Origin of the sequence: Pseudomonas guangdongensis (assembly GCF_900105885.1) — a bacterium.
Taxonomy (GTDB): domain Bacteria; phylum Pseudomonadota; class Gammaproteobacteria; order Pseudomonadales; family Pseudomonadaceae; genus Geopseudomonas; species Geopseudomonas guangdongensis.
Window position 1 is genome coordinate 164,950 of the sequence record NZ_LT629780.1, and the last position, 56,687, is coordinate 221,636.

46 protein-coding genes and 12 tRNA genes (2 of these 58 only partly in view) are annotated in these 56,687 nt (G+C 68.6%); 9 read left to right on the forward strand and 49 right to left on the reverse strand.

Translation table 11 applies throughout. The annotated features are described in order from the left end of the window. The 11 genes from edd to BLU22_RS00915 form a co-directional block, all read right to left on the reverse strand. Positions 1–1,214: the 5' portion of a phosphogluconate dehydratase gene (edd, locus tag BLU22_RS00865; RefSeq protein WP_090211422.1), read on the reverse strand. The gene continues 601 nt to the left of window position 1, outside the view; 1,214 of the gene's 1,815 nt are visible here — the first part of the coding sequence; its start codon is at positions 1,212–1,214; its stop codon lies beyond the left edge, outside the window. 100 nt (positions 1,215–1,314) lie between these two features. Next, positions 1,315–2,007: a 6-phosphogluconolactonase gene (gene pgl, locus BLU22_RS00870; RefSeq protein ID WP_090211423.1), complete on the reverse strand. Its 693-nt coding sequence runs from the start codon at positions 2,005–2,007 to the stop codon at positions 1,315–1,317. A 69-nt stretch (positions 2,008–2,076) separates the two neighbouring features. After that, positions 2,077–2,484: a bacteriohemerythrin gene (locus BLU22_RS00875; RefSeq protein WP_090211425.1), complete on the reverse strand. Its 408-nt coding sequence runs from the start codon at positions 2,482–2,484 to the stop codon at positions 2,077–2,079. Between the two features lie 247 nt (positions 2,485–2,731). Next, a tRNA-Glu gene (locus tag BLU22_RS00880) sits at positions 2,732–2,807 on the reverse strand. 45 nt (positions 2,808–2,852) lie between these two features. Further along, positions 2,853–2,928 (reverse strand) — tRNA-Ala (locus tag BLU22_RS00885). Between the two features lie 41 nt (positions 2,929–2,969). Further along, positions 2,970–3,045, reverse strand: a tRNA-Glu gene (locus BLU22_RS00890). A 45-nt stretch (positions 3,046–3,090) separates the two neighbouring features. After that, positions 3,091–3,166 (reverse strand) — tRNA-Ala (locus tag BLU22_RS00895). Positions 3,167–3,207: 41 nt separating this feature from the next. Then, positions 3,208–3,283 (reverse strand) — tRNA-Glu (locus BLU22_RS00900). Between the two features lie 45 nt (positions 3,284–3,328). Continuing rightward, positions 3,329–3,404: transfer RNA gene (locus BLU22_RS00905), tRNA-Ala, on the reverse strand. Between the two features lie 167 nt (positions 3,405–3,571). Continuing rightward, positions 3,572–5,053 carry a glutamate--tRNA ligase gene (gene gltX / locus BLU22_RS00910; RefSeq protein WP_090211426.1) on the reverse strand — a complete coding sequence of 494 codons (1,482 nt, stop codon included), beginning with the start codon at positions 5,051–5,053 and terminating at the stop codon, positions 3,572–3,574. 126 nt (positions 5,054–5,179) lie between these two features. Then, entirely contained in the window at positions 5,180–6,256 is a 1,077-nt protein-coding gene (locus tag BLU22_RS00915; protein ID WP_090211428.1) for an NAD(P)-dependent alcohol dehydrogenase, read from the reverse strand. A 188-nt stretch (positions 6,257–6,444) separates the two neighbouring features. Between BLU22_RS00915 and BLU22_RS00920 the strand changes: the two genes are divergently transcribed. Next, a tRNA-Pro gene (locus BLU22_RS00920) sits at positions 6,445–6,521 on the forward strand. A 104-nt stretch (positions 6,522–6,625) separates the two neighbouring features. Here BLU22_RS00920 and BLU22_RS00925 read toward each other — a convergent pair. Continuing rightward, positions 6,626–6,880, reverse strand: coding sequence for a glutaredoxin family protein (locus tag BLU22_RS00925; RefSeq protein WP_090211430.1), 255 nt, complete (start codon positions 6,878–6,880; stop codon positions 6,626–6,628). 214 nt (positions 6,881–7,094) lie between these two features. Between BLU22_RS00925 and BLU22_RS00930 the strand changes: the two genes are divergently transcribed. Continuing rightward, entirely contained in the window at positions 7,095–9,056 is a 1,962-nt protein-coding gene (locus tag BLU22_RS00930) for a monovalent cation:proton antiporter family protein (RefSeq protein ID WP_090211431.1), read from the forward strand. A 49-nt stretch (positions 9,057–9,105) separates the two neighbouring features. Here BLU22_RS00930 and BLU22_RS00935 read toward each other — a convergent pair whose 3' ends face one another. Then, the gene (locus BLU22_RS00935) at positions 9,106–10,314 is read right to left on the reverse strand and encodes an ammonium transporter (protein ID WP_090211433.1); all 1,209 of its coding nucleotides are present in this window, start codon (positions 10,312–10,314) and stop codon (positions 9,106–9,108) included. A 399-nt stretch (positions 10,315–10,713) separates the two neighbouring features. On the opposite strand from BLU22_RS00935, the gene BLU22_RS00940 reads away from it, so the two are divergent. Together BLU22_RS00940 and BLU22_RS00945 are read left to right on the forward strand one after the other, a co-directional pair. Next, positions 10,714–11,877 (forward strand): EAL domain-containing protein, encoded by a 1,164-nt coding sequence (locus BLU22_RS00940; RefSeq protein ID WP_090211434.1) that lies wholly within the window; start codon positions 10,714–10,716, stop codon positions 11,875–11,877. Positions 11,878–11,945: 68 nt separating this feature from the next. After that, positions 11,946–13,277, forward strand: a complete 1,332-nt coding sequence (locus BLU22_RS00945; RefSeq protein WP_090211436.1) for a deoxyguanosinetriphosphate triphosphohydrolase — start codon at positions 11,946–11,948, stop codon at positions 13,275–13,277. A gap of 105 nt (positions 13,278–13,382) precedes the next feature. Here the strand turns inward: BLU22_RS00945 and BLU22_RS00950 are convergent, their stop codons facing one another. Beyond that, on the reverse strand, positions 13,383–13,727 hold the full coding sequence (locus BLU22_RS00950) for a YggL 50S ribosome-binding family protein (protein WP_090211437.1): 345 nt from the start codon (positions 13,725–13,727) through the stop codon (positions 13,383–13,385). A 235-nt stretch (positions 13,728–13,962) separates the two neighbouring features. Between BLU22_RS00950 and dacB the strand changes: the two genes are divergently transcribed. Next, positions 13,963–15,417, forward strand: coding sequence for a D-alanyl-D-alanine carboxypeptidase/D-alanyl-D-alanine endopeptidase (gene dacB, locus BLU22_RS00955; RefSeq protein WP_157719014.1), 1,455 nt, complete (start codon positions 13,963–13,965; stop codon positions 15,415–15,417). A 228-nt stretch (positions 15,418–15,645) separates the two neighbouring features. Here the strand turns inward: dacB and rlmKL are convergent, their stop codons facing one another. Next, the gene (rlmKL, locus tag BLU22_RS00960) at positions 15,646–17,868 is read right to left on the reverse strand and encodes a bifunctional 23S rRNA (guanine(2069)-N(7))-methyltransferase RlmK/23S rRNA (guanine(2445)-N(2))-methyltransferase RlmL (protein WP_090211441.1); all 2,223 of its coding nucleotides are present in this window, start codon (positions 17,866–17,868) and stop codon (positions 15,646–15,648) included. Positions 17,869–18,219: 351 nt separating this feature from the next. Here rlmKL and rmf point away from each other — a divergent pair, with 351 nt between their 5' ends. Next, positions 18,220–18,435: a ribosome modulation factor gene (gene rmf / locus BLU22_RS00965; protein WP_090211442.1), complete on the forward strand. Its 216-nt coding sequence runs from the start codon at positions 18,220–18,222 to the stop codon at positions 18,433–18,435. 85 nt (positions 18,436–18,520) lie between these two features. Here rmf and BLU22_RS00970 read toward each other — a convergent pair whose 3' ends face one another. Continuing rightward, entirely contained in the window at positions 18,521–19,546 is a 1,026-nt protein-coding gene (locus tag BLU22_RS00970; protein WP_090211444.1) for a quinone-dependent dihydroorotate dehydrogenase, read from the reverse strand. 208 nt (positions 19,547–19,754) lie between these two features. Here BLU22_RS00970 and BLU22_RS00975 point away from each other — a divergent pair, with 208 nt between their 5' ends. Next, positions 19,755–20,630: a DUF6685 family protein gene (locus BLU22_RS00975; RefSeq protein WP_090211446.1), complete on the forward strand. Its 876-nt coding sequence runs from the start codon at positions 19,755–19,757 to the stop codon at positions 20,628–20,630. A 13-nt stretch (positions 20,631–20,643) separates the two neighbouring features. Here BLU22_RS00975 and BLU22_RS00980 read toward each other — a convergent pair whose 3' ends face one another. Then, positions 20,644–24,141 (reverse strand): sensor domain-containing protein, encoded by a 3,498-nt coding sequence (locus BLU22_RS00980; protein ID WP_162274126.1) that lies wholly within the window; start codon positions 24,139–24,141, stop codon positions 20,644–20,646. 247 nt (positions 24,142–24,388) lie between these two features. Next, a tRNA-Arg gene (locus BLU22_RS00985) sits at positions 24,389–24,465 on the reverse strand. A 280-nt stretch (positions 24,466–24,745) separates the two neighbouring features. Between BLU22_RS00985 and BLU22_RS00990 the strand changes: the two genes are divergently transcribed. Further along, positions 24,746–25,063, forward strand: a complete 318-nt coding sequence (locus tag BLU22_RS00990; protein ID WP_090211449.1) for an Arc family DNA-binding protein — start codon at positions 24,746–24,748, stop codon at positions 25,061–25,063. Between the two features lie 211 nt (positions 25,064–25,274). Here the strand turns inward: BLU22_RS00990 and mgtE are convergent, their stop codons facing one another. The 16 genes from mgtE to BLU22_RS01070 all read right to left on the reverse strand — a co-directional run bounded on the left by mgtE (position 25,275) and on the right by BLU22_RS01070 (position 40,688). Beyond that, positions 25,275–26,717: a magnesium transporter gene (gene mgtE, locus BLU22_RS00995; protein WP_090211451.1), complete on the reverse strand. Its 1,443-nt coding sequence runs from the start codon at positions 26,715–26,717 to the stop codon at positions 25,275–25,277. Positions 26,718–26,993: 276 nt separating this feature from the next. Beyond that, positions 26,994–27,070, reverse strand: a tRNA-Arg gene (locus BLU22_RS01000). A 65-nt stretch (positions 27,071–27,135) separates the two neighbouring features. Continuing rightward, a tRNA-Arg gene (locus BLU22_RS01005) sits at positions 27,136–27,212 on the reverse strand. A gap of 64 nt (positions 27,213–27,276) precedes the next feature. Continuing rightward, a tRNA-Arg gene (locus BLU22_RS01010) sits at positions 27,277–27,353 on the reverse strand. A gap of 62 nt (positions 27,354–27,415) precedes the next feature. After that, positions 27,416–27,506, reverse strand: a tRNA-Ser gene (locus BLU22_RS01015). A gap of 72 nt (positions 27,507–27,578) precedes the next feature. Continuing rightward, entirely contained in the window at positions 27,579–27,764 is a 186-nt protein-coding gene (gene csrA, locus BLU22_RS01020; RefSeq protein ID WP_090211452.1) for a carbon storage regulator CsrA, read from the reverse strand. 190 nt (positions 27,765–27,954) lie between these two features. Beyond that, positions 27,955–29,190: an aspartate kinase gene (locus tag BLU22_RS01025; RefSeq protein WP_090211454.1), complete on the reverse strand. Its 1,236-nt coding sequence runs from the start codon at positions 29,188–29,190 to the stop codon at positions 27,955–27,957. A 104-nt stretch (positions 29,191–29,294) separates the two neighbouring features. Continuing rightward, positions 29,295–31,922 carry an alanine--tRNA ligase gene (alaS, locus tag BLU22_RS01030; protein ID WP_090211456.1) on the reverse strand — a complete coding sequence of 876 codons (2,628 nt, stop codon included), beginning with the start codon at positions 31,920–31,922 and terminating at the stop codon, positions 29,295–29,297. Between the two features lie 115 nt (positions 31,923–32,037). Continuing rightward, positions 32,038–33,027 carry a succinylglutamate desuccinylase gene (astE, locus tag BLU22_RS01035; protein WP_090211457.1) on the reverse strand — a complete coding sequence of 330 codons (990 nt, stop codon included), beginning with the start codon at positions 33,025–33,027 and terminating at the stop codon, positions 32,038–32,040. Positions 33,028–33,068: 41 nt separating this feature from the next. Next, positions 33,069–33,350 carry a GTPase gene (locus BLU22_RS01040; RefSeq protein ID WP_090211459.1) on the reverse strand — a complete coding sequence of 94 codons (282 nt, stop codon included), beginning with the start codon at positions 33,348–33,350 and terminating at the stop codon, positions 33,069–33,071. A 10-nt stretch (positions 33,351–33,360) separates the two neighbouring features. Then, a complete protein-coding gene (gene astB / locus BLU22_RS01045; protein WP_090211460.1) occupies positions 33,361–34,698 on the reverse strand; it encodes an N-succinylarginine dihydrolase in 1,338 nt (445 codons plus the stop codon). Next, positions 34,695–36,155 (reverse strand): succinylglutamate-semialdehyde dehydrogenase, encoded by a 1,461-nt coding sequence (gene astD / locus BLU22_RS01050; protein ID WP_090211462.1) that lies wholly within the window; start codon positions 36,153–36,155, stop codon positions 34,695–34,697. Before astD ends, astB begins: the two co-directional genes overlap by 4 nt. After that, the gene (astA, locus tag BLU22_RS01055; RefSeq protein ID WP_090211463.1) at positions 36,152–37,180 is read right to left on the reverse strand and encodes an arginine N-succinyltransferase; all 1,029 of its coding nucleotides are present in this window, start codon (positions 37,178–37,180) and stop codon (positions 36,152–36,154) included. The genes astD and astA overlap by 4 nt, the downstream gene beginning before the upstream one ends. 49 nt (positions 37,181–37,229) lie before the next feature. Further along, entirely contained in the window at positions 37,230–38,246 is a 1,017-nt protein-coding gene (aruF, locus tag BLU22_RS01060; protein ID WP_090211465.1) for an arginine/ornithine succinyltransferase subunit alpha, read from the reverse strand. Positions 38,247–38,279: 33 nt separating this feature from the next. Then, positions 38,280–39,500, reverse strand: coding sequence for an aspartate aminotransferase family protein (locus BLU22_RS01065; protein ID WP_090211466.1), 1,221 nt, complete (start codon positions 39,498–39,500; stop codon positions 38,280–38,282). 207 nt (positions 39,501–39,707) lie between these two features. Then, positions 39,708–40,688, reverse strand: a complete 981-nt coding sequence (locus BLU22_RS01070; protein WP_090211468.1) for a GlxA family transcriptional regulator — start codon at positions 40,686–40,688, stop codon at positions 39,708–39,710. 214 nt (positions 40,689–40,902) lie between these two features. On the opposite strand from BLU22_RS01070, the gene BLU22_RS01075 reads away from it, so the two are divergent. Continuing rightward, positions 40,903–42,018 carry a metal-dependent hydrolase gene (locus BLU22_RS01075; protein ID WP_090211470.1) on the forward strand — a complete coding sequence of 372 codons (1,116 nt, stop codon included), beginning with the start codon at positions 40,903–40,905 and terminating at the stop codon, positions 42,016–42,018. A gap of 63 nt (positions 42,019–42,081) precedes the next feature. Here BLU22_RS01075 and mqo read toward each other — a convergent pair whose 3' ends face one another. From mqo to rpoE, 15 genes are all read right to left on the reverse strand, one after another. Then, entirely contained in the window at positions 42,082–43,581 is a 1,500-nt protein-coding gene (mqo, locus tag BLU22_RS01080; RefSeq protein WP_090211472.1) for a malate dehydrogenase (quinone), read from the reverse strand. 328 nt (positions 43,582–43,909) lie between these two features. After that, positions 43,910–45,688, reverse strand: a complete 1,779-nt coding sequence (locus tag BLU22_RS01085) for an ABC transporter ATP-binding protein (RefSeq protein WP_090216147.1) — start codon at positions 45,686–45,688, stop codon at positions 43,910–43,912. 1 nt (position 45,689) lies between these two features. Next, positions 45,690–46,325 (reverse strand): DsbA family protein, encoded by a 636-nt coding sequence (locus BLU22_RS01090; RefSeq protein ID WP_090211473.1) that lies wholly within the window; start codon positions 46,323–46,325, stop codon positions 45,690–45,692. A 79-nt stretch (positions 46,326–46,404) separates the two neighbouring features. Continuing rightward, a complete protein-coding gene (gene trhO / locus BLU22_RS01095) occupies positions 46,405–47,337 on the reverse strand; it encodes an oxygen-dependent tRNA uridine(34) hydroxylase TrhO (RefSeq protein WP_090211475.1) in 933 nt (310 codons plus the stop codon). Between the two features lie 63 nt (positions 47,338–47,400). Next, positions 47,401–48,147 carry a pyridoxine 5'-phosphate synthase gene (gene pdxJ, locus BLU22_RS01100; RefSeq protein WP_090211477.1) on the reverse strand — a complete coding sequence of 249 codons (747 nt, stop codon included), beginning with the start codon at positions 48,145–48,147 and terminating at the stop codon, positions 47,401–47,403. Next, positions 48,140–48,838 (reverse strand): DNA repair protein RecO, encoded by a 699-nt coding sequence (recO, locus tag BLU22_RS01105; protein WP_090211479.1) that lies wholly within the window; start codon positions 48,836–48,838, stop codon positions 48,140–48,142. Before recO ends, pdxJ begins: the two co-directional genes overlap by 8 nt. 93 nt (positions 48,839–48,931) lie before the next feature. Next, positions 48,932–49,840, reverse strand: a complete 909-nt coding sequence (gene era / locus BLU22_RS01110; RefSeq protein WP_394327533.1) for a GTPase Era — start codon at positions 49,838–49,840, stop codon at positions 48,932–48,934. Continuing rightward, on the reverse strand, positions 49,827–50,516 hold the full coding sequence (gene rnc, locus BLU22_RS01115; protein ID WP_090211481.1) for a ribonuclease III: 690 nt from the start codon (positions 50,514–50,516) through the stop codon (positions 49,827–49,829). Before rnc ends, era begins: the two co-directional genes overlap by 14 nt. Next, positions 50,513–50,887 (reverse strand): DUF4845 domain-containing protein, encoded by a 375-nt coding sequence (locus BLU22_RS01120; protein ID WP_090211482.1) that lies wholly within the window; start codon positions 50,885–50,887, stop codon positions 50,513–50,515. Before BLU22_RS01120 ends, rnc begins: the two co-directional genes overlap by 4 nt. 34 nt (positions 50,888–50,921) lie before the next feature. Beyond that, positions 50,922–51,755 (reverse strand): signal peptidase I, encoded by an 834-nt coding sequence (gene lepB, locus BLU22_RS01125; RefSeq protein WP_090211483.1) that lies wholly within the window; start codon positions 51,753–51,755, stop codon positions 50,922–50,924. A 26-nt stretch (positions 51,756–51,781) separates the two neighbouring features. Continuing rightward, positions 51,782–53,581 carry a translation elongation factor 4 gene (gene lepA, locus BLU22_RS01130; protein WP_090211485.1) on the reverse strand — a complete coding sequence of 600 codons (1,800 nt, stop codon included), beginning with the start codon at positions 53,579–53,581 and terminating at the stop codon, positions 51,782–51,784. 158 nt (positions 53,582–53,739) lie between these two features. After that, positions 53,740–55,167 (reverse strand): DegQ family serine endoprotease, encoded by a 1,428-nt coding sequence (locus tag BLU22_RS01135; protein ID WP_090211486.1) that lies wholly within the window; start codon positions 55,165–55,167, stop codon positions 53,740–53,742. A 22-nt stretch (positions 55,168–55,189) separates the two neighbouring features. After that, positions 55,190–55,654, reverse strand: coding sequence for a SoxR reducing system RseC family protein (locus BLU22_RS01140; RefSeq protein WP_090211488.1), 465 nt, complete (start codon positions 55,652–55,654; stop codon positions 55,190–55,192). 12 nt (positions 55,655–55,666) lie between these two features. After that, positions 55,667–56,221, reverse strand: a complete 555-nt coding sequence (locus tag BLU22_RS01145) for a sigma-E factor negative regulatory protein (protein WP_090211489.1) — start codon at positions 56,219–56,221, stop codon at positions 55,667–55,669. 30 nt (positions 56,222–56,251) lie between these two features. Then, on the reverse strand, positions 56,252–56,687 hold the 3' portion of the coding sequence (rpoE, locus tag BLU22_RS01150; RefSeq protein ID WP_090211491.1) for an RNA polymerase sigma factor RpoE. 146 nt of this gene lie beyond the right edge of the window; only the last 436 of its 582 coding nucleotides appear in the window; its start codon lies beyond the right edge, outside the window — the gene reads right to left on this strand; its stop codon occupies positions 56,252–56,254.

Genomic DNA, 56,687 nt, shown 5'->3' on the forward strand with positions numbered 1-56,687 from the left:
TCCGGCGCCGAACTCTGCGCCGGCAGCTCGCGCCAGGCCAGTCGGCCGGCGTCCAGCCAGGGCTCGCGGGCGTAGTCGGCCAGACTCTCGCCGACCACGGTCGCCACATCGCCGTGCAACAAGCCGCCGCCGAGCAACTCGCGGATGATCCACGCCGGGCCGCCGGCAGCCTGGAACTGGTTCACGTCGGCCTTGCCGTTGGGATAGACGCGGGCGAGCAGCGGCACCACCTTGGACAGCGCGGCGAAATCTTCCCAAAGCAGCTCGAAGCCGGCGGCGCGGGCGATGGCCGGCAGGTGCAGGCCGTGGTTGGTCGAGCCGCCGCTGGCCAGCAGCGCGGCCACGGCGTTGACCAGCACCCGCGCATCGACCTGGCGGCCTAGCGGCAGCCAGCGTTCGCCCTGGCGACTGTTGCGCGCCACCAGGCGCGCCGCCTCGGCGGTGAGGTGCGGGCGCAACGTTGACTCCGGCGGCGCAAAGGCGCTGCCCGGCACGTGCAGGCCCATGGCCTCCATCAGCAGCTGGTTGGTGTTGGCGGTGCCGTAGAAAGTGCAGGTGCCCGCTGCGTGGTAGGCGCCCAGCTCGGCCTCGAGCAGCTCCTCGCGGCTCGCCTCGCCGCGCGCGTAGCGCTGGCGTACCGCGGCCTTCTCGCTGTTGGACAGTCCCGAGGGCATCGGCCCCGCCGGCACGAACACCGCCGGCAGGTGGCCGAAGCGCAGCGCGCCGATCAACAGGCCCGGGACAATCTTGTCGCACACGCCCAGGTACAGGCCGCCGTCGAAGATGCCGTGGGTCAGGCCGATGGCGGCGGCCTGGGCGATCAGGTCGCGGGAGAACAGCGACAGCTGCATGCCCGCCTCGCCCTGGGTGATGCCGTCGCACATCGCCGGCACCCCGGCGGCGAACTGCGCGGTGGCGCCGACCCGGGCCAGGGCAGCTTTGAGCTGTTCGGGATAGCCCAGCAGCGGCTGGTGGGCGGAGAGTAGGTCGTTGTAGCTGGAGACGATGGCGATGTGCGGCGAGCCGCCCTGGCGCATGATCAGCTGCGCGTCGCGGGGCTGCGCGGCCAGCGCGTGGGCCAGGTTGGAGCAGCCGATGTGCCGGCGCGGCTCGCGGGCGGCGGCTTCGTCCAGGCGCGCCAGATAGCGCGCGCGGCGTTCGGCCGAGCGCGCGGCGATGCGCGCGGTGACGGCCTCGACGACGGGATGGAGCATGGGGATTCCTCGGCAGCCTGTAGCGGGCCGGTCGGCGCGCCCCAGGCAATCGCTGTTGAGGTCGCCAGTCTATCAGGCCGTCCGGGGTAGGCGCAGTCGCTCAGGGCGCCCAGTGGATCTGCAGGCGCCGACCGGCCTGGCGCAACAGCGCGCCTATCGGCAGCTCGCGGGCGTCCCCGGCATCGGCCAGGGCGTCTTCCAGCAGGCGCCGCTTGGCGGCGCCGAACACCAGCAGCCCCAGCCACTCGCCACGCAGCAGCAGCGACAGGTTGGCACTCAGACGCTGGCGCGGCTCGTCCGCAGCCAGCCCGCACAGTGCGCCCGGCGCGGCTGCCGGGTCCAGCGCGGCAGCCAGCCCCGGCATGCCGGGAAACAGCGAAGCGAAATGGCCATCCTCGCCCATCCCCAGCAATACCGCATCCAGCGGCTGCCACTCGGCCAGTTGCGCACCCCACGCCTGCGCTGCGGCGGCCGGCTGCGGCGCCTGACGCGGATCGAGCAGCCGGGCCTGGGGCAGGGCTTCGCGCAGCAGGCGCAGGTTGCTCTGCGGAGCCTCGACCGGCACCCAGCGCTCGTCGCTCGGCGAAATGTCGACCCGCGTCCAGTCCAGCGGTGCCCGCGCCAGCTCGCCCAGCAAGGCCTGCGGACTCTGGCCGCCGGCCAGCAACAGGTGCGCGCGGCTGCGCGCACTCAAGGCCGCACGCAGCCGCTCGGCCAGCTCCTGCGCCAGAGCCCGGGCGCAGCTCGGGCGGTCGGCATGGCAATGCAGGCGGGGAAGATCGATCGGGGACATGGTCGCAGGCTCCACAGACGCGTCGGTGCGCCATGATGCGCGATCCGCCGGTGCCTGCAAGCGCGCCGCTCAGCCCTCGCCGCGCTCGCGGAAGAATTCGACATAGGCCTTGTCCACCTTGAGAATGTGGTGGGTCAGCCAGTCGGCCAGCAGCGAAAGGGTTTCCTGACCACTGGCAGCGCCCGACTCGTGACGCTCCAGCAGGCCCATGATCTGCGCGGTGAAGCGGTCGTGCTGGGCCTTGTGGGCCTCGCCCTGGGGATAGCCGAGACGCTGGAACAGCTCCTCCTCGACGATGAAGTGGTTCATGGTGTAGTCCATCAGCCCCTCCAGCAGCTCGCCGACCTGGGAGAGGTCGGGATTTTCAACGGACAGCGCGTCGTACAGGCAGTTGGTTCTCTCGACCAGCCAGCGATGCTGCTGGTCGATCAGCTCGATACCCACTTCCAGTTCGCTGCTCCATGGCATGAACGTCATGTTTGCATCCTTCCCGGCTCGCAATTGTGAGAATGGCGACCATCGGGAAAGCCACGCTTCACGCATGCGCTCGGCAGCACTCGCCGCCCCACCCGGACGCCCGACAGCCGCCCCAGCTTAGACCACACAAATTACACGGGAAATACCGCTAAAGCCGGGATCACGCTGCACCGCGAAAAAGTACGCAAAACGAAAAAGGCCCCAGCGTTTCCGCTGGGGCCTTTTCGTGACTGCTTGCGCAGCAATATGGCGTCCCCTAGGGGACTCGAACCCCTGTTACCGCCGTGAAAGGGCGGTGTCCTAGGCCACTAGACGAAGGGGACGTAACCTTCGTACGAACCGCCTTGAATCGGCAGGTCGCTGGAAATTGGTGGAGCTAGACGGGATCGAACCGTCGACCTCTTGCATGCCATGCAAGCGCTCTCCCAGCTGAGCTATAGCCCCGATACTGCTGAGCTGCACCGCCGAGGCAGTGCGCTGGAAAATGGCGTCCCCTAGGGGACTCGAACCCCTGTTACCGCCGTGAAAGGGCGGTGTCCTAGGCCACTAGACGAAGGGGACGTGTCCTTCGTACGAACCGCCTTGAATCGGCAGGTCGCTGGAAATTGGTGGAGCTAGACGGGATCGAACCGTCGACCTCTTGCATGCCATGCAAGCGCTCTCCCAGCTGAGCTATAGCCCCGATACTGCTGAGCTGCACCGCCGAGGCAGTGCGCTGGAAAATGGCGTCCCCTAGGGGACTCGAACCCCTGTTACCGCCGTGAAAGGGCGGTGTCCTAGGCCACTAGACGAAGGGGACGTGTCCTTCGTACGAACCGCCTTGAATCGGCAGGTCGCTGGAAATTGGTGGAGCTAGACGGGATCGAACCGTCGACCTCTTGCATGCCATGCAAGCGCTCTCCCAGCTGAGCTATAGCCCCACTTTCGTGGTTGCTTCACGCCGAGCAAGGCTCGCTGTGAAGCGGGGCGAATGTTAAAGACCCTCGGCGAGAGCGTCAACACCTTCGCGGTTTTTTTCCGATTTTTTTTCGCAGGCAGAACAACCACTTAATGCCAGGGGGCGAGCGCTGCCCGCCCCCTGGCCGGATCAGTTGATCGCTGCCAGCAGCTTTTCCCACTCTTTGGTTTCCTTCTTCGACACGCCGCCGAGCAGTTCGACGGCCTGGCGCAGGCGGAAACGGGACAGATCGGGGCCGAGGATTTCCATCGCGTCGAGCACCGACACCGAGCTGGCCTGACCGCTGATGGCCGGGAAGATCAGCGGCATCAGGTCACGCAGCTTGAGACCGAGATGCTCGGCGACCTTCTGGATGATCGCGGTGATGTTGTCCTTGTTCCACTGGCGCAGCGCCTCCAGCTTCCACAGGACCAGCTGCAGCACCTGGCGCACCTGTTCGGGCGACAGTTTCTTGTGCTCGAACAGCTTGGCGTCGGGACTGACCCCGCCCATGAAGAAGAAGCCGGCCAGCGGCGCCAGCTGGCTGAAGGTCTCCACGCGGTTCTGCACATGCGGGGCGATTCGCATCAGGTACTCGGGATTGAGCGCCCATTTCTGGATTTCGGCGGCGAACTGCTCGACCGGCAGCTCGCGCAACCACTGACCGTTCAGCCAGGACAGCTTCTCGATGTCGAAGATCGGCCCGCCCAGGGAGACGCGGCTGACGTCGAAGTGCTCGATCATCTCGGCCAGGGAGAACTTCTCGCGCTCGTCCGGCATCGACCAGCCCATGCGGCCCAGATAGTTGAGCATCGCCTCGGGGAGGAAGCCCATGCGCTGGTAGAAGGTCACCGACGTGGGGTTCTTGCGCTTGGACAGCTTGGACTTGTCCGGATTGCGCAGCAGCGGCATGTACACCAGCCTGGGCTGCTCCCAGCCGAAGTACTCGTAGAGCTTGATCAGTTTGGGCGCCGACGGCAGCCACTCCTCGCCGCGCAGCACATGGGTGATGCCCATCAGGTGATCGTCGACCACGTTGGCGAGGAAGTAGGTGGGCAGACCGTCGGTCTTCATCAGCACCTGCATGTCCATGCGATCCCACGGGATCTCCACGTCGCCGCGCAGCAGGTCGGGCACCACGCAGACGCCCTCGCTCGGCACCTTCATGCGGATCACATGCGCCTCGCCGGCGGCGATACGCTGCTGCGCCTCCTGCGGGTCGATATGCATGCAATGGCCGTCGTAGCGCGGGGTTTCCTTGTTGGCCATCTGCTCGGCACGCACGGCATCCAGACGCTCGGCACTGCAGAAGCAGGGGAAGGCATGGCCCTTGGCGACCAGTTCGTTCGCATACTGCTTGTAGATGTGGCCGCGCTCGCTCTGCCGGTACGGGCCGTGCGGGCCGCCGACGTCCGGACCCTCGTCCCACTCGATGCCCAGCCAGCGCAGAGCGTCGTAGATCTGCTGCTCGGACTCGCGGGTCGAGCGCAACTGATCGGTGTCCTCGATGCGCAGGATGAACTGGCCGCCGTGCTGACGGGCGAAGCACAGGTTGAACAGGGCGATGTAGGCGGTGCCAACGTGCGGATCGCCGGTGGGCGACGGCGCGATGCGGGTACGGACGGTGGTCATGGAAGTCTCGAATGAGCGGTTGAGCAAAGGCGAAATGGTAGCAGCCACGGCGCCCGCCGCTCCAGCCATCCCCCGGAAACGGCGAAGCCCGGCAAACACCGGGCTTCGCCCATCGCAACGATGGCCTCAGAACGGCTTGATCGCCACCTTGAGCACACCGTCGCGCTGATGACTGAACAGGTCGTAGGCATCGACGATCTTGTCCAGGGTGTACTCATGAGTGACCAGCGCGCCCAGGTCGACCCGCCCGGAGGCCACCACATTGAGCAGGCGGCGCATGCGCTCCTTGCCGCCCGGGCACAGCGAGGTGACGATCCTGTTGTCGCCGAGTCCGGCATGGAAGGCACCCAGCGGGATGGTCAGGTCGCCGGAGTAGACGCCGAGACTGGACAGGGTGCCGCCCGGCTTGAGCACACGCAGGGCATGCTCGAAGGTCGACTGCAACCCCAGCGCCTCGATGGAAGCGTCGACGCCGCGCCCGCCGGTCAGCTTGAGTATCTCGTCGACCACGTCGACCTTGCGGAAGTTGAGGGTGACGTCGGCGCCCAGCCTGCGGGCAATCGCCAGACGCTCATCGACCCCGTCCACCGCGATGATCAGGCTCGCCCCGCGCAGCCTGGCCCCGGCGGTGGCGCACAGGCCGATCGGCCCCTGGGCGAACACCGCGACGATGTCGCCGATCTTGATGTTGGCCGCCTCGGCGCCGGCAAAGCCGGTGGACATGATGTCCGGGCACATCAGCACCTGCTCGTCGGTCAGACCGTCCGGCACCGGCGCCAGGTTGGCCTGGGCGTCGGGCACCAGCACATATTCGGCCTGGGTGCCGTCGATGGTATTGCCGAAGCGCCAGCCGCCCATCGGCTTGTAACCGTGGCAGGCGCAGCCGCCGTCCTGGGCCGGATGGCCGTCCTGGCAGGCATAGGAGGTGAAGCTCGGGCAGATCGCCCCGGCGATCACCCGCTGCCCTTCCTGGTAACCCTGCACATTGCTGCCGAGCTTCTCGATGATGCCCACGGGCTCGTGACCGATGGTCAGCCCCGGCGCCACCGGATACTCGCCCTTGAGGATGTGCACGTCGGTACCGCAGATCGTGGTGGTGGTGATGCGCACCAGGGCATCGTTGGGGCCCACCGGCGGGATCGGCTTGTCGGCCAGCTCGATCCGTCCCGGCTCGACGAAGACGGCGGCTTTCATCATGGTCATCGCGCTGCTCCTTCTGTGTTCACGGAATGAGGAATGCTGCAAGCACTGTAGACCAGGAGAGGCCATGGACTGCCGCGCCAGCAGAGCGCGACAGGCGCGCATCTTTCCCCGACCTGAAAAAATTTCGTTTTTTTTCAGCTAACCCCTTGTGCGCTAAAAGTTTTTCGGTAGAATACGCCCCATCAACACGGAGCGTAGCGCAGCTTGGTAGCGCGTCTCGTTCGGGACGAGAAGGTCGCTGGTTCGAATCCAGTCGCTCCGACCAAACTCCCGAAAAACCCGCCTAACGGCGGGTTTTTTATTGCCCGCGATTTGTCCACCACCGGACAGACCCGCGATAGCGCTCCTGCGCCATCGCGGGCACGGCATTTATTCCGTCAGCGCCGCCAGACCGAGAAACGCCGCCGCCTGCGCTGTATCGAACGGCCAGCCCAGTTCGGCCTCGCTGTCCAGCCGCAGCAGCACCGGGATGCGCACGCCGTAACGCTCGACCCACTCGGCGCGCTCGACGATGTCCACCACCTCGACCTGCAGGCCGGCCGCGACCAGCGGCATGAGCTGCGCTTCGGCCAGCTCGCAGAGGTGACATCCCAGGGTTCCGAACAACTGGCAGGCAGGCAGCATGGCGACACTCATCGGCAGGAAAAACGCCGGCCAGTCTAGCATGCCGCCGCAACCGGCCAGACCGCGTACCGCCCGCACTCGCCGCCTCCCCCGCCACGCTCATCGATACGCCGCACGCCCGACCTCGGGCCGGTTGCCGAACCCCGCGCTGGACGCCGGCACCGCCACTTGGGCATCCTTCGCCGCCTCGCCCCACCAGCCCGGAGATATCCCGGTGTTCGCTAACCTGCTGATCATCCTTGCCGCCTCGCTCGTCGTCATCGCCCTGTTCCGCCACCTGAAACTGCCGCCGCTGCTGGGCTACATGAGCGTCGGCCTGGCGCTCGGCCCGGGCGCGCTGGGCTGGATCGAGCAGGACGCCGACCTGCCGTTCCTCGCCGAGTTTGGCGTGGTGTTCCTGCTGTTCAGCCTGGGCCTGGAGTTCTCCCTGCCGCGCATGCTGGCGCTGCGCCGCGTAGTGTTCGGCCTCGGCAGCCTGCAGGTGCTGGGCTGCGCCCTGCCGCTGGCCGGCCTGCTGTACCTGGCGGATCTGACCCTGCCGGCCGCCCTGCTGGTCGGTGGCGGATTGGCGCTGTCCTCCACCGCTATCGTCACCAAGGAGCTGAGCAGCCTGGGCGAGGTGTTCAGCGCGCACGGCCAGAACGCCATCGGCGTGCTGCTGTTCCAGGACCTGGTCGCCGTGCTGCTGCTGACTATGATCCCGGTAATCGCCGGCGGCGGCGAACAGGCCTGGTACTGGGCCCTGCCGATCACCCTGGGCAAGGCGGTGCTGCTGTTCATCGGCCTGATGGCGGTCAGCCGCTGGCTGCTGCCGCGGCTGTTCCACGAGGTCGCCCAGTCCAACAGCGCCGAGCTGTTCGTGCTGCTGGCCCTGGTACTGGTGCTGATCACCGCCTGGCTGACCCACCTGCTCGGCTTGTCCATGGCCCTCGGCGCCTTCCTCGCCGGCATGCTGCTCGGCGAAAGCCACTACCGCCATCAGATCGAAGCCGACATCAGGCCGTTCCGCGACGTACTGCTCGGGCTGTTCTTCGTCAGCGTCGGCATGCTCATCGACCTCAGCCTATTCGCCAGTCACGGCCTGACGATCCTCGCCGTCACCCTGGTGCTGCTGGCCCTCAAGGGCGCGATTGTCACCCTGCTGGTGCGCCTGCGCGGCGGCAACCGCGAAGCGGCCTGGCGCAGCGGCCTGACCCTCGCCCAGGGCGGCGAGTTCTGCTTCGCGCTGGTCGCCCAGGCCCAGCAGGCCAAGCTGCTGCCGGCCGAGATCAGCGGGCTGATCCTCGCCGCCACCTTCTGCTCCATGGCGGTCACGCCGCTGCTGCTGCGCGGCGCGCCGAAGCTGGCCGCGCGCCTGGCCAACCGCCCGCACGCCGAGGGCAACGCCGAGGAAATCGCCGCGGCCTGCGGCGAGCACCGCCAGCATGTGCTGATCTGCGGCTTCGGCCGGGTCGGCCAGTCCATCGGCCGCGTGCTGCGCCGCGAGGGCATCCCCTTCGTCGCCCTGGATCACGACCCGGTGCGCGTGCAGGAAGCCGCCGCCGGCGAGGACAGCGTCCACTACGGCGACTCGCGGCGCGGCGAGCTGCTCGCCGCCCTCGGCCTGGAGCGCGCCAGCCTGCTGGTGGTGGCCGGCGACAACACCGAGCAGGCCATGGCCACGGTGCAGGAGGCGCGCAAGCTGTCGGCCACGGTGCCGATCCTGGTACGTACCCGCGACGATGCCCAGCTGAGCGAGCTGCAGGCGGCCGGGGCCAGCGAGGTGGTGCCCGAGCTGCTGGAGTCGAGCCTGATGCTCGCCTCCCACGCACTGATCATGCTCGGCCTGCCGCAACAGCGCATCCAGGCCCATGTCAACGAAGTGCGCCGCAGCCGCTATCACCTGCTGCACGGCTTCTACCATGGCGCCCAGGCCAACCTGCTGGACGGCCAGGGCCGGCCGCGCACCCTGCTGCATGCGGTCAACCTCAACGACGGCGCCTACGCCTGCCGCCGCGATCTGGGCGAGCTGAACCTGCCGGCGCTCGGCGTGGAGATCCAGGCGATCCGCCGCGACGGCGACGAGCTGCCGCTGAACGACGCCCTGCGCCTGCAGGCCGGCGACACCCTGCTGCTGGCCGGCCCGCTGGAGGCGGTCGAGAGCGCCGAGGGCTGGTTGCTCGGCGGCCGCGCGTGAACGTCGTATCGCGCGGCGCCGCAGATCCGGCGTCGCCGCGCGATACGATTCAGTCGTGGCTCAGCGCGCCGATCTTGTGGATCGACAGGTCGGCGCCGTAGTACTCCTCCTCCTGGCTCAGGCGGATGCCCAGGGTGCGCTTGAGCAGGCCGTAGACCAGCAGCCCGCCGAGCAGCGCCAGCGCCAGGCCCAGCAGGCTGCCAAGCACCTGGCTGGCCAGGCTGACGCCGCCGAGGCCGCCGAGCGCCGCCTGGCCGAAGGCCCCGCAGGCCACGCCGCCCCAGATGCCGCACAGGCCGTGCAGCGGCCAGACGCCCAGCACGTCGTCGATCTTCCAGCGGTTCTGGGTGGCGGTGAATGCCCAGACGAAGAGCGCGCCGGCCACCGCGCCGGTGATCAGCGCCCCCACCGGGTGCATCAGGTCGGAACCGGCGCAGATCGCCACCAGCCCGGCCAGCGGCCCGTTGTGCAGGAAGCCGGGGTCGTTGCGCCCGACCAGCAGCGCCGCCAGGGTGCCGCCGACCATCGCCAGCAGCGAGTTGACCGCCACAAGGCCGCTGACCCCGGCCAGGGTCTGGGCGCTCATCACGTTGAAGCCGAACCAGCCGACGATCAGGATCCACGAGCCCAGGGCCAGGAACGGGATGTTCGACGGTGCGAAGGCCACCAGCTTGCCGTCGCGGTAGCGGCCGTTGCGATGGCCGAGCAGCAGCACCGCTGCCAGCGCCAGCCAGCCGCCGAAGGCATGCACCACCACCGAGCCGGCGAAGTCGTGGAAGGGCGCGCCGAACTGCGCCTCCAGCCAGGCCTGCACGCCGTAGTTGCCGTTCCAGACGATGCCTTCGAAGAACGGATAGAGCAGCGCCACGATCAGCGCCGTGGCGCACAGCTGCGGGCCGAAGCGCGCCCGCTCGGCGATGCCGCCGGAGATGATCGCCGGGATCGCCGCGGCGAAGGTCAGCAGGAAGAAGAACTTCACCAGCGCATAGCCGTGCTCGGCGGTCAGCGCTGCGGCCGGCGCGAGGAAGCTCACCCCGTAGGCGATCCAGTAGCCGACGAAGAAGTAGGCCAGACAGGACACGGCGAAGTCGGCGAGGATCTTCGACAGGGCGTTGACCTGGTTCTTCTGCCGCACCGTGCCCACCTCCAGGAAGGCGAAGCCGGCGTGCATGGCCAGCACCATGACCGCCCCGAGCAGCAGGAACAGGGTATTGGAGCCGTGAACCAGGGTTTCCACGGCGCTATGTAGAGTGTCCATCGGCGCAAGATGCTCCCAGGAGTGACAGGCCGGCACCAAATCGAGCCACGCTCATGGGGCGGCGCACCACAGACTGGCACGCCCTTTCCCACCCGGGCGGGCCGGAAGGCACCGCGGCGGTTCGCCCCGGCACATGGCCCTGCCCTCTCGACGGCACCCAGACCTGATGGATCAAGGACTTGGGTTCAGGCAACCGCTGCCCCATGGGCGTCCGAGCGCCCCCGGATGGGGCATCGGCGGTTGCACACGCCACGATCCCTAGCAGGTTTCGTGCCGCAAGATCGCCGCCGCCGGCACCGCGATGGCGCGCCACACTGCACCGTCATATATCCACACGAAGTTGGCCGCCTTTTTGCTTTAATGCATCGATAACCCTATGGACAGCAGCTGGAGGCAGTTGTGATCGATGGCCAACCATTTGCCGTCTTCCAACCTTTCGTCGATACCGCCACCGGCCTGATCGCCGGCGTCGAGGCACTGGCGCGCATCAAGGGTGAGGACGGCCGGCTGTGCTCGGCCGGCCCGCTGTTCGCCGACCCGAAGACCAACCAGAGCTGGCTGCGGCGCTTCGACCGCGAGGTGCGCGAGCGCGCCCTGGCCTGCCTGCACCGCGCCCCCGACGACTGGTTCCTCAGCCTCAACATCTCGCCGCGCTGGATCAGCCGCCTGCGCCCCCGCCAGCCGCTGCCGAGCCTCAAGCAGCTGACCCGCAACGCCATCGACCCCGGCCGGGTGGTGTTCGAGATCACCGAGCTGAGCGGCACCAACCAGCGTCTGCTCGAAGCGGTCAGACAGTACCGCGCTGCCGGCGCGCGCATCGCCGTCGACGACTTCGGCGCCGGCTACTCGCAGCTCGACCGGGTGTTGGCCCTGCAGCCGGACATCCTCAAGCTGGACATGCGCCTGTTCAAGGACGCCGCGCGCGGCGGGCCGAGCTGCGAGGTGGTCAAGGCGCTGGCGCAGATGGCCGAGAAGACCGGCTGCTGGATCATCGCCGAGGGGGTGGAAACCCCCGACGAGCTGAACTTCGCCCTGGAATGCGGCGCCCGCTACGTGCAGGGTTTCCTGTTCGCCGCCGGACAGCCCGGCTTCTTCGCCACCGACGCCTTCGTCGAGCACTTCGCCGCGCTGCGCGACCGCTACGTGCGCGGCAAGCTGCGCGAACGCCAGCGGATGATCCGCCTGCGCCAGCAACTCGGCGAGCTGATGGCGCGGCTGCGCCCCTGGGCCGAGCAGCAGATCCCCCCCGAGCACCTGGAACTGGGCGAGGCCTACCCCTGGCTGCTGCGCATCTACCAGTGCGACCGCAGCGGCACCCAGCTCACCCCCAACTTCGACTGGCAGGCCGGCACCTGGCGCGCCGACCCCAGCTACCTGCAGCACAACTGGTCCTGGCGCCCCTACTTCCACCAGTTGCTCGCCGAAGGGCTGGACGAGCGCCGCCTGACCCTGTCGCCGACCTACCGCGACGCCACCACCAACCAGTACTGCCTGACCGCCGGCCAGTTCATCGCCAACGGCAACCGCCTGCTGCTGCTCGACATCGACGCCGCCGCGGTGTGAGCCCGGCGCTTGCAGTCCGCCCGGCCAGCCCGCAAGCTGCCGGGTATCCGCATCGCTGAGGACATCCCTTGGACTGGCATACCCTGCTCACCCGCGAACGCTTCGGCAAACCCTCGCAGAGCGTCGAGGAACTCGGTCGCAGCGCCTTCCACAAGGACCACGACCGCATCATCTTCTCCGGCGCCTTCCGCCGCCTGGGACGCAAGACCCAGGTGCATCCGGTGTCCAGCAACGACCACATCCACACCCGCCTGACCCACAGCCTGGAAGTCGCCTGCGTCGGCCGCTCGCTGGGCATGCGCGTCGGCGAGATGCTCCGCGACGTGCTGCCGGTATGGAGCGAGCCGAGCGATCTGGGGGTGATCGTGCAGTCCGCCTGCCTGGCCCACGACATCGGCAACCCGCCGTTCGGCCACTCCGGCGAGGACGCCATCCGCCACTGGTTCGAGCAGGCAGCGGCGCAGGGCTGGCTGGATGCGATGAGCGACGCCGAGCGCGCCGACTTCCTCAGCTTCGAGGGCAACGCCCAGGGCTTCCGGGTGCTCACCCAGCTGGAATACCACCAGTTCGACGGCGGCACCCGGCTGACCTACGCGACCCTCGGCAGCTACCTGAAGTACCCCTGGACCGCCCGCCACGCCGACGCCCAGGGCTACAAGAAGCACAAGTTCGGCTGCTACCAGAGCGAGCTGGCGCTGCTCGAACAGATCGCCCGCAAGCTCGGCCTGCCGCAACTGGCCGAGGAGCGCTGGGCGCGTCACCCGCTGGTCTATCTGATGGAGGCCGCCGACGACATCTGCTACGGGCTGATCGACCTGGAGGACGGCCTGGAGATGGACCTGCTCGACTACCCGGAAGTCGAGGCGCTGCTGCTCGATCTGGTCGGCGACGACCTGCCCGATACCTACCGCCAGCTCGGCCCCAGGGACTCGCGGCGACGCAAGCTGGCGATCCTGCGCGGCAAGGCCATCGAGCACCTGACCAACGCCGCGGCGCGCGCCTTCGTCGCCCAGCACGACGCCCTGCTCGCCGGTCGCCTGGACGGCGACCTGGTCGAGCACATGCACGGCCCGGCCAAGCAATGCGTGCTGCGCGCCAAGGCGCTGGCGCGCGAGAAGATCTTCCAGGACAAGCGCAAGACCCTGCACGAGATCGGCGCCTACACCACCCTGGAAATCCTCCTCAACGCCTTCTGCGGCGCGGCGCTGGAGCAGCACGGCGGACGCACGCCGTCGTTCAAGCACCGGCGCATCCTCGACCTGCTCGGCAACAACGCCCCCGACCCGCACTGGCCGCTGTACCAGGCCTACATGCGGGTGATCGACTTCATCGCCGGGATGACCGACAGCTACGCCACCGAGATGGCGCGCGAGATGACCGGCCGCTCCAGCCCGGTCTAGCCCGACCGGCGCAGAAACGACAACCCCCTGCGCGGGCCGGGCCCGGGCAGGGGGTTGTGGTGACGGCCCCGCGCAGCGCGGGGCACCGCCGGTCCGGCGGTGCGATCAGCCGGCGGCGTTGACCGGGCGGTCCGGGTACCAGGCGTCCACCAGCTCGCCGACCTTGGCGCCGGCCAGCTCGCTGCGGCCCTTCAGCCAGGCCTCGACGGCGGCGCGCTGCTCTGCGGTCACCGAGCCGCGCTTGGCCAGGCAGACCATGCCGAACTCGTCGCAGCCGACGAAGATCAGGCCGTTGGCCTCGATGGCCTGGGCGAGGAACGCCTCGAAGAAGGCCTCGAAGGCTTCGCCGTCGAGGTCCTCGCGGTAGTCGAGCAGCAGCTCGAAGCCGACTTCCTGGAACTCGTCGACACACAGCTTCTTGCGCAGGCGGCGCGAACGGTTGGTAGCCATGCCAATATCCTCAGATCTGATTGAACGTGCGGCACTCTACCAGCTTCTGCCCGACAGGCCCATGACGGCGCCGGCGGATGCCCGGGATCCGGCGCGAAAAACGCCGCCGCCCGGCACCGGCAGGCTGCGGCCTAGAGCGTTTCAGGCATAATGCGCCGACTCTCACGAACCGCGAATGCGAGACTTCCCCATGTTGCTCCGCGCGACCCACGCCTTGCTCGGCAAGGTACAGAATATCGCCCGCCCGCTGCGCCAGCTCGGCCTGGCCGCCCTGCTGCTGCCCCTGGCGCTGCCGGCCGGCGCCAACAACCTGCCGCCACGGGTGGAGCAGGCGCTCAAGGCCAACAAGCTGAGCAGCGACGCGCTGTCGCTGGCGCTGATTCCGCTCACCGGCCCCGGCACCCCCAGCTACCTGAACGCCGACCGCCCGGTGAACCCGGCCTCGACCATGAAGCTGGTCACCACCTACGCGGCGCTGGAGCTACTCGGCCCGACCCACCAGTGGAAGACCGCCTTCTACGGCGACGGCCCGCTGCGCGACGGCGTGCTGCAGGGCAACCTCTACCTCAAGGGCGGCGGCGATCCCAAGCTGACCATGGAGCGTCTCTGGCTGCTGCTGCGCGACCTGCGCCATGCCGGCGTGCGGCAGATCCAGGGCGACCTGGTGCTGGAGCGCAGCCACTTCCGCACCGACGGCCAGACCCCGTTCGACGACGACGGCGGCGACCGCACCAAGCCCTACCTGGTCGAACCCGACGCCCTGCTGGTCAACCTCAAGACCCTGCGCCTGATCGTGCGCGGCGAGGGGCGCGGCGCGACGGTGCAGACCGAGCCGCCGATTCCCTACATCCACATCGACAACCGGGTCAAGGTGACCGCTCCGGCCAGCTGCCCCGGCTGGCCGCAGGTGACCTACAACTTCCAGCCGCAGCCCGACGGCAGCCTCAACGTGATCGCCGCCGGACAGATCCCCGAAGGCTGCAGCGGCCAGCGCTACCTGTCGCTGCTCGACCACCCGGCCTTCACCGGCGGCACCGTGCGCGCGCTGTGGAGCGAACTGGGCGGGATCATCGCCGGCCAGGACCGCCTCGGCAGCACCCCGGCCAACGCGCGCCTGCTGGCCCAGGCCTGGTCGCCGGACGTGGTGGAGGTGATCCGCGACATCAACAAGTACAGCAACAACACCATGGCCCGACAGCTGTTCCTGTCCATCGGCGCGCGCCACCGCCTGCCCGGCGACGGCAACGACGCGGCCGCCGCGCACCGCGCCATCGACCAGTGGCTGACCCGCAAGGGCATCCGCGCGCCGAACCTGGTGATGGAGAACGGCTCGGGCCTGTCGCGCCGCGAGCGGATCAGCGCCCGCGAGATGGCCGCCATGCTGCACGCGGCCTGGAAGAGTCCCTATGCCGCCGAGTTCATCTCCTCGATGCCGCTGGCGGCGATGGACGGCACGCTGCGCAAACGCATGCGCAACACCCCGCTGGCCGGCAACGCGCACCTCAAGACCGGCACCCTGAACAACGTGCGCGCCCTGGCCGGCTACAGCCGCGACGCCCAGGGCCACACCTGGGCGGTGGTGGCGATCCTCAACCACCCGCGCCCCTGGGGTGCCTCGGCGATCCTCGACCAGGTGCTGCTGGAGCTGCACCTGCAACCGGCGAGCCTGAGCGCCGGCCTGGGCCGCTGAAGTCCGCCGCAAAAAAACCGCCTGCCCGGGGCACCGGACAGGCGGTTTTTTCATGGGCGGCCGTGCGGCAGTCCGGCAGGGTGGAAAACGACCGCCGGTCTGTTCCTCTGTCGGCGCCGCGGCTCGCGGCAGTTCGCCTCGCGCAACGGTTGCCCGTTGCTCGGGGCGCGGCATAAAGACGGGTAGAAAGTTGCTGCGCGAGCTTTCTACCCTAAGGCCGTGCCCGGATCACGCCACCTGACGGGCAGTCAGGCGCCAGGCGCGGTGGATCTTCGGGTTGCGGGCGAAGTCCGGATCGAGGGTCTGCGCGCTGATCTCCTCCACCGCATAGCGCTGCTCCAGGGCCGGATCGAGCTGGAACTTGCGGAAATTGTTGGAGAAGTACAGCACCCCGCCTTTGGCCAGGCGCGCCATGGCCAGATCGAGCAGGTGCACATGGTCGCGCTGCACGTCGAATACCCCTTCCATGCGCTTGGAGTTGGAGAAGGTCGGCGGATCGATGAAGATCAGCTCGTATTCGCCGCGGTCGGCCTCCAGCCACTCCATCACGTCGCCCTGCTCCAGGCGGTGCTTGTCGGAGAAGCCGTTGAGCGCCAGGTTGCGCCGCGCCCAGTCCAGATAGGTCTTCGACAGGTCGACGCTGGTGGTGCTGCGCGCGCCGCCCTTGGCCGCGTGCACGGTGGCCGTCGCGGTGTAGCAGAACAGGTTGAGGAAACGCTTGCCGGCCGCCTCTTGCTGCAGGCGCAGGCGCAGCGGGCGGTGGTCGAGGAACAGGCCGGTATCCAGATAGTCGGTGAGGTTGACCAGCAGCTTGACGCCGCCCTCGGCCACTTCCATGAACTGCCCCTGCTGGGCCTGGCGCTCGTACTGCTTCTTGCCGGCCTGGCGCTCGCGACGCTTGATCACCACCCGCGCAGGATCCATATCCAGCGCCTGGGGAATCGCCGCCAGGGCGTCGAGCAGGCGCGCCTGGGCCTTGTCGGGGTCGATCGAGCGCGGCGGCGCGTATTCCTGCACGTGCACCCAGTCGCGGTACAGGTCGACCGCCAGGGCGTATTCGGGCATGTCGGCGTCGTACAGCCGGTAGCACTCGACGCCGGCCTTGCGCGCCCATTTGCCGAGGATCTTGAGATTCTTCTGCAGGCGGTTGGCGAACATCTGCCCGCCCTCGGACAGCCGCGCCGGCTCGCTGCGCACCGCCGGCGGACGCTCGACCAGTTGGCCGCCGATCATCCGCGCCTGCGGCGCCGGCTGCGCCGATTCGTTGCGTCCGGTGACGAACTGCTCCGGCAGCACCTTGAACAGCAGCAGCTTGCAGGGTAGCGCGCCGTTCCAGAAGGCGTACTGCTTGTGGCTGCGGATGCCCATGCGCTTACCCAGCTCCGGCGCGCCAGTGAACACCGCCGCCTCCCAGTTCAGGCAGGCCTGGCGCAGGCGCTCGCCGAGGTTCTGGTAGAGATACAGCAGGCTGGCCTCGTCGCCCAGACGCTCGCCGTAGGGCGGGTTGCACACCACCAGACCGGTCTGGTTCTGGTCCGGGCGCGGCTCGAAGGTGGCCAGCTCGCCCTGGTAGATCTTCACCCAGTCGCCGAGCCCGGCGCGCTCGATGTTGTTGCGCCCCGGCTGGATCAGCCGCGGGTCGGCCTCGTAGCCGCGAATCCACAGCGGCGGACGGGCCAGACCTGCAGCGGCGCGGGCCTCGGCCTCGGCGTGCAGCTTGCTCCACAGTGCCGGCACATGGCCGAGCCAGTTGGAGAAGCCCCACTTCTCGCGCTTGAGGTTCGGCGCGATGTCGGCGGCGATCATCCCCGCCTCGACCAGGAAGGTGCCGACGCCGCACATCGGGTCGGCCAGCGCGCCGCCTTCGGCGGCGATCCTCGGCCAGCCGGAGCGGATCAGGATGGCAGCGGCGAGGTTTTCCTTGAGCGGCGCGGCGCCCTGCTGCAGGCGGTAGCCACGCTGGTGCAGGCTGAAGCCGGACAGGTCGATGGACAGCACCAGCTCGCCGCGCTCCAGACGCGCATGCACGCGCAGGTCGGGCTCGTACTTGTCTACCGACGGGCGCTCGCCACTGGCGGTGCGCAGGCTGTCGACGATGGCATCCTTGACCTTCAGGGCGCCGAAGTGGGTGTTGTCGATGCCGGCGCCGCGCCCGGAGAACTCGATGGCCAGGCTGCCGGTCGGCAGCAGGTGCTCGCTCCAGTCGATGCCGCGCACCGCCTGGTACAGCGCCTCGGCACTGTCCACCGGGAAGCGGCCGAGCACCAGCAGCACCCGGTTGGCCAGGCGCGACCACAGGCACAGGCGGTAGGCGGTTTCCATGCTGCCCAGCCCCTGGACGGCGGCCACCTGCGAGCGGCCATCGGTCAACCCCAGGCTGGCGGCCTCTTCGAGCAGCAGGGTTTCCAGTCCCTTGGGACTGGTGAGAACGAGCGGATACAGATCGGACATGGGGTATTCCAGGGGCACAGCCCCGCAAGGTGCATGGCGGCGAATCTTGCGCAACCCTTCGTCGGGCCGGCACGTCATTCCGACGGCGCCATGAAAGTGACGACAGTCGGCGCAAACCCCGTCGGCAGACGCTTCTGCGGATGCGGACGCCGTTGCGTTATACGCCAGACACTAAATTTGTTAATCCCTTATGACAAAACGATCATTCACAGGGTCGTCGGCATTGGTTAGAAGTCTAAACAGGCCGCAGCGTGCAATCCTGCGGCAGGTGTTCGTCACGCCGGCAACGAACACCCGGCCTCTCAACTGAGGCCAACGGGCAGAACAGTCAACGAACGAGGGAAACACCCGATGAGAAGACTTAAGCGTGATCCGTTGGAAAGAGCCTTTTTGCGCGGTTATCAATACGGGGTCAGCGGCAAGTCCCGCGAACTCTGCCCCTTTACCCTCCCGGCGACGCGCCAGGCCTGGCTCAATGGCTGGCGTGAAGGGCGCGGCGACAACTGGGCCGGCATGACCGGCACCGCAGGCATCCACCGCCTGAACGCGCTGCACGCCGTCGGCTGAGGTCATCCGCACCTCGCACGACATCCGACGATCCACTCCCCACGAACCAGGGCTCCTTCGGGAGCCCTGACCGTTTGTGCGCCGTTCAGCCGAGCGAGCCGGACGCGGCGATGGCATCCACCGCCTCGCGGATCAGCGCCGGCCCCTTGTAGATGAAGCCGGAGTAGATCTGCACCAGGCTCGCGCCGGCGGCGATCTTCTCCGCCGCATGCACGCCCGAGGTGATGCCGCCGGCGGCGATGATCGGCAGGCGCCCGCCCAACTCGCCGGCCAGCACGCGCACCGTGTGGGTGCTCTTCTCGCGCACCGGCGCACCGGACAGGCCGCCGGCCTCGTCGCCATAGGCCAGACCCTCGACCCCCTCGCGACCCAGGGTGGTATTGGTGGCAATCACCGCATCCATCCCGGTCTCCAGCAGCGCGCGGGCCACCAGCACGGTTTCCTCGTCGCTCATGTCCGGGGCGATCTTGATCGCCAGCGGCACGCGGCGACCATGCCGCTCGGTGAGGTCTTCCTGACGCACGCGCAGGGCTTCGAGCAACTGCTTGAGCGAGTCGCCGAACTGCAGGCTGCGCAGCCCGGGAGTGTTGGGCGAGCTGACGTTGACGGTGACGTAGCTGGCGTGGGCGTACACCTTGTCCAGGCAGATCAGGTAATCGTCCACCGCGCGCTCGACCGGGGTGTCGAAGTTCTTGCCGATGTTGATGCCCAGCACGCCGCGGTATTTCGCCGCCTTGACCCGCTCCAGCAGATGGTCGACGCCGTGGTTGTTGAAGCCCATGCGGTTGATGATCGCCTCGGCCTGCGGCAGGCGGAACAGCCGCGGCTTGGGATTGCCCGGTTGCGGACGCGGCGTCACAGTGCCGATCTCGATGAAGCCGAAACCGAGCTGGGCGAAACCGTCGATGGCGTCACCGTTCTTGTCCAGGCCAGCGGCCAGGCCGACCGGATTGGGGAACTCCAGCCCCATCACCGTGACCGGCAGGCGCGGGGTCTTGCACAACAGCCGATTGAGCCCCAAACGACCGCCGGCACCGATCAGATCGATGGCCAGTTCGTGGGAGGTTTCCGGGGACAGCTTGAACATCAGCTCGCGAGCCAGAGCGTACATGGGCGGGAGTCATCCACGAGTTTGCGGGAGGCGGATTATAGCCCCTCGCAGGTCGGCCGGCGAAGCGCCGCCGCGCCCTGCCGCTCATCCTCGGCGCCGCATTGGCCATTCTTTCCCGGCCCGAAGTCGGTTAGGCTTGGCGCCGGCGTTCGGAAGAGCGCCCGCCATACTGGCTCATCCTCCCTCTGTTTGCAGGAAGCATCCAGGCATGAGCATGCCCCTCCCCCCCTCGCTGAGCACCCGCCTGAGCAGCATGGCCCGTCGCCTGGGCCTGGCTCCGCGTGGACATGACTGGCTGACCGAGCAGGCCGCACGCCTGCAACTGCCCTTCGCGCCGCTGCCGGCGATGCCCGACAGCGTCTGGTGGCCGGACGGCGCGCCCCTGCAACGCCTGGCCGACCTGCCGCGCGGCGCCCTGTCGGGACCGGTGCAGGAAGACAAGGCCTGCGCCCACGCCGCCCTGTGTGCCCTGGTGCGCCTCGAAGAGCGCGAACTGAGCGAATTCGACCTGCGCTGGATCGACGGCCTCGGCACCCGCCCGCCGCTCGACGCTCAGACCTGCCGGCGCCTGGAAGACTACGCGGCGACCCCGGTCTGCCGCGGCATCCGCCTGATCAGCTACAAGGACTTCACCCGCGCCCTGCAGCAGGCCCTGCCGCCACAGCCGACCGACGCCCTGCACCTGCGCCAGGCCAGCTGGCGCGGCGAACGCTACTTCCACGACGGCGAGCGCGACCCTGCGGCGCTGGCCTGCGCGGTGGCCTATGCGCGCCGCCGCGGCCTGACCATGCACTTTCGAGCCCGCCTCAGCGAATACCGCCTGAGCCGCTGCGGCCTGGACAAGCTCGACCGCAGCCATCACGTGCTGGCCATGCCGGTGGAGACCTGGAGCGATGCGCGCTTCATGCGCCTGTTGCTGGCGGGCATGCCCTATGCACGCCTGAGCCTGCTGCGCGAGCCCGGCGCGGCGGAGTTCCTGCTGCTGCCACGCCAGCACGAGGCGTCCGATGCCCTTGGTGCCGGCCTGCGCCAAGCCGGCGCCGCCGACGTGATCGGCTGGCTGCGCCGCCTGCTGCCGGCCTGAAGCGTCGCCGGCTTCAGACCGGCGCGCCGACCCGCAGCGCTTCCAGCCAGGCCGCGGCCGCCGGCACCGGCAGCGGCCGACTGTAGAAGTAACCCTGCACCGCATCGCAATCCAGCTCGCGCAGGCGCTCCAGCTGGATCGCCGTCTCCACCCCCTCGGCGACCACCCGCAGGTTCAGGCTGCGCCCCATGGCGATGATGGTCGAGGCGATCTTGTCGGCGCGCTCGTCCTGGGCCAGGCCGTCGATGAAGCTCTTGTCGATCTTCAGCTTGTCGATCGGGAAACGGCTGAGGTAGGCCAGCGACGAATAGCCGGTGCCGAAGTCGTCCACCGCCAGCAGCACGCCGAGCGCCTTCAGCTCGCTCAGACGCTCCTGGGTGGCCACGCTCTGCGACATCAGCGCGCCCTCGGTGATCTCCAGCTCCAGCAGTTCGCCCGGCAGGCCGGTGTCGGCCAGCGCACGCTGCACCATGTCCACCACATCCTGGTGGAGGAACTGACGCGGCGACAGGTTGACGCTGATCGGTCCCGGCAGCAGCCCCTCGGCCTCCCACTGCACCGCCTGGCGGCAGGCTTCGCGCAGCACCCATTCGCCGAGCGCGACGATCAGCCCGGTCTCCTCCAGCAGCGGAATGAACACCGCCGGGGATACCGGCGTGCCGTTCTCCGGGCGCCAGCGCACCAGGGCTTCGAGGCCGACGCAATGGCCGCTGAACACGCTGAGCTGCGGCTGGTAGTGCAGCTCGAACTCGTTGGTGCCGATCGCCCGGTGCAGACGGCTCTCCAGCGCCTGACGGTTCTCCGCGGCGCGGGTCAGCTCCTCGGTGTGGAAGTTGTAGGTGTTGCGCCCGCTTTCCTTGGACAGGTACATGGCCACGTCGGCGCAGCGAATCAGCTCGGCCACCTCCTGGCCGTCGTTGGGGAACAGGCTGATGCCGATGCTGGCGCCGACGAACAGCTCGTGGCTGTCGAACTGGAACGGCTGCTGCAGGAGGTCGATCAGATCCTGCGCCACCTGCGCGGCATCGTCGGCATGCTGGATGCCCTCCAGCACCAGCAGGAACTCGTCGCCGCCCAAGCGCGCCAGCATGTCCTCGCCGCGGATGCGCACGCGCAGGCGCTTGGCGATCTGCAGCAGCAGCTCGTCGCCCACCGAATGGCCCAGACTGTCGTTGACCCGCTTGAAGCCGTCCAGGTCGATGAACAGCACCGCCACCTGCAGGCCCTGGCGGCGGGCGCGCTCGATCGCCCCGTTGAGGTGCGATTGCACCAGGATGCGGTTGGGCAGCCCGGTCAGCGGGTCGTAATGGGCCAGCCGCTCCAGCTGCGCCTCGGACTCCTTGAGCTGGGAGATGTCGCTGAACACCGCGACGAAGTTGGTCACCCGCCCCTTGTCGTCGCGCACCGCGCTGATGCTGTGCCATTGCGGGAACACCTCGCCGCTCTTGCGGCGGTTCCATACCTCGCCCTGCCAGTGCCCCTCGCTAAGCAGCGCCGCCCACATCTCCTCGTAGAACGCCTTGCTCTGGCGTCCCGAGCTGACCATGTTGGGGTTGCGGCCGAGCACCTCGTGCTCCTCGTAGCCGGTGATGTCGGTGAAGGCGCGGTTGACCGCGATGATCTGCGGCGAGGTGTCGGTGATCACCACACCTTCGCGGGCGCTGGTGAACACCGCCGCGGCGTGGCGCAGCTTTTCCTCGCTGCTGCGCCGCGCCGAGATGTCCAGCAGCAGGCCTTCGAGGAACAGCAGATCGCCGGCCGCATCGCGGCGCACGCTGGTGTAGTCCTCGACCCAGATATGGCTGCCGATGCCGGTGCGGATCCGGTATTCGAGCACGAACTCCTGGCGTCCCTCGTCAAGAGCCGCGGCGACCTCGGCGCGCACCTGCGCCAGGTCGTCGGGATGGATCAGGGTGGAGAACCAACGCCGCCCGTCGCGCAGCGACTCGGCCGCATGGCCCCAGCGCTCGATGTTGTCCGAGACGTAGAGGATCGGCCAGCCGCTGTCCGCCCCGCGGCGGAACAGCACCATCGGGCTGGCGACCACCGCATCCACCACCGCCTGCAGGGTCTCGCGATCGCGATGGCGCTGGGTGACGTCGAGCAGGGTGCCGATGATCGCCGGCTCGCCGTCCATCTCGATGCGCGTACCGTAGGCCTCGACGATGAACTCGCGACCGTCGCGGCGCCGGGCGTGGAACTCGTAGTGCGCCGACATCAGCTCGCCACGCTCGCGGCGCTGGAGCATCTCGGCGACCAGCGCGTGGTCCTCGCTGCAGACCAGGTCCAGCAGCGGCAGGCCGCGCAGCTCCGCGGCACTGAAGCCGAACCACTCGGCCATGCGCGGGTTGACGTACTCGAAGCGCCCCTGACGCAGCACATAGACGCCGACCAGCGACTGCTCGACCAGACCGCGGAAGCGCGCCTCGTTGGCCGCCAGCTCGACCCCGGCGTCCAGCTCGGCCTGGATATCGAAGCAGCTGAGGATATAGCCGCGGAACTTGCCGTCGCGGCCCATCAGCGGCTCGCCGTGGACATCCACCCAGTGATGCCGGCCCTCGGCATGCAGCAGGCGCAGCCGCTGCGAGAAGCTGTTCCCGGCACCCGAGTCGCCGGGCACCAGCAGGTCAGACAGGACAGCGCGATCCTCGTGCTGCAGCGCCTGCCACCAGCCCTCGCGCAGACTCTCGGCGCGGCTGCGACAGGTGAACTCGATCCAGGCGCCGTTGACGTACACGCACTGCTGCTCGGGATCGACGCGCCAGACCGGGCTGGGCATGCAGTTGAGCAGGTACTCGTTGTAGTCACGCGCGGTGATCACCCGTTGCATCAGGGCGCTGAACTCGGCAGCCAGCTGTCCCACCTCGTCGCTGCCCAGGCTGGGCAGGCTCTCGATGCTGCCGGTGCTCAGACGCCGCACATGCTGCAGCAGGCTCTCGATACGGTCGGTAAGGAGGATCTTGAGCAGCCAGGCCAGCAGCAGACCCATGCCCAGCAAGGGCAGCAGCAGCAACAGCAGTTGCTGGGCGGTACGCTGCAGCACCTTGTTCTTGAAGGTATCGGTGCGCATCGCCAGCACCACGCGGCTCTGCGTGTCGCCCAGCGCCAGCGGATAGACGCCCAGCAGCAGATCGTCGTCGCGGAACCACTGCAGGTAGCTGTCGGCATCGACGCGCCGGTGCAGCAACTCCTCCAGCACCGGCGCCGACAGCGGCATGCGCTCGGCGCCCTGCGGCAGGCTGAAGGAACGCATCTGCCCGCCGGTATCGGCGATGCCGGCGTAGACCAGCGCGGGATGGCTGAGCTGCTCGGCGAGCAGATGACCCAGCACCGCGGGCGAATCGGAGCCGTTGAGTTCCAGTCCGGCGACGATGAAGCGGCCGATGAAGTGGGTGGTGGACTCCAGTTCGGCGAGGGTTTCCTGCAGCGAAGTGCGGTACAGGGAAATCGCCTGATACACCGAAATCAGCAAGCCGAAGCAGAGGAAGGCACTCAGCAACAGACCGCGCAAGCTCAACATCCGGCTCATCGGTAATATCTCGGTTCAAGGATTCTTGTTATGACGACCGAAGGGGACGGCCACAGCGGGTTCATTCTTTACGGAAAGGAATCGCCGTCAAGAGTTCGACGATGATACACGTCATGGATCGGACGGTTCGGTCCATACACGGCCCCAAAAGCAAAAAAGGGCTACACGCGGGCGTGCAACCCTTCTGCCTGGCGCGCGGAACAACATGGCTGTCCGGGCGCTACGAATCTGGTGCGCGAGGGGGGATTCGAACCCCCGACCTACCGCTTAGGAGGCGGTTGCTCTATCCAGCTGAGCTACAGGCGCATACGGGGCGCGATGTTAAACGACCGGCCTGCGCTTGTCATGCCTCTACTCCGGGCCTGCGCACTTGCTGGCGGCATCGCAATTCGCGGCGCGGCAACTGGCCAGAATCGTCTCCCGGCCGGCAGAATGCCGGCGCAGATTGAAGGCCAGGAGGCAGTGCGCGCAGGGATGCTCAGGCGATCGGAGCGGCACTGGCCGAACGGACGGGGACAAATGCGGTCATAACGCAGTCTCCCCTGCAGGCAAGCTGCACACCCACCGAATAACCGCCTAGCGAACCATGCCCATGAAACAGACCTCGACCGCCCACGCCAGCCGCCATGCCGACAAGTTCGTCGTGCGCCTGCCGGACGGCATGCGCACGCGCATCGCCGAAGTGGCCCGCTGCGCGCACCGCAGCATGAACTCCGAAATCGTCGCCCGCCTGGAACAGACCCTCTCGGCAGAAGGGCATCTGCCCGCCGGCAGCGACGGCGCTCCCGCCAACGGCGGCGCGCTGCACCTGCACGAACAGCAGCTGCTGCAGCGTTTCCGGCGCCTGCCGCAGGCCCAGCAGAGCGCGCTGATCGCCCTGCTCGGCGCCAGCAGCAACGACTGAGCGCGGCGGGCCGCTCCGGCTGCTGCCCGCAGCGACTCACCAGCCGCACGAGACATCGGGCGGCTTTTTTACGCGCATACGCCACCTGCATGGCGGCCACGCCCATCGACCGGGCAACCCATGCACTTCGCGGCAAGCGCACAGTGTCGAAATGGCCAGCCCGGAAAGCGCAAAACCCGCTCGAAGGCGGGTTTTGCGGGAAAGCCGATCGTCACATCAGGAACAGCGTGGCCAGGCCGAGAAAAATGAAGAAGCCGCCACTGTCGGTCATCGCGGTGATCATCACGCTGGCACCCATCGCCGGGTCGCGCCCCAGACGCACCAGGGTCATGGGAATCAGCACCCCCATCAGCGCAGCAAGCAGCAGGTTGAGGGTCATCGCCCCGGTCATCACCGCCCCCAGCGCCCAGTCGCCGTACAGATACCAGGCGACCGCGCCGATCACCCCGCCCCAGACCAGGCCGTTGATCAGGCCTACGCCCAGCTCCTTGCGCAGCAGACGCATGGTGTTGCCGGTACTCACCTGATCCAGCGCCATGGCGCGCACGATCATGGTGATCGTCTGGTTGCCGGAGTTGCCGCCGATCCCGGCGACGATCGGCATCAACGCCGCCAGCGCCACCAGCTTCTCGATGGAGCCCTCGAACACGCCGATCACCCGCGAGGCGAGGAAGGCGGTCACCAGATTGACCGCCAGCCAGGCCCAGCGGTTGCGCAGCGACTTCCACACCGAGGCGAAGATGTCCTCCTCCTCGCGCAGGCCGGCCATGTTCAGCACTTCGTTTTCGCTTTCCTCGCGGATCAGGTCGACCATTTCGTCGATGGTCAGACGGCCGATCAGCTTGTCGTTGCGATCCACCACCGGGGCGGAAATCAGGTCGTAGCGCTCGAAGGCCTGCGCCGCATGGTGGGCGTCCTCGTCCGGGTGGAAGGTCACAGGGTCGCTGGCCATCACCTCGGCGACCCTTTTCTCCGGGTCGTTGACCAGCAGGCGCTTGATCGGCAGCACACCGGTCAGCACACCGTCGTGATCGACCACGAACAGCTTGTCGGTGTGCCCGGGCAGCTCCTTGAGGCGACGCAGGTAGCGCAGCACCACTTCCAGGGTCACGTCGTCGCGGATGGTGACCATCTCGAAGTCCATCAGCGCACCGACCTGGTCCTCCTCGTAGGACAGCGCCGAACGCACCCGTTCGCGCTGCTGGGCATCCAGCGACTCCATCAGTTCATGGACCACGTCGCGCGGCAGCTCGGGGGCCAGGTCGGCCAGCTCGTCGGCATCCAGATCGCGAGTCGCGGCGAGGATCTCGTGATCGTCCATGTCGGCGATCAGCGTCTCGCGCACCGCGTCGGAGACTTCGAGGAGGATGTCGCCGTCGCGCTCGGCCTTGACCAGTTGCCAGACGGTCAGGCGTTCATCGAGCGGCAGGGCTTCGAGGATATGGGCGATGTCGGCGGGGTGCAGATCGTCGAGCTTGCGCTGCAGCTCGACCAGGTTCTGGCGCTGCACCAGGTTTTCCACCCGCTCCTGGTGCTCGCCTTCCTGGCGGTGTGCCAGGCTTTCCACCAGCTTGTGGCGGTGCAGCAGCTCGACCACCTGCGCCAGGCGGTCCTGCAGGCTTTCCTGCGGCTTTTTGAGTTCGGCTTCGGTCATTGCGCACTCCCTGTCCCCCAGCGGCAGGCAGCGCACCGGAGGCGGTCAATCTTTCAAGATGCGGACGAACAATCGAGGTTCGGTATAACTGGGTAAGTCCATGGCTGGATGTCCAGACAACCCGCTGGGGGCAGATGGGCGCGATTTTAGCACCCACCGCCCTCCCGTCGGGCGACGATTTCGAGACTTTCCTGCACGCGAGCGACCGGGGAGCGACCCGCACAGCAGCGAAAGGAGAACAAAAAAAGGCCTGCATTTCTGCAGGCCTTTTCTGTATGGCGCACTCGGGAGGATTCGAACCTCCGACCGCCCGGTTCGTAGCCGGGTACTCTATCCAGCTGAGCTACGAGTGCGTATGTGATGTTTAGCCAGATCACTTCTGGATCTGAAGCCCTCACCGTGACGAGGACTTCCAATATGGCGCACTCAGGAGGATTCGAACCTCCGACCGCCCGGTTCGTAGCCGGGTACTCTATCCAGCTGAGCTATGAGTGCGGTGCGTGATGTTTAGCCAGCTCACCGCTGGATGGAAACGCAGCCTAGACTGGCGTTTCGGATATGGCGCACTCGGGAGGATTCGAACCTCCGACCGCCCGGTTCGTAGCCGGGTACTCTATCCAGCTGAGCTACGAGTGCGCAGGGTTGCCCGTCTTGCCAGGCTGTCATCCCACCGGGCAAGCCCGACCGGGAAATGAATATGGCGGAGAAGGGGGGATTCGAACCCCCGACACCCTTTTGAGGTGTACTCCCTTAGCAGGGGAGCGCCTTCGGCCACTCGGCCACCTCTCCGCAACACGGGGCGTACTATACCCAAGTAAACCCCGCTTGCAAAGCCTTGATTCGCTAAAAAGCGAAAAAAAATCAATGGCTTGGTTCTTCGCCCTTCTCTTTCTGGATGCGCTGGTAGATTTCCTCGCGGTGAACGGCGACTTCCTTCGGCGCATTGACCCCAATGCGCACCTGGTTCCCCTTCACGCCCAGCACGGTCACGGTGACGTCGTCACCGACCATCAGGGTCTCACCAACCCGGCGAGTCAGAATAAGCATTCCTTTTCTCCTTTTCGTCTGTTTCAGGACAACTGTTGTCTGCAAGAAAAATGGCTAGAAGCCCGGCGCATGCGCATACGCACGCCCCGACCGTCGCCCAAGTATTGACCAGTACGGACGAAGATGAGTTCGTCCGCACAGTCAAAAACGACAAAAGGCGCGGAAATCCGCGCCTTTTGCTCAGAACCGGTCACTCACCCTGTCGGGCGGGCGCGTCCAGCTCGAATGCGCTGTGCAGGGCACGCACGGCCAGTTCGAGGTACTTCTCCTCGATGACCACGCTGACCTTGATCTCCGAGGTGGAGATCATCTGGATGTTGATGTTTTCCTTGGCCAGCGCCTCGAACATGCGGCTGGCCACCCCGGCGTGGGAGCGCATGCCGACGCCGACGATGGACACCTTGGCGATGTCGGTGGTGCCGCCGACCTCGCGGGCGCCGATGCTCTCGGCGGTCTGGCGCAGTACGCCGAGGGCCTTCTCGTAGTCGTTGTTGTTGACCGTGAAGGTGAAGTCGGTGGTGTTATCGTGCGAGACGTTCTGCACGATCATGTCCACTTCGATGTTGGCCGCACTGACCGGGCCGAGGATCTTGAAGGCCACGCCGGGGGTATCCGGTACGCCACGAATGGTCAGCTTGGCTTCGTCGCGGTTGAAGGCGATGCCGGAGATGATCGGCTGTTCCATGGATTCCTCTTCATCGATGGTAATGAGGGTGCCCGGACCCTCCTGGAAGCTGTGCAGCACGCGCAGCGGGACGTTGTACTTGCCGGCGAACTCCACCGCGCGGATCTGCAGCACCTTGGAGCCGAGGCTGGCCATTTCCAGCATCTCCTCGAAGGTGATCTTCTCCAGGCGACGGGCGCGGGGCACGACGCGCGGATCGGTGGTGTAGACCCCGTCCACGTCGGTGTAGATCTGGCACTCGTCGGCCTTCAGCGCCGCGGCCAGGGCCACGCCGGTGGTGTCGGAACCGCCGCGACCGAGGGTGGTGATGTTGCCCTTCTCGTCGACGCCCTGGAAGCCGGCGACCACCACCACGCGACCGGCCTGGAGCTCGTCGCGGATGCGCTCTTCGTCGATCTGCAGGATACGCGCCTTGGTGTGCGAACTGTCGGTGAGGATGCGCACCTGGTTGCCGGTGAAGGACACCGCCGGCACGCCGCGCTTGAGCAGCGCCATGCTCAGCAGGCCGATGGTCACCTGCTCGCCGGTGGAGACGATCATGTCCAGTTCGCGCGGCTCCGGCTGCGGCATGATCTGCTTGGCCAGACCGATCAGACGGTTGGTCTCGCCGCTCATCGCCGACACCACCACCACGATGTCATGTCCCGCCGCGCGGAACGCCTTCACCTTCTCGGCCACCTGCTCGATACGCTCGACGCTACCGACCGAGGTGCCCCCGAATTTCTGTACGATCAATGCCATTTCGATGCCGCCTAACCGCAAAAAAGTCGCCCATTAAACATGTCAGGTCAGCGCCTGCCAAGAGCCCGCCGGGCGCCGGGCGGGCTCACATCCTCTACCGCGTCTCAGCCGGCGGCTGCCACGAACGGCTCGACCAGCGCCAGCGCCTCGCCCAGCTTGCCGGCATCCACGCCGCCGCCCTGGGCCATGTCCGGGCGACCGCCGCCCTTGCCGCCGACCGCCGCCGCCGCCCGCTTCATCAGCTCGCCGGCCTTGAGCTTGCCGGTCAGGTCCTGGGTGACACCGGCGACCAGCACCACCTTGCCGTCGAACTCGCCGCCGAGCAGGATCACCGCGCTGCCCAGCTTGTTCTTCAGCTGATCGACCAGCGCCAGCAACGCCTTGCCGTCCAGGCCGTCGAGACGGGCGGAAAGCACCTTGACGCCCGCCACCTCGACGGCCGCGCCGGCCAGGTCGTCGCCGGCCGCGCTGGCGGCCTTGGCCTTGAGCTGCTCCAGCTCCTTCTCCAGCTGGCGGTTGCGCTCCAGCACGCCGGAGAGCTTGTCCAGCAGGGTGTCGCGCGAGCCCTTGACCAGCGCGGCGGCCTCCTTGAGCTGCTCCTCGGCACCGTTCAGGTAGTCCAGCGCGCCGGCGCCGGTGACCGCCTCGATACGCCGCACGCCGGCGGCCACGCCGCCCTCGCTGACGATCTTCAGCAAGCCGATGTCGCCGGTGCGCTTGGCGTGGATGCCGCCGCACAGCTCGACGGAGAAGCCGTCGCCCATGCTCAGCACGCGCACGCTGTCGCCGTACTTCTCGCCGAACAGCGCCATGGCGCCCTTGGCCTTGGCGGTGTCGATGTCGGTTTCCTCGATCTCGACCGCGCTGTTGTTGCGGATCTGGGCGTTGACCAGGGCTTCCAGCGCCTTGATCTGCTCGGGCTTGATCGCCTCGAAGTGGCTGAAGTCGAAGCGCAGGCGCTGGCTGTCGACCAGCGAGCCCTTCTGCTGCACGTGCTCGCCGAGCACCTGGCGCAGCGCGGCGTGCAGCAGGTGGGTGGCCGAGTGGTTGAGCGCGGTGGCGCCGCGCACCGAGGCGTCGACCTGGGCCTCCAGGGCCTGGCCGACCCGCAGGCTGCCCTCGGCGACCACGCCGTGGTGCAGGTGGGCGCCGCCGGCCTTGGTGGTGTCGCGCACGTCGAAGCGCGCCCCCTCGGCATCGCTCAGGTAGCCGCAGTCGCCGACCTGACCGCCGGACTCGGCGTAGAACGGGGTGCGATCGAGCACCACCACGCCGGCCTCACCGGCCGCGAGCTGTTCGACCGCTGCGCCGTCCTTGAACAGGGCGAGCACCTGGCCCTGGCCGAAGGTGCTGTCATAACCACCGAACAGGGTGTCGGCCTCGACCTTGACCAGGCTGTTGTAGTCCATGCCGAAGGCGCTGGCCGAGCGGGCGCGCTCGCGTTGGGCCTGCATCTCGCGCTCGAAACCGTCCTCGTCGATGCTCAGCTCGCGCTCGCGGGCGATGTCGGCGGTCAGGTCGACCGGGAAGCCGTAGGTGTCGTAGAGCTTGAACACCACATCGCCGGGAATCACGCTGCCCGCAAGCGAAGCCAGATCCTGCTCGAGGATCTTCAGGCCCTGCTCCAGGGTCTTGGCGAACTGCTCCTCCTCGGTCTTCAGCACGCGCTCGATCTGCGCCTGCTGCTGGCGCAGCTCCGGATAAGCCTCACCCATCTCGGCGGCCAGCGCGGCGACGATCTTGTGGAAGAAGGCGCCTTTGGCACCCAGCTTGTTGCCGTGGCGGCAGGCGCGGCGGACGATGCGGCGCAGCACGTAGCCACGGCCCTCGTTAGAGGGAGTCACGCCGTCGGCGATCAGGAAGCCACAGGAGCGGATGTGGTCGGCCACCACCTTGAGCGACGGCGCACCGTCGTTGGCGCAGCCGATGGCATCGGCCGAGGCCTGCAGGAGGTTCTGGAACAGGTCGATCTCGTAGTTGGAGTGGACGTGCTGCAGCACCGCGCTGATCCGCTCCAGGCCCATGCCGGTGTCCACGCTCGGCGCCGGCAGCGGGTGCAGCACGCCGTCGGCGGTGCGGTTGAACTGCATGAACACGTTGTTCCAGATCTCGATGTAGCGGTCGCCGTCCTCTTCCGGGGAGCCGGGCGGGCCGCCCCAGATGTGCTCGCCGTGGTCGAAGAAGATCTCGGTGCACGGGCCGCAGGGGCCGGTGTCGCCCATCGCCCAGAAGTTGTCCGAGGCGTAGGGCGCGCCCTTGTTGTCGCCGATGCGCACCATGCGCTCGGCGGGTACGCCGACCTCTTCGGTCCAGATGGCGTAGGCCTCGTCGTCGCTGGCATAGACGGTGACCCAGAGCTTTTCCTTGGGCAGGTTCAGCCACTTGGGCGAGGTGAGGAACTCCCAGGCGTAGGTGATGGCGTCGCGCTTGAAATAGTCGCCGAAGCTGAAGTTGCCCAGCATCTCGAAGAAGGTGTGGTGACGCGCGGTGTAGCCGACGTTTTCCAGGTCGTTGTGCTTGCCGCCGGCGCGCACGCACTTCTGGCTGGTGGTGGCGCGGGTGTAGGCGCGCTTCTCCAGGCCGAGGAAGCAGTCCTTGAACTGGTTCATGCCGGCGTTGGTGAACAGCAGGGTCGGATCGTTCGCCGGGATCAGCGAACTGGAGGCGACACGGGTGTGCCCCTTCTCTTCGAAGAAGCGGAGGAAGGCTTCACGGATTTCTGCGCTTTTCATGGAATTTTCTCGGGAAACTGCGGACACGGCGCGGCCGGCAAAGGCGGGCATTATATAAACAACCGCGCGCGCGTTGCATCGGCAGCGTTCTATCGTCGCGATAGGCGCAGGCCGTTCAGGACTGCGGCGCCGGCACCACGATCAGCCCGGCGCGCTGGCCGAGGGCCACCCGGGGGTTGGGGAAGACGATGCGCGCCTGGGCTTCCTCGACGATCCACTGCCGACCCTCGTCCTCGGCCAGCAGGCTGCCCGGCGCCAGGGCGGTGAAGTTCTCCACCGCCTCGTCCAGGTGCAGGCGGAAGGCAGGCGTGTGGCGGATCACCTCGCGGGCGATGGCGAACAGCTGCAGACGCGCCGGATCGCCCGGCGGCAGCGGGCGGCCTTCGATCAGCGCGCCGAGCACCGCCTCCAGACGGCTCAGGTCGAGCGCGGCGTTCTCGCCGAACGGCCGCGCCCGGCCGAGTTCCAGGGTGAAGGCCTCGGCGCCGAAGCGCCGGCTGGACAGCCCGCTGAAGGTCGCCGACACGCCGTTATGCAGCAGCAGCGCCTGGATGCCGGCTGCCTGCAGGGCGGCCAGGCTGGCCGGAGACGGCGCCGCGGCGGCGGCCGGACGCAGGGCGAACTGCTCGATGCGCGAGCCGCGGATCGCGGTGTGCAGATCCAGGTGCAGGCGCCGCCGCGCGGGATCGGTGAAGAACGCCGCCAGTTGCTGCTCCAGCAGCACCGCGCGCGCCGCCTCGGGGCCGCTGGCCAGCTCGTGGCCGCCGTTGAACAGGCGGTTGAGATCGTAGCCGATGTAGCGCTCGCCGCTGCGCAGCGCGGCCGGGTTTCCGAGCACCAGCAGCAGGCGCAGGGCCGGCCGCAGGCGGGCGGCAGCGATGCCGTGGAGCAGGCGCTCCAGCAGCTCGACCGGAGCGGTCTCGTTGCCGTGGATGCCGGCCGAGAGCAGCAGGTCGCAGCCGTTGTCGCGCGCCGCCGGCGGAGTGACCAGCAGCACGCCCTCGTCGCGCCATTGCAGGCGAGTGCCGTCGGCGCACAGCTGGATCTTTTCCGAAGGCTCGCGCGCCGCCAGGGTCAGTTCAAGCAGTCGGCCCAAGGCCAGCATGGGATGCGCTCCTGCGGGGTCCTGGGTTGAGCATAGCCGGCTCAGTGGTGGTGATCGCAGCCGCAGTCCGGGCCGTGCTCGTGGGCTTCGGCCTTCTCCAGCTCGACCGCCAGGCTCAGTTGGTTGACCGCCTGCGGGCGCACCACCAGCAGCGGGATGTCGGTTTCGCCTTCGACCGACTCGGCATAGACCACCACCCCGCCCCGGTCGTCGGCTTCCAGCCACAGCTCGCGGCCTTCGAGGCGGATGGCCAGACGGGCGGTATGGGTTTCGCGGCGTTCGCCGTGGGCGTCTTCGAGGATCAGGGGCAGGCTTTCGGTCATGACGGGGCTCTCAGGCATGCTGGAAGGAATAGATCGCGCCCAGCTTAAGGATTTGCGTGAGTTCGTCCAGCGCCGTGCGCGATTCCAGCAGCAATTGCGGATCGGCCAGATCGGCGGGCAGCAGGCGGTCGCGGTAATGCCGCCGCACCCACTGCTCCAGCTGCGTGCAGCGCTCGGCATCGAGCAGCACCTCGGGGTGCAGCGCGGCCCGCTCGGCCATGCTGAGTTCGACGCGCAGGCGCAGGCAGGCAGGACCGCCGCCGTTGCGCATGCTCTGGCGCAGGTCGACCACCTCCAGGGCGCGGATCGGCGTGTCGGCGGCCAGCAGCTCCTGCAAGTAGGCCCAGACCGCCGGCTGCTGGCGGCACTCCTCCGGCACCAGGAGCAGCAGCGAGCCATCGCTGCGGCCGAGCAGCTGGCTGTTGAACAGGTAGCTGTCCACCGCCGCCTGCAGCGGCACCTGCCGGCGCGGCACGCAGAGCGCCCGCAGCCGGCCGCCGCGCCGCGCCAGCGCGCTGCGCAGGGCCTCCAGCACACGCTCGCCGTCGAGCCAGGCGTCCTCGTGATGGAGCAGCACCTCGCCGTGGCCGACGGCGATCACATCGTTGTGGAACACCCCGGCATCGATGGCCGCCGGGTGCTGGCGGGCGAACACCAGCGCCGCCTCGTCCAGACCGTGCAGACGCGCCACCGCGCGGCTGGCCTGCAGGCTCTGGCGGGCCGGAAAGCGCGTCGCCGGCGCCTCGGCGCCGTCGCGGCCGTGGACGAACAGCTGCACGCCGGGCGCGCCGGGACGCGGTGTCAGGCGGATGTGGTTGGCCGCGCCCTCGTCGCCCAGCGCCGGATGGGCCGGCAGCGGTGCATGGTGGACGAAGTGCTGCGGATCGGCGAACAGCCGCTGCAGCAGGGCCGCGGTGGCCGGCGCCTCCAGGCTGCGGTGCAGCATGCTGCACAGGTTGGCCGGGGTGAAATGTACCCGGCCGTCGCCGCTGTCGGCGCTCGGGCAGACGGTCGCGGCGTTGGCCGCCCACATGCTCGATGCCGAGGCACAGGCGGCCAGCAGCTGCGGCGCCTGGCGGGCCGCCTCGGCCAGTACCTGCGCGTCGCTGCCGGCAAAGCCCAGACGGCGCAGCGCACCGAGGTCCGGGCGCGCCAGCGGCGGCAGCACGCCCTGGACGAAGCCCAGCTCCAGCAGCCGGCGCATCTTGGCCAGCCCCTGCAAGGCCGCTGCGCGCGGATTGGCCACCCGACTACGGTTGTGCTGCGAGGCGAGGTTGCCCGGCGACAGGCCGGCATAGTTGTGGGTCGGCCCGACCAGGCCGTCGAAATTGACCTCGACCGCGCTCACAGCGCCAGCCCCGGCGGCAGGCTGGCGGGCAGCAGCGGATGCTCGGCCTCCAGCGAGGCGACCGGATAGGCGCAGTAGTCGGCGGCGTACCAGGCGCTCGGCCGGTGGTTGCCGGAGGCGCCGATGCCGCCGAACGGCGCACTGCTGGCGGCGCCGGTCAGCGGGCGGTTCCAGTTGACGATGCCGGCGCGGCTGTGCAGCAGGAACTGCTCGTAGCGCGCGCGCGAATCGGAGATCAGCCCGGCGGCCAGGCCGAAGCGGGTGGCGTTGGCCTCGGCCAACGCGGCGTCGAAGTCGCGGTAGCGGATCACCTGCAACAGCGGACCGAAATACTCCTCGTCGGGACGCACGGCCAGGTCGCCGACCTCAATCAGCCCCGGCGCGAGCAGCGCCGGGCTTTCCTCGCGGCGCTGAAGCGCCAGCAGCACGCGGGCGCCGGCCTCGCGCAGACGGCGCTCGGCCTGCAGCAGGGCCTCGGCGGCGGCGGCGGAAATCAGCGTGCCCATGAACGGCGCCGGATCGGCGTCGAACCGCCCCAAGCGCAGGTTGCGGCAGACGTCTACCAGTCGCGCCAGCAGGCGCTCGCCCCAGGCGCCTTCGGGCACCAGCAGGCGCCGCGCGCAGGTGCAGCGCTGGCCGGCGGACAGGAAGGCGCTCTGCACGATCAGCAGCACCGCGGCGTCGAGGTCGGCGACCTCCTCGACCAGCAGCGGGTTGTTGCCGCCCATCTCCAGGGCGAGGAGCTTGTGCGGCTGCGCGGCGAACTGGCGATGCAGGATCTGGCCCGTGGCGCTGGAGCCGGTGAACAGCAAGCCGTCGAGGCCGGGATGGGCGGCCAGCGCCGTGCCAGTGGCGCGCCCGCCCTGCAGCAGACCGAGCACCCCGGCCGGCAGACCGGCGTCGATCCAGCAGCGCAGGGTCAGCTCGGCGACCGCGGGGGTCTGCTCGCTGGGCTTGAACAGCACGCAATTGCCGGCCAGCAGCGCCGGGACGATGTGCCCGTTGGGCAGATGACCGGGAAAATTGTAGGGGCCGAACACCGCCAGCACCCCATGCGGGCGATGGCGCAGCACGCTCTGCGCATCGCCCAGCGCGGCACGGCGCTCGCCGGCGCGCTCGGCCTGGGCGCGCAGCGAGATCGCCACCTTGGCGACCATGCTGGTCACCTCGCCGGCGGCTTCCCACAGCGGCTTGCCGGTTTCCTCGCCGATAGCCCGCGCCAGGGCGTCGCTGCGCGCCTGCAGCAGCGCAGCGAAACGCTCCAGTATCGCGCTGCGCTCGGCCAGCGGACGGGCGGCCCAGGCCGGGAAGGCAGCCCGGGCGGCCCGTATCGCGGCCTCGACCTGCGCGGCGCTGGCCGCACGACCCTTCCACAGCGGTTGCTGGGTCCAGGGATCGAGGGAAATCAGCGCCTCGCCCTCCCCGGCCTGCCACTGGCCGCCGAGGTACAGGCTCATCGCCAGCCGACCTGCGCGGACAGCGGCACCGCGCGCACCTGGGCGCCGGCGGCCAGGCACAGGCGCTTGGCGGTGGCGGCATCCACCACCAGGGTGCCGGCCGCCGGGCGCGCGCGGCCGACGGTGATCCGGCACTCTTCGCGCTTGCGGTTGTGGATCAGGAACTGCGGCGCCTCGTCGCCCGGCGTGCCGATCGCCAGCACCAGGGTCTGGCTGTCGCGCACCGCGCGGATGTTGCGGGTCTCGCATTCCAGCGCCGGGCCGCCGTCGAAGATGTCGATGTAGCCCTGATAGGCGAAACCCTCGGCGCGCAGCATGGTCAGCGCCGGCTCGGTATCGCGGTGCACGCGGCCGATCACCGCGCGCGCCTCCTCGCTGAGGAAGCAGGTGTAGAGCGGGAACTTGGGCATCAGCTCGGCGATGAACGCCTTGTTGCCGACCCCGGTGAGGTAGTCGGCCTGGGAGAACTCCATGCGGAAGAAGTGCCGGCCGAGGCTGTCCCAGAACGGCGCGCGGGCGTTGTCGTCGGAGATGCCGCGCATCTCGGCGATCACCTTGTCGCCGAACAGTTCGGGGAACTCGGCGATGAACAGGAAGCGCGCCTTGGACAGCAGGCGCCCGCTCAGGCCGCTGTGCCGGTAGCGGGCATCGAGGAACAACGAGCACACCTCGGTCTGCCCGGTCAGGTCGTTGGCGAGGAACAGCGTGGGGTTCTGCCGGTGGATGCCCAGCGCACGCGAGGCGCTCACCGTGAGGCCGACGCGGAAGTTGTACCAGGGCTCGCGCAGGCCCACCGCGCCGTTGATCGCACTGCTGCCGATCACCTCGCCGGCGTCGCTCTCCAGCACGAAGAAGTAGTCGGCGTCGGCGCGCTCGGCCTCGCCGTGGAAGGATTTCTCCGCCCAGCCGACCCGCTGCGCCAGGCGCTCCTCGTTGGCCGGCAGGGAGGTCAGGCCGGCACCGGTGCTGCGCGCCATGGCGATCAGGGCGGGCAGGTCGCTGCTGCGTACGGGACGAACGATCATGGAATCCGACTCCATTCAAGCTGTGGCCGCGGGCAACGCCCCGGCCGGGTCAAACCGCCACCACACGCACGCTGCCGCCCTCGCCGACGCCCAGGGCCTCGGCCACCGCCGGGGTGAGGGTCAGCGGCTGGCCGGGCTCCCAGTCCAGCTCGGCGATCAGCGCGCGGAAGTCCTGGGTCTGGTTGTTGGCCACCAGGTAGGCGCGCCCGGCGCTCGCCGGCGCGCCGAGGCGCACCGGCACCAGGCGGCTCTGGGCGATCGAGCGGATGCCCGAGGTGCGCGCATGCACGGTCGGGCCGCCGTCGAAGATGTCGATGTAGTGATCGCTCTCGAAACCCTCGCGCATCAGGATGTCGAAGGAAATCTGCGCCCGCGGGTGGACCTGGCCCATCGACTCCTGGGCGCTGTCGGGCAGCAGCGGCACGTAGATCGGGTAGCTGGGCATCAGCTCGGCGAGCATGGTGCGACTCTTCAGGCCGCCCAGGCGCTCGGCCTCGGCGTAGTTGATGTCGAGAAAGTTGCGGCCGATGGCATCCCAGAACGGCGAGTCGCCGTGCTCGTCGCTGTAGCCGACCACCTCGACCACCATCGACTCGGCGAAGCGCTCGGGGTGGCTGGCGACGAACAGCAGGCGGCCGCGCGAGTTGAGTTCGGCCCAGGGCGTGCCGACCAGTTCGGGCTGCATGTAGAAGCTGGTCAGCAGGCTGTTGCCGGTCAGGTCGTGGCACAGCGACAGCACATGGATCTTGTTGTGGATCTTCAGCTCGCGCGAGGCGTGCACGAAGGTCTCGTTGCGAAAGCTGTAGAACGGCTCGGAAAAGCCGGCGGTGGCGACCATCCCGGAGCAGCCGACCAGCTGGCCGCGGGCCAGGTCCTCCAGCACGAAGAAGTAGCTTTCCTCGCCGTTGTAGCCGACCTCGGCGGCGAACGACGCCTCCGAGGCGCGAATCTTCTCGGCCAGCCGCTCGCGGTCGTCGGGCAGGGAGGTGACACCGATCGGGCTGTCCGCCGCCAGACGTTGTACCTCGGGCAGGTCGCCCATGCGGGCAGGTCGCAGGATCAGCATCGGTGTCTCTCCTTGTTCGGACGGTGGCGCGACTCAGGCGCCGGTCAGGCGGGCCAGGGCGCGCTCCAGACGCGCCAGCCCCTCGTCGATGTCGGCCTCAGCGATCACCAGGCTGGGGGCGAAGCGCACCACGTCGGGGCCGGCCTGGAGAATCATCAGGTCCTCTTCCTGGGCGGCCTTCATCACCTCGCCGGCACGGCCCTTCCAGGCCTCGCCGAGCACCGCGCCGAGCAGCAGACCCATGCCGCGCACCTGCTCGAACACGCCGTACTGCGCGCCCAGGCGCAGCAGCGCGGCCTTGAAGCGCTCGCTGCGCCGGGCAACACCGCCGAGCACCTCGGGGGTGTTGACGATGCTGATCACCGCCTCGCCCACCGCGCAGGCCAGCGGGTTGCCGCCGTAGGTGGTGCCGTGCACGCCGACGCCGAAGTGCTTGGCGACGCGCTCACTGGTCAGCATCGCGCCGACCGGGAAACCGCCGCCCAGGCTCTTGGCGCTGGTGAGGATGTCCGGGGTCACGCCGTAGTGCATGTAGGCGAACAGCTCGCCGGTGCGGCCGACGCCGGTCTGCACCTCGTCGAAGATCAGCAGCGCGCCGTGCTGATCGCACAGCTGGCGCACGCCTTCCAGGTAGGCCTGATCGGCCGGCATCACCCCGCCCTCGCCCTGGATCGGCTCCAGCACCACCGCGCAGGTCTTGTCGGATATCTGCGCGCGCAGCGCCTCCAGATCGTTGAACGGCACATGGCTGATACCTTCGATCTTCGGCCCGAAGCCTTCGGAGTACTTGGGCTGGCCGGCGACGCTGACGGTGAACAGGGTGCGCCCGTGGAAGCTGTTGAGTGCCGAGATGATCTCGCACTTCTCGGGGCCGGCGACCTCGTGGCCATAGCGACGCGCCAGCTTGAAGGCCGCCTCGTTGGCCTCGGCGCCGGAGTTGGCGAAGAACACCCGGTCGGCGAAGGTGGCGGCGATCAGCAGCTTGGCCAGGCGCAGGGCCGGCTCGTTGGTGAACACGTTGGAGACGTGCCAGAGCTTCTGCGCCTGCTCGGTGAGCGCCTCGACCAGCGCCGGATGGGCGTGGCCCAGCACGTTGACGGCGATGCCGCCGGTGAAGTCCACCAGCTCGCGGCCGCTCTGATCCCAGACTCGGCTGCCCTCGCCACGCACCGGAATGAAGGCGGCGGGGGCGAATACGGGAACCATGACCTGGTCAAAATCGGCGCGTTGCACCGGGGCGTGCTGAACGGACATCTATTTCTCCTGCCTTGACGGCTCGTGGCGCGTGACTTACGGGGATTCTAGGAACAATGGCGGCGACGGCAATCCGCGAATGCGACATCTGCGTACGGTTACGCGCCGTGCCGGCCCGGCCTGTGCCGGGCGAACGCGCAGTGTAAGGCGCGCCGCCGGTCGCCGGAAGTCCGCCGCGGACAAATCGCCGGGCGGCGCGCGCGACGCTCAGCCGCGCTCGGCCAGCCCGGCGGCGGCCTCGCCGGCTACCGCGCCGCGGCGCTGGTTGCGGTCGTCGCGCGGGGTCACGCCGAAGAAGTTGCGGTAGGCGCTGGAAAAGTGCGGACCGGAGGAAAAGCCGCAGGACAGGCCGATCTGGATGATCGACTTGCTGGTCTGCTGGAGCATCTGCCGGGCACGGTTCAGGCGCAGTTCCAAGTAGTACTGGCTGGGCACCCGGTTGAGGAACTGCTTGAAGATGCGCTCCAGCTGACGCCGCGACACCGACACCTGCTGGGCGATCTCGTCGGTGGTCAGCGGCTCCTCGATGTGGGTCTCCATCAGCAGCACTGCCTGGGTCAGCTTGGGATGGCTGGCGCCGAGGCGGTTGCGCAGCGGCACCCGCTGGCTTTCGCCGGACTCGCGGATGCGTTCGAGCACCAGCTCCTCGGCGATCGCCCCGGCCAGTTCGGCGCCGTGGTCCTGGGTGAGCATGGCCAGCAGCATGTCGAGCAGCGCCATGCCGCCACAGGCGGTCAGCCGCTGGGAGTCCCAGACGAACAGGTGCTGGGTGGCGGCGACCTGCGGGAAACGCTCGGTGAAATCGTCCTGCCAGCGCCAGTGCAGGGCCACCCGGTGGCCGTCGAGCAGGCCGAGCTGGGCCAGCGGATAGATGCCGGCGCCCAGCGCGGCGAGCAGGGCGCCGTCGCGGGCCTTGGCGAGCAGCGCCTCGCCCAGCCCCTCGGGCAGGCTGCGCGCCGGCTCCTCGGCGAGCAGCAGCAGGCGCTGGCAGTCGGCCAGGCCGTCCTGCCAGGGCCGGCCGGGCAGCGGCCAGGCGGTATCCGCCAGCGCTTCGGCCTGCAGGTAGCTGACCCGGTACTGCGCCTCCGGCTGCAGGCGCGCGGCCAGGTGCAGGACTTCATCGATCAGGGTCAGGCTGAGCGGACGCACGTCCGGCCAGTAGAGGATTCCTAGGTGTACGGGGGTCATGGCGGCGATCCGGCCAGGCTCTCGCGAAAGGGACGCCCGCGCGCGGGCAGTGCGGGCAATTTAACCGGAATCGCCGGCAAATGCACAAAAAAGGGGCATTCCGCGGCGGGCCTGCTGCGGCTGCCGGACGGAAATTTCCGGCAGCAATTGTCTGCTCCGCGCGAGCCGTCATCGGCTCTAGAATCGCCGCGACAGCCACCCATCGGAGAGCTGCGTGGATTCGCTCACCCAGGCGCTGCTCGGCGCCAGCGTGCAAGGCGCCCTGCTCGGTCGCTGGCAGGGCCGCAAGGCGCTGCTCTACGGCGCCGCACTCGGCACCCTGCCCGACCTCGACGTGCTGATCGACTACGGCGACCCCGTGGCCGAGATGACCTATCACCGCGGTTTCAGCCATTCGCTGCTGGTGCTCGGCGTGCTCAGCCTGGCGCTGACCTGGCTGATCCGCCGCTGGCGCCCGCACCCCGGCTACTCGGCGGGCCGCCTGCTGGCGACCCTCGCCCTGGTGCTCGGCACCCACGTGCTGCTGGACGCCTTCACCAGCTACGGCACCCAGCTGCTCTGGCCGCTGACCACGCCGCCGGTGGCCTGGTCGAGCCTGTTCATCATCGATCCGCTGTATAGCGTGCCCCTGCTGCTGGCGGTGCTCGTCGGGCTGTTCGCAGGACGCCGCCTGGTGGGCGCCAGCGCCCTGGCCCTCGGCGTCTCGACCCTGTACCTCGGCTTCAGCCTCGCCGCCCAGCAGGTCGCCGAACGCCGCGTGGCGGCCGAGCTGGCACGCCAGGGCATCCGCGCCGAGACGCTGTTCGTGGCGCCGACGCCGTTCAACACGCTGCTCTGGCGGGTGGTGGCGGTGGACGGCGAGCGCTATCACGAGGCGGTGACCGGCCTGTTCGACCGCCGGCCACCGCAACTGCAGGCCCTGCCGCGCGGCAGCACGCTGGCCGAGGCGCTGGCCGATTCGCCGCAGCATGCGCGACTGCACTGGTTCAGCGGCGGGGTTCTGCGCTACGACGCCATCGACGGGCAACTGGTGGTCACCGACCTGCGCCTGGGGATGACCGGCTTCCACCCGTTCCGCTTCGTGCTCGCCGAGCGGCACGACGGACAGTGGCGCCTGCTGCCGGACAGCCGGCGCTGGCCGGTCGAGCGCGGCGGGCGCGCCGAGCTGGCGCAGCTCTGGCAGCGCCTGCGCCAGCCCGACGGCGACCTGCCCCTGGCGCAGTGGGCCGCGCCACTGGGCCAGACCGGACACCCACAGACCGGCGGGACCAACCCGTCGCCCGGACACGACAACGCCGCGTCGGTCGCGACCCGGCGAGGGTCGGACTGACGCGGCGTCGAGGCCCGGCGCGGTTGTCGCCCGGCGGTCTCAGGCTCGCCGGGCGGCAACGGCTCAGGGCTGGGTCAGGCCCAGCGCGGCGCTGGTGCGCGCCCGCACGCGATGCAGCAGCTCGCCGTTCTCGGCCAGCGCCTTCTCGTCGCCTTCGAAGATCTTGCCCAGACGCTCCTGCCACTCGGCGCTCTTGTAGCGCTCGGGGAAGCAGCGCTCGATGACTTCGAGCATCACCGACACGGACACCGAGGCACCCGGCGAGGCGCCCAGCAGCGCGGCGATGGAGCCGTCGCCGGCGGCGACGATCTCGGTGCCGAACTGCAGCACGCCGCCCTTCTTGGCATCCTTCTTGATGATCTGCACGCGCTGGCCGGCGATCTCCAGGCGCCAGTCTTCCTTCTTGGCCTCCGGGAAGAACTTGCGCAGGGCTTCCAGGCGCTGATCCTCGGACTGCATGACTTCCTTGATCAGGTACTTGGTCAGGTCCATGTTGTCGCGCGCCACCGCCAGCATCGGGCCGATGTTGTTGGGACGGATCGACAGCGGCAGGTCGAGGAAGGAGCCGCGCTTGAGGAACTTGGTGGTGAAGCCGGCGTAGGGTCCGAACAGCAGGGACTTCTTGCCGTCGACCACGCGGGTGTCCAGGTGCGGCACGGACATCGGCGGCGCGCCGATCTCGGCCTGGCTGTAGACCTTGGCCTGGTGCTGCTTGACCAGCTCGGGGTTGTCGCAGCGCAGCCACTGGCCGCTGACCGGGAAGCCGCCGTAGCCCTTGCCTTCCTCGATGCCGGACTTCTGCAGCAGGGTCAGCGCGGCGCCGCCGGCGCCGAGGAACACGAAGCGCGCGGTCAGTTCGCGGCGACCGCCGCCGTTCTTGTCCTCGACGCTCAGGCGCCAGCGGCCGTCGGCCTCGCGGTTGACGTCGGTGACCTTCTGGCCGTAACGCACGGTGGCGTTGCCGCTCTCCTCCAGGTGGGCGAGCAGCTTCTGGGTCAGGGCGCCGAAGTTGACGTCGGTGCCGCCCAGGGAGCGGGTCGCGGCCATCGGCTCGTCGCCGGTGCGGCCCTGCATCAGCAGCGGTGCCCAGTCGCCGATCAGGTTGCGATCCTCGGTGTACTCCATGTCGTCGGCGAAGCAGTGATGGGCCTTCATCAGCTCGAAGCGCTTGCGCAGGAAGCTGACGCCCTTCTCGCCGCGCACGAAGCTCATGTGCGGTACCGGGTTGATGAAGTCGCGCGGAGACTGGAAGTAGCCCTGTTCGACCAGGTAGGCCCAGAACTGCCGGGACACCTCGAACATCGCGTTGATCTGCACTGCCTTGGCGATGTTGACCGAACCGTCGGCGGCCTGCGGCGTGTAGTTCAGCTCGCACCAGGCGGCGTGGCCGGTGCCGGCGTTGTTCCACGGGAAGGAGCTTTCCGCAGCCCCCGAGTCCAGCTGTTCCAGGACTTCGATCTTCAGGCTCGGGTCGAGCTCTTTGAGCAGTACCGCCAGGGTCGCGCTCATGACGCCTGCCCCGACGAATACCAGATCCGGCTGTTCACTACCAGTTTGCATCATTCATGCTCCTGAGACACATGGGTCGCATTCTACCGTGGATCGTCTACACCCGCGCGGTGTAGCCCGTCCGACAAAGGTACTACACGCCCCCCTGAGGCCCCCTCAGGCGGGGGGTTGGCGAAGGCGGCGCCATGCTAACGGCGTGCGCAGCCCAGCGCCAGTGGCGCGCGCACGGCGCCGGCAAAATAGCCCCGGCAAGCGCCGGCGGGGCCTTTGCCGGGCCGCAAGCGCACGGCGGTGCGCCACAGGTAGGGCACGCGCCACGGCACTACAGCAAGACGGCGACGGCGCGGGCACAGACGGCGATTGTCGACAATCGCCGCCGCGCTCAGTGCTGCAGGTTGCCGTACAGCCGTGCGTACAGGCCGCCCTCGGCGATCAGTTGGCGGTGCTCGCCCTGTTCGGCGATCCGCCCGCCGTCGAACACCAGCACGCGGTCGGCCTGCTTCACCGCGCTCAGGCGGTGGGCGATGATCAGCGTGGTGCGTCCGCGCAGAAAGCCGGCCAGCGCCTGGTGCAGGGCGTATTCGGTAGCGGCGTCGAGCGCCGAGGTGGCCTCGTCGAGGATCACCACCTTGGGCTCGGCGAGGATCATCCGGGCGATCGCCAGGCGCTGGCGCTGGCCGCCGGAGAGACGCACCCCGGCGCGGCCGACCACGCTGTCCAGGCCCTGCGGCAGGTCGCGCACGGTGTCCGCCAGCTGCGCCACCTCCAGCGCCTGCCAGCAGGCGGCATCGTCGCGCGCGCGGCCCATGGTCAGGTTGGCGCGCACCGTGTCGTTGAACAGCGCCGGATGCTGCAGCACCACCGCGACGTTGTCGCGCACCCGTGCCAGGCCGATTTCCTCCAGGGTCGCAGCGCCGAAGCGGATGGTGCCGGCCTGCGGGCTGTAGAGACCGAGCAGCAGCTGCACCAGGGTGCTCTTGCCGCCGCCGGAGGCGCCGACGATGGCCACCTTCTCGCCGGGGGCGATGGCCAGGTCGAGGCCGTCGAGCACCGGCTCGTCGCGGTAGGCGAAGCGCAAGCCCTGCACCTCGATGCCCACCGTGGCCTGTCCGGCGAAGGGATCGGCGCCACCGGGCGGCTGCGGCTCGTCGGCGCGGGCGAGCAGCTCGTTGATCCGGCTCAGCGCGCCGCCGGCGGCGTAGTAGGCGTACTGCAGGCCGAGCAGCTGCTCGACCGGGCCGATCATGAACCACAGGTAGCTGAACACCGCGAGCATCTGGCCGATGGACAGGTCGGAGAACAGCACGGTGAGCATCGCCGCGGCGCGGAACACATCGATGCCGAACTGGAACAGCAGGCCGCTGGCGCGGTTGGCCGCATCGCTCTTCCACAGCGAGGCAACCGCATAATCGCGCACCTCGCCGGCCCGCGCGCCGAGGCGGCCGAGGAAGAAGCCCTGGCGGTTGCCGGCGCGGATTTCCTGGATGGCGTCGAGGGTCTCGGCGAGCGCCTGGGTGAAGCGCGCGGTGCTGTCGTTCTCCAGTTTCTTCAGGTGCTTGACGCGCTTGCCCAGCTGCACCGTGGCGTAGATCACCAGCGGATTGAACAGCAGGATCAGCAGCGCCAGCTGCCAGTGCATCCACAGCAGGATCGCCGAGGTGCCGGCCAGGCTCAGCACCGCCACCAGCAGGCGGCTGAGGGTTTCGCCGACGAACTTGTCGAGGGTGTCCAGGTCGGTGACCAGGTGGGCGGTCACCGTGCCGCTGCCGAGGCTTTCGTATTCGGCCAGGGAAATCCGCTTGAGACGCTCGATCAGGCGCAGGCGCAGGCGGTAGACCACATCCTTGGACAGCCCGGCGAACAGCCGCGCCTGCAGCACGTTGAGCGCCAGCGCGGCGCCGCGCAGCACCAGGGTCAGCAGCAGCATCAGGCCGATGTAGCCGGCCGCCTGCTGCCAGGCAGTCGGCAGGAACCGGTCCATCACCTGCAGCGCCGCCGTGCCGTGGCCGAGCAGCACCTCGTCGACCAAGAGCGGCAGCAGCAGCGGAATCGGCACGCTGCACAGGGTGGCCAGCACCGCCAGGGCATTGGCCAGCAGCAGCTCGCGGCGATGGCCGAGGGCCAGCCGGCGGATCTCCACCCAGCCCAGGCGGTCGCGCAGCTCAGTCATGGGCGCGCCGCTCCAGCCAGCGGTCGAGCAGCGGCGCCAGACGCTCCAGCGGCTGGTAGCCGTTGGTCAGCAAGGCCAGCTGCCCCTTGCGCTCGGCCAGCAGGGTGGGAAATCCGGCGATGCCCAGGTCGCCGGCCCAGCGGAAGTCCGCCGCCGTCGCCAGGCGCTGCTCGGCGCTGTCGAAAGCCACGGCGAAGGCCTGGCGCGGCAGGCCGGCCTGCTCGGCCAGCGCGGCCAGGGTCGCCGCGCGGGTCACGTCGCGTCCCTCGACGTAGAAGGCCTGCTGGATCGCCCGCACCAGCGGCCAGACCCGCTCCGGCGCCAGGCTGCGCGCCGCGACCAGCGCGCGGCTGGCCGGCTCGGTGTCGTAGACGAAGCCCTCCGGCAGCGCCGCCTCGAAGCGGAACGGCTGGCCGGTGCGCGCGGTCACCGCCTGCCAGTGGCGCAGGATATGCTCGCGCGTCGTGCCGTCCAGCGCCTGCACGGTACCGGGGCGCAGGCCGCCGGCGACCAGATGCAGGGCCACGCCCTGCTCCGCCGCGCGCCCGGCCAGGGCATCGAGCACCGGGGCGAAGCCCCAGCACCAGGAACACATCGGGTCCATCACGTAGAGCAGACGGGCGTTCATGCGGACTCCTGTTTGGCCATCCTGCGGCCGTGGCGACGCCATGCGCCGGAAGCGGAGCGAGCGCGGCGGCCCGCCGGGGTCAGTCGGCCAGACGCGGATCGCGGCCGAGCGGCAAGGGCTGGTTGCGCGCGCGCGCCAGTTCGATCTGCTTCTGCCGCTCGCGGGCGCCGGCGCGGGTCTTCTCCGCCAGCGAATCCCGGCAGTGCGGGCAGCTGATGCCCGGCTCGTACTCCGGCGCGGCGCGCTCGGCGGCCGACAGCGGGCGGCGGCAGGCATGGCACAGCGCATAGTCGCCGCGCGACAGGTCGTGGCGCACGGTCACCCGGTTGTCGAACACGAAGCAGTCGCCGCGCCAGCGGCTCTGCTCCGGCGGCACCTCCTCCAGGTACTTGAGGATGCCGCCCTTGAGGTGGTAGACCTCGGCGAAGCCCTCGCCGAGCATGTAGCTGGAGGCCTTCTCGCAGCGGATGCCGCCGGTGCAGAACATCGCCACCTTCTTGTGCCGGGCCGGGTCGAAATGCTCGCGGACGTACGCGGGAAACTCGCGGAACGAGCGGGTGCGCGGGTCGATGGCGCCTTGGAAGCTGCCGATGGCCACCTCGTAGTCGTTGCGCGTGTCGATCAGCAGCACCTCGGGATCGTCGATCAGCGCATTCCAGTCCTGCGGCTCGACGTAGGTGCCGACCGCCTGGTTGGGGTCGACGCCGGGCACGCCGAGGGTGACGATTTCCTGCTTGAGCTTGACCTTGCTGCGGTAGAACGGCTGCGCGTCGCAGTACGACTCCTTGTGGTCGAGGTCGGCGAGGCGCGGGTCGCTGCGCAGCCAGGCCAGCAGCGCGTCGATCCCCGCGCGCGAAGCGGACACCGTGCCGTTGATGCCCTCCTCGGCCAGCAGCAGGGTGCCCTTGACGCCGTGCGCCAGCATGGTGGCCAGCAGCGGCTCGCGCAGCGCGGCGTAGTCTTGCAGGGTGACGAACTTGTACAGCGCCGCCACCACGATCTTGTCGCTCATCGGTTGCTCCAGCGGTCGCCCGCGCAAGGGGCGTACCGGATGTCGATTGGGCCGGCGATTATCTCAGCCGCGCGCCGCCGCGGCGACGATCAGCTGCTTCATCTCCGCCACTGCGGCCTTGAAGCCGACGAACAGCGCGTGGGCGACGATGGCATGGCCGATGTTCAGCTCGTTGATCCCGGGGATCGCCGCCACCGCCTCGGCGTTGTGGTAGTGCAGGCCGTGGCCGGCGTTGACGATCAGGCCGTGGGCAAGACCGCAGGCCACGCCGTCGCGGATCCGCGCCAGCTCGACGGCCATCTGCGCCGGGGTCTGGGCATCGGCGTAGCGGCCGGTGTGCAGCTCGATGGCCGGCGCGCCGATGCGCGCCGCGGCCTCGATCTGCCGCGGGTCGGCATCGATGAACAGCGACACCTCGCAGCCCTGCGCCGCCAGGCGCCCGACCGCCGCCTGGATCCGCGCTTCCTGGCCGAGCACGTCGAGACCGCCCTCGGTGGTCAGCTCCTGACGGGTCTCGGGGACGAAGCAGGCGTGCGCCGGGCGGATCCGCTCGGCGAAGGCGAGCATTTCCTCGGTGACGCCCATCTCGAAGTTCATCCGCGTCTGCAGCACCTCGGCGAGCAGGCGCACGTCGCGGTCCTGGATGTGCCGGCGGTCCTCGCGCAGGTGCACGGTGATGCCGTCGGCGCCGGCCTCCTCGGCGTCCAGCGCGGCCTTCACCGGGTCCGGGTAGCGGGTACCGCGCGCCTGACGCAGGGTGGCGATGTGGTCGATGTTGACACCCAGCAGGATGCGGTTGGCTTCAGTCACGGAAGGACTCCTTGCGGTGGATGAACAGCTCGCGGCTGACCAGCGGCCGGCCGCCCAGGTGCGGCGCCAGCGCCTGGCGCATCAGCCGCTTGGCGGCGCCCAGGGCGCCGGGACTGGACCAGTCGGCCTCGGCCAGGGCCAGCAGCTCGCGGCCCTGAAACAGCCCCGGCTGCCAGAGTTCGACGCCGTGGAAACCGGCTTCGGGCAGCCATTGATAGAGGGATTCGGGGTGGATCGGCCGGCCGTCGCGGTCGCGGTCGAGGGCGAAACCATAGCCCAGATCGTCCAGCAGCCGCCATTCGAAGGCGCGCAGCAAGGGCTCCAGCGGCCTGCCGGCGGACAGCGCGGCGAGCGTCGCGGCATAGTGCTCGAACAGCGCCGGGTGCGGGTCTTCGGCCGGCAGCAGGCGCACCAGCAGCTCGTTGAGGTACAACGCGCTGAACAGCGCGGTGCCGCCGAGCAGATGGGGAATGCCCTGGGCCTCCAGATGCGCCACCGTCTTCAGCTCGCCGGCGCCGCGCAGCGCCAGCTCCAGGCTCTGGAACGGCCGCGCCAGGCTGCCGCGCTTGCCGCGCGCGGCGCGCAGCACGGCGCGCAGGCGACCCTCGGGCGTGAGGAAGTCGACCAGCGCGCTGCTTTCCTTGTAGGCGCGGCTGTGCAGGACGTAGGCGGGACGGGGGGCGGCGAGCATGTAGACCGTAGGGTGCGCCATGCGCACCGGCAAGAGCCAGGACCACGGCAGGGCGCGCCTGGCGCACCCTGCCACAACGTGCGCGGTCGTGCGTCAGAGGTCGCCGTAGCCCAGCGAGCGCAGCGCGCGCTCGTCGTCGGACCAGCCGCTCTTCACCTTGACCCACAGGTTGAGCATGACCTTGCTGCCGAACAGTTCTTCCATGTCGCGGCGGGCGTCCTGGCCGATGCGTTTGATGCGCTCGCCCTTGTCGCCGATGATGATCTTCTTCTGCCCGTCGCGCTCGACCAGGATCAGCGCGTGGATGTGCAGGATGCGTCCCTGCTGCTTGAACTGCTCGATCTCCACGGTGACCTGATAGGGCACCTCGGCGCCGAGCTGGCGCATCACCTTCTCGCGCACCAGTTCGGCGGCGAGGAAGCGCGAGCTGCGGTCGGTGAGCTGGTCTTCCTCGAAGAAGTGCTCGCCCTCGGGCAGGCGCTCGCCGACCAGCTTTTCCAGGGTGTCGAGGTTCTGCCCGTGCTGGGCGGAAACCGGCACGATCTCCGCCTCGGGCAGCTGCGCGGTGAGCCACTGGAAATGCGGCAGCAGCTCGCCCTTGTCGTCGAGGCGGTCGATCTTGTTGACCACCAGCAGCACCGGGCACTTCACGAACTTGACCCGCTCCAGGACCATCTGGTCCTCGTCGGTCCAGCGCGTGCGGTCGACGACGAAGATCACCACGTCGACGTCCTTGAGCGCCGCGCTGGCGCTGCGGTTCATGTAGCGGTTGAGCGCCTTGTCGTTGTCCTTGTGCATGCCGGGAGTGTCGACGTAGATCGCCTGCACCGCCCCTTCGGTCTTGATCCCGAGCAGGGTGTGGCGGGTGGTCTGCGGCTTGCGCGAGGTGATCGCCAGCTTCTGGCCGAGGATGTGATTGAGCAGGGTCGACTTGCCGACGTTCGGCCGGCCGACGATGGCCACGTAGCCGCAGCGGCTGGCCTGGGATTCAGTCATTGCCATTCTCCACGCCCAGGGCCACCAGTGCTGCCGCGGCCGCCACCTGTTCGGCGATACGGCGGCTGGCACCCTGACCACGGGTCTTTTCATTGAGCAGGGCGACTTCGCATTCGACGAAGAAGGTCCGGCAGTGCGGCTCGCCCTGGATATCCACCACATCGTAGCGCGGCAGTTCGCAGCTGCGCGATTGCAGGAACTCCTGCAGGCGGGTCTTGGGGTCCTTGTTGGTATCGACCAGGGTCAGCTCGTCGAAATAGGGTTCGAGCCAGGCCAGGACCCGCTCGCGCGCGGCCTCCATGCCGCGGTCCAGGTAGATGGCGCCGATCAGGCCCTCGGTGGCGTCGGCGAGGATCGATTCGCGCCGGAAGCCGCCGCTCTTCAGCTCGCCGGAGCCCAGGCGCAGGAAGTCGCCCAGCTCGAAGCCGCGCGCCAGGCGCGCCAGGGTCTCGCCCTTGACCAGCCGCGCGCGCAGGCGCGACAGCTGGCCTTCGCGGGCCTGCGGGAAGCGCAGGAACAGCGCCTCGCCGACCACGAAGTTGAGGATGGCGTCACCGAGGAACTCCAGGCGCTCGTTGTTGCGCCCGGCGAAGCTGCGGTGGGTCAGGGCCAGAACCATCAGGTTCCGGTCGTCGAAGGTGTAGCCGAGCTTGCGCTCGAGTCGTTCAAGGGAATTGGTCACGGGGCTCGGACACGGTATTGGCGGTCAAAATGGACGACCACATCGAGGTTGCCGATCAGCGCAGCGCGCCGCTCGTATTTGAGGTGGACGTGGAACTGGTTGTCTTGCCGGCGCACGGCCAGGATGCTGCGGGCGTCGAGATCGCGGATGCCGTTGACCTGCATGCCGCGCGTCACGTGCGCGTAGAACTCGGCGGGACTTGCCGGCGCGCCCTGCACGGCCTCCGGTGCCCGGGTGATCACCCGCTGCAGGGCGTGAAAGTCCAGGTAGTGCGGCACCAGCCTGAAGGCGGTGCTGGCCGCGAAGCTCAGCACCAGCAGCAGGACCAGGGCGCCGAGCATCGAGATTCCCTTCTGCGAAGCTGCGGTCATGTGCGTTCCTCGCCGGAGCGATCTGCGCCGGAGGTCAATGGATCAGGCCGACTCGCGAGAAGGTCGGCAGGTTGGACAGCTTGGGCTCCGGCCAGCTCATCCACACGGCGAAGGCCTTGCCGACGATGTTGCGGTCGGGAACCATGCCCTGCAGCGCCGGGAGGATGTTCGGGTCGTCCCAGTAGCGGCTGTCGTTGGAGTTGTCGCGGTTGTCGCCGACCATGAAGTAGTGGCCGGCCGGTACCGTCCATTCGCGATCCGGCTCGATGCGGTAGCGGCGCATTTCCTTGCGCACCAGGTGCTCGGCCGCGCCGAGTTTCTCGTGATACAGGCGGGCGCTGCCCAGGCTGCCCGGCTCGTCGCCGATCAGCCGCTCGGCGACCGGTTGGCCGTTGACGAACAGGCGCTTGTCGCTGCTGTAGCGCAGGTGGTCGCCCGGCAGGCCGACCACCCGCTTGATGTAGTTGACGTTGGGATCGCTCGGGTAGCGGAACACCATCACATCGCCGCGCTGCGGCTCGCCGATGTCCACCACCTTGGTATCGAGCACAGGCAGGCGCAGGCCGTAGGCGAACTTGTTGACCAGGATGAAGTCGCCCACTTCCAGGGTCGGCTTCATCGAGCCGGACGGGATCTGGAACGGCTCGACCAGGAACGAGCGCAGCACCAGCACCAGCGCCAGCACCGGGAAGAACGACTTGCCGTACTCCACCAGCACCGGCTCGCGAGCCAGGCGCTGCAGCACCTGCGGATCGGCCTGGGCGACGCCGGCCTGGTAGGTATCGATCGCCGCACGTCGGCGCGGCGCCAGAAACAGCAGGTCGAGCAGGGCCAGCGCACCGCACACGGCAACGGCGATGACCAGCATCAACGGAAAGTTCACCGGTTCAGACCTCAGCTATCCACTTTGAGCACGGCGAGGAAGGCTTCCTGGGGAATCTCCACGCTGCCGACCTGTTTCATGCGCTTCTTGCCGGCCTTCTGCTTCTCCAGCAGCTTGCGCTTACGGCTGACGTCGCCGCCGTAGCACTTGGCCAGCACGTTCTTGCGCAGCGCCTTGACGGTCGAACGGGCCACCACCTGGCCGCCGATGGCCGCCTGGATCGCCACGTCGAACATCTGCCGGGGGATCAGCTCCTTCATCTTCTCCACCAGCTGGCGACCCTTGTAGGCCGCGTTGTCGCGGTGGACGATCAGCGCCAGGGCATCGACCCGCTCGCCGTTGATCAGCACGTCCAGACGCACCAGGTTGGCGGCCTGGAAGCGGTCGAAGCCGTAGTCCAGCGAAGCGTAGCCGCGGCTGGCCGACTTCAGGCGGTCGAAGAAGTCGAGCACCACCTCGTTCATCGGCAGGTCGTAGCTGACCTGCACCTGACTGCCGAGGAAATGCATGTCGCGCTGCACGCCGCGCTTCTCGATGCACAGGGTGATCACGCTGCCCAGGTGATCCTGGGGCACCAGGATGTTGGCCCGGCAGATCGGCTCGCGCATCTCGGCGATCGACGCCAGGTCGGGCAGCCGCGAGGGGTTGTCGACATACACGGTGTCGCCGTTCTTCAGCACCACCTCGAACACCACGGTCGGCGCGGTGGTGATCAGGTCCAGGTCGTACTCGCGCTCCAGGCGCTCCTGGATGATCTCCATGTGCAGCATGCCGAGGAAGCCGATGCGGAAGCCGAAGCCCAGGGCATCGGAGCTTTCCGGCTCGTACTGCAGCGCGGCATCGTTGAGGGTCAGCTTCTCCAGCGCGTCGCGGAAGTCCTCGAAGTCGTCGGAGCTGACCGGGAACAGGCCGGCGTAGACCTGCGGCTTGACCCGCTTGAAGCCGGGCAGCACGTCGACGTCCGGAGTGTTGGAGAGGGTCAGGGTGTCGCCCACCGGGGCGCCCTGGATGTCCTTGATGCCGGCGATGATGAAGCCCACCTCGCCGGCCTTGAGATCGGCGGTGGCGGTGTGCTTGGGCGTGTAGACGCCGACGCTGTCGACCTGATGGACCTTGCCGGTCGACTTGACGAGGATCTTGTCGCCCTTCTTGACCCGGCCGTGGCGCACGCGCACCAGCGACACCACGCCCAGGTAGTTGTCGAACCAGGAGTCGATGATCAGCGCCTGCAGAGGCGCCTCGATCTCGCCGGTCGGCGGCGGGATCACCTCGACCAGGCGCTCGAGCACGTCGACCACGCCCATGCCGCTCTTGGCGCTGCAGGCCACGGCATCGGTGGCGTCGATGCCGATGATGTGTTCGATCTCTTCCTTGACCCGCTCCGGCTCGGCCTGGGGCAGGTCCATCTTGTTCAGCACCGGCATCACTTCCAGGCCCTGCTCGATGGCGGTGTAGCAGTTGGCTACCGACTGCGCCTCGACGCCCTGGCCGGCGTCCACCACCAGCAGCGCGCCCTCGCAGGCCGCCAGCGAGCGGCTGACTTCGTAGGTGAAGTCGACGTGACCGGGGGTGTCGATGAAGTTCAGCTGGTAGGTCTTGCCGTCCTGCGCCTTGTAATGCAGGGTCACGCTGTGAGCCTTGATGGTGATGCCGCGCTCGCGCTCCAGGTCCATGGAGTCGAGGACCTGGGCCTCCATCTCGCGGTCGGACAAACCACCGCACATCTGGATGAAACGGTCGGCCAGGGTCGACTTGCCATGGTCGATGTGGGCGATGATGGAGAAATTGCGGATATGGCTCAGATCACTCACGGGCTCAACACTCGGAAAGAGAGCGCGGGCAGGGCCCGCCGAAAATAGCCGTGAATTCTAGCGTATCGACCGGGCGGGCGTAACCCACGGCTTGACACCCGGCAGCGAATACGCAAAGGGGGCGCCTCGGCGCCCCCTTTGCGTACATGCCCCGTGCGTTACTCGGACAGCTTGAAGGTGATGAAGCTGGCGCGCCCCTGGCGCAGCACGCGCATCGACACGCTGCGGTTCTTCGGCAGCGCCTCGGCCACCTTGCCGAAGGTTCTGGCCGAATCGATCGACTCGTTGTTGAGGTGGGTGATGACGTCGCCCGGGCGCAGCCCGATCAGCGCCGCCGGACCGTTCTGCACCTCGCGGATCAGCGCGCCGCCCTCCACTTCCAGCGCCCGCTGCTGCTCGGCACTGAGATCGACCACGGTCACGCCCAGGCGGTTGCTGCTGCGCGCCGGGCCTTCCTGGCCGGCAGCGCCGGCCAGCGCCTCGCCTTCCTCGGGCAGCGCACCGACCGCCAGGTCGAGCTTCTTGCGCGCGCCGCCACGCACGATATCAAGCGTCACCCGCGCACCCGGCTTGATGGTGCCGACCAGGTGCGGCAGATCGGCGGACACCACGATCGGCTGGCCGTTCATGGACAGGATCACGTCCCCCACCTGCAGGCCGCCCTTGGCCGCCGGGCCGTTCTCCAGCACCTGGGCTACCAGGGCGCCGGCCGGCTTGTCGAGCCCGAAGGACTCGGCCAGATCCTTGTTGACCTCCTGGATCACCACCCCGAGCCAGCCGCGATTGACCTTACCGCCGGCCTTGAGCTGTTCGGCGACATTCATCGCCACGTCGATCGGAATGGCGAACGACAGCCCCATGAAGCCGCCGGAGCGGGTGAAGATCTGCGAATTGATGCCGACCACCTCGCCATCCAGATTGAACAGCGGACCGCCGGAGTTGCCGGGGTTGATCGCCACGTCGGTCTGGATGAACGGCACATAGTTCTCGTTGGGCAGGCTGCGCCCCTTGGCGCTGACGATGCCGGCGGTCACCGAATGGTCGAAGCCGAACGGCGAACCGATGGCCAGTACCCACTCGCCGACCTTGAGCACCTCGGACCTGCCGAGCTTGACCGCCGGCAGCCCCTTGCCCTCGACCTTGAGCAGCGCCACGTCGGTACGCGGATCGGCGCCGACCAGCTTGGCCTCCAGCTCGCTGCGGTCGGACAGACGCACGATGATCTCGTCGGCATCGGCCACCACGTGGTTGTTGGTCAGCACGTAACCGTCGCCGGAGATGATGAAGCCCGAACCCAGCGACTGCGCCTGGCGCTGACGCGGCGCCTGCCCCTGAGGCAGCTGCGGAATGCTGCGCTCGAAGAACTCGCGGAAGATCGGCGGCAGTCCTTCCAGATCGGGCAGCATCTGCGGCGGCACGGCCGTCGCCTGGGTCGGAATGGCCTGGCGGGTACTGATGTTCACCACCGCCGGCGACACCTGCTCGACCAGCTCGGTGAACTCCGGCAACTGGGCATTGGCGACCAGCGCCTGGACCGCGAGCAACAGCGCAGCCAGCGACAGCATGGCGTGCTTCAGAGTACGCATGAATCTTGGACTCCCTTGGCAATCAACGAATTTCGACCGTCTGCAGATCGCTCGCCCGCTCGGCGCGCACCACCACAGGCTGCCGGGCCGGGTCTTCCGCGCCCTGCCGGCTGCGCCAGCGCACCAGCCCCCAGAACGACGCAAAACCGCCCATGGCGGCCAGAATGACAAAAGACTCGGCCAGCGCCAACCACTGGGCCAGCAAGGCCCCGGCGAACAGGCCAAGCAACGGCAGCAGATAGACCAGCAGGGAGCTGCGCACCAGCAGGTCCTCGGGAATCCCGATCACCACCCGGTCGTCGACCGCCAGCACCCGGTCGCTCAGCGCCCGCACATAGCCGCGGCGCTCGCCGACACCCAGCTTCTCCATCAGCCCCTGACCGCAGCCGGCATTCGCCGAACAGGCCGAGCAGGTGCTGCGGCGCAGGGTTTCCACCCACACCGCCCCCGGCTCGACCGCCACCACGCGCCCGGATTCCTCGATCATCGCGCCAGCCGCTCAGCGTGATGCGGCATCGTCGACCGCCGGTTGCGGCGGCAGCTCGCGGATGATCTGCGTCTCGTCGGAAGCCACCGGCGTCCGGGCCGTCTCGGCGCTCTCCGCCGGGAAGCTGGCCAGCACGGCCGGTGCCTGCGGCGCGGTCACCACCGGCAGCGCCGGCTGCACCGCCGGAGCGGCCTGCTGGGCCAGCTGCGGCGCCTGCAGTGCCTCGTCCTGGTGATACCAGCGCACCCCGGCCAGCACCGCCAGGGTCACCGACGCGGCGACCGCGAAGCGGCCGAGGCGCTGCCAGCCGCGCGCACGGGGCGCGGCGACAGGCGCTGCGGCTGCAGCCGGCTCGGCATCGATCGCTGCCGCCACCGCCGCGCTCAGGTCCAGGCCGGGCAATACCGACTGGCGGTGCATCACGTCACGCGCCAGTTGATAACGCGCCCAGCACACGCGCGCCTGCGCGTCCTCTCCGGCTGCCGCCAGCACTCGGCGCAGCTCCAGTTCGCCGGCCTCGCCGTCCATGACGGCAGACATCGATTCGTCCAGGGCTTCACGACTCATGGTTTTCATCTCCAGGCTGACGCCGCGTAGTCAGGCTTCGTGCAGCAACGGCTGCAGGGCCTTGTCGATCGCTTCGCGCGCGCGGAAGATCCGCGAGCGCACCGTTCCCACCGGACATTGCATGGCATTGGCAATCTCCTCGTAACTCAGGCCCTCGAACTCGCGCAGCGTCAGGGCGGTACGCAGGTCTTCGGGCAACTGGGCGATGGTGCGATGCACGGTGGCCTCGATCTCATCGCGCAGCAGGGCGCGCTCCGGCGTCTCGATATCCTTGAGGGCATGATCGCCCTCGAAAAACTCGGCGTCCTCGGCGCTGACATCGCTGTCCGGGGGACGCCGGCCGCGTGCCACCAGATGGTTCTTCGCCGTGTTCACCGCAATGCGGTACAGCCAGGTGTAGAACGCACTGTCGCCGCGGAAGTTACCCAGCGCCCGATAGGCCTTGATGAAGGCTTCCTGGGCCACA

What these genes read in the sequence shown, in the direction of transcription:
- pgl (WP_090211423.1), bottom strand. Translation starts at nt 2,007, where the DNA reads ATGTCCCCGATCGATCTTCCCCGCCTGCATTGCCATGCCGACCGCCCG.
- BLU22_RS00875 (WP_090211425.1), bottom strand. Translation starts at nt 2,484, where the DNA reads ATGACGTTCATGCCATGGAGCAGCGAACTGGAAGTGGGTATCGAGCTG.
- gltX (WP_090211426.1), bottom strand. Translation starts at nt 5,053, where the DNA reads ATGACCACCGTCCGTACCCGCATCGCGCCGTCGCCCACCGGCGATCCG.
- BLU22_RS00915 (WP_090211428.1), bottom strand. Translation starts at nt 6,256, where the DNA reads ATGACCATGATGAAAGCCGCCGTCTTCGTCGAGCCGGGACGGATCGAG.
- BLU22_RS00925 (WP_090211430.1), bottom strand. Translation starts at nt 6,880, where the DNA reads ATGCTGCCTGCCTGCCAGTTGTTCGGAACCCTGGGATGTCACCTCTGC.
- BLU22_RS00935 (WP_090211433.1), bottom strand. Translation starts at nt 10,314, where the DNA reads ATGGACACTCTACATAGCGCCGTGGAAACCCTGGTTCACGGCTCCAAT.
- BLU22_RS00950 (WP_090211437.1), bottom strand. Translation starts at nt 13,727, where the DNA reads ATGGCTACCAACCGTTCGCGCCGCCTGCGCAAGAAGCTGTGTGTCGAC.
- rlmKL (WP_090211441.1), bottom strand. Translation starts at nt 17,868, where the DNA reads ATGTCCGATCTGTATCCGCTCGTTCTCACCAGTCCCAAGGGACTGGAA.
- rmf (WP_090211442.1), top strand. Translation starts at nt 18,220, where the DNA reads ATGAGAAGACTTAAGCGTGATCCGTTGGAAAGAGCCTTTTTGCGCGGT.
- BLU22_RS00970 (WP_090211444.1), bottom strand. Translation starts at nt 19,546, where the DNA reads ATGTACGCTCTGGCTCGCGAGCTGATGTTCAAGCTGTCCCCGGAAACC.
- BLU22_RS00975 (WP_090211446.1), top strand. Translation starts at nt 19,755, where the DNA reads ATGAGCATGCCCCTCCCCCCCTCGCTGAGCACCCGCCTGAGCAGCATG.
- BLU22_RS00990 (WP_090211449.1), top strand. Translation starts at nt 24,746, where the DNA reads ATGCCCATGAAACAGACCTCGACCGCCCACGCCAGCCGCCATGCCGAC.
- mgtE (WP_090211451.1), bottom strand. Translation starts at nt 26,717, where the DNA reads ATGACCGAAGCCGAACTCAAAAAGCCGCAGGAAAGCCTGCAGGACCGC.
- csrA (WP_090211452.1), bottom strand. Translation starts at nt 27,764, where the DNA reads ATGCTTATTCTGACTCGCCGGGTTGGTGAGACCCTGATGGTCGGTGAC.
- BLU22_RS01025 (WP_090211454.1), bottom strand. Translation starts at nt 29,190, where the DNA reads ATGGCATTGATCGTACAGAAATTCGGGGGCACCTCGGTCGGTAGCGTC.
- alaS (WP_090211456.1), bottom strand. Translation starts at nt 31,922, where the DNA reads ATGAAAAGCGCAGAAATCCGTGAAGCCTTCCTCCGCTTCTTCGAAGAG.
- astE (WP_090211457.1), bottom strand. Translation starts at nt 33,027, where the DNA reads ATGCTGGCCTTGGGCCGACTGCTTGAACTGACCCTGGCGGCGCGCGAG.
- BLU22_RS01040 (WP_090211459.1), bottom strand. Translation starts at nt 33,350, where the DNA reads ATGACCGAAAGCCTGCCCCTGATCCTCGAAGACGCCCACGGCGAACGC.
- astD (WP_090211462.1), bottom strand. Translation starts at nt 36,155, where the DNA reads ATGAGCCTGTACCTCGGCGGCCAGTGGCAGGCCGGGGAGGGCGAGGCG.
- astA (WP_090211463.1), bottom strand. Translation starts at nt 37,180, where the DNA reads ATGATCGTTCGTCCCGTACGCAGCAGCGACCTGCCCGCCCTGATCGCC.
- aruF (WP_090211465.1), bottom strand. Translation starts at nt 38,246, where the DNA reads ATGCTGATCCTGCGACCTGCCCGCATGGGCGACCTGCCCGAGGTACAA.
- BLU22_RS01065 (WP_090211466.1), bottom strand. Translation starts at nt 39,500, where the DNA reads ATGTCCGTTCAGCACGCCCCGGTGCAACGCGCCGATTTTGACCAGGTC.
- BLU22_RS01070 (WP_090211468.1), bottom strand. Translation starts at nt 40,688, where the DNA reads ATGACCCCCGTACACCTAGGAATCCTCTACTGGCCGGACGTGCGTCCG.
- mqo (WP_090211472.1), bottom strand. Translation starts at nt 43,581, where the DNA reads ATGATGCAAACTGGTAGTGAACAGCCGGATCTGGTATTCGTCGGGGCA.
- BLU22_RS01090 (WP_090211473.1), bottom strand. Translation starts at nt 46,325, where the DNA reads ATGAACGCCCGTCTGCTCTACGTGATGGACCCGATGTGTTCCTGGTGC.
- trhO (WP_090211475.1), bottom strand. Translation starts at nt 47,337, where the DNA reads ATGAGCGACAAGATCGTGGTGGCGGCGCTGTACAAGTTCGTCACCCTG.
- recO (WP_090211479.1), bottom strand. Translation starts at nt 48,838, where the DNA reads ATGCTCGCCGCCCCCCGTCCCGCCTACGTCCTGCACAGCCGCGCCTAC.
- era (WP_394327533.1), bottom strand. Translation starts at nt 49,840, where the DNA reads ATGGCAATGACTGAATCCCAGGCCAGCCGCTGCGGCTACGTGGCCATC.
- BLU22_RS01120 (WP_090211482.1), bottom strand. Translation starts at nt 50,887, where the DNA reads ATGACCGCAGCTTCGCAGAAGGGAATCTCGATGCTCGGCGCCCTGGTC.
- lepB (WP_090211483.1), bottom strand. Translation starts at nt 51,755, where the DNA reads ATGCTGGTCATCGCCGTTGCCGTGTGCGGTGCGCTGGCCCTGCTCGAC.
- BLU22_RS01135 (WP_090211486.1), bottom strand. Translation starts at nt 55,167, where the DNA reads ATGCGTACTCTGAAGCACGCCATGCTGTCGCTGGCTGCGCTGTTGCTC.
- BLU22_RS01140 (WP_090211488.1), bottom strand. Translation starts at nt 55,654, where the DNA reads ATGATCGAGGAATCCGGGCGCGTGGTGGCGGTCGAGCCGGGGGCGGTG.
- BLU22_RS01145 (WP_090211489.1), bottom strand. Translation starts at nt 56,221, where the DNA reads ATGAGTCGTGAAGCCCTGGACGAATCGATGTCTGCCGTCATGGACGGC.